The sequence below is a fragment of the Synechococcus sp. ATX 2A4 genome (genome assembly GCF_024346375.1).
GTDB lineage: Bacteria > Cyanobacteriota > Cyanobacteriia > PCC-6307 > Cyanobiaceae > MW101C3.
The window spans coordinates 167300-221420 of the sequence record NZ_JAGQCV010000004.1 but is presented as its reverse complement, the minus strand read 5'-3'; the positions used below and the strand labels follow the sequence as shown (position 1 = coordinate 221420).

Sequence of the window (54121 nt, the reverse complement as noted above, 5' to 3'; positions counted from 1 at the left end):
ATCGGGCATGCGCAGCCGGCCGGTCGACATGCAGTTCTCCTACGACGAATCGTTCGGGGAACCCTCTGATGAGGGCTACGTGCGCCTGCTCGCCGACGCCATGCTGGGAGATCCCACTCTGTTCACCCGCGGCGATGAAGTGGAAGCGGCCTGGCGGCTCTACACCCCCCTGCTGGAGCTGATCGAGGACAGCCCCTGGCAACTTCCTGTTCAGCCCTATGAGGCCCGCACCTGGGGCCCCGCCGCCGCCGACAGCCTGCTCGCCAGCGACGACCTGATGTGGCGCCGACCCTGAACCGCCCGGTCCCCAACGCACACGCCCGTCGTCCACCCGCCCTGCCCCTTTCCCCATGACTCCCCAACTGACCCTTCAGGCCCCGGTGGAGCTGCCACCCCCCGAGCTCACCAGCTACCTGGAGAAGCTCTGGCAGCACGATCTGGAGCACAGCAGCGGGGCCAGCACCTTCACCCTGCTGGTGTGGCAACCGGCCTGGGTCGAGCAGCATCTGGTGCGGCTGGGCCGATTGGAGGGCCCGGTAACCGGCGTGGTGCGCCCGGAAGTGCTGGAGGCGGCGCGGGAAGCGGTCGACTTCTGCGGCCTTCCCCCCAGTACCTCACCGCTGGCGCCGGAGCTGGCCATGGCGCTGGGCGAGCACACCGGTGTCGATCACGTTGGCGAAGACCTGCGCGGCCAACACGTGGAATCGGCCATCAGCGCCTATCAGCCGCGCCGGCTGATCACCCTGGCGCCCACCCTCAGCAAGAGCGCCGGCCTGGAAACGCTGGTGGCGGCCTACTGCCCGCTCAGCGAGGAAGGCAACAACGGCGCCACCTGCGGAGATGTGGTGGTGCTGAGGGGCGACTTCGACGCCCTGCGCGAGGGCCTGAGCCTGCTCCAGCCCCTGGTGCCCGACGACCTGCCCTGCTGGGTGTGGTGGAACGGATCTCTGGAGGAAGCACCCGATCTGCTGGCGGCCCTCAGCAGCCCGGGGCGTCGGCTGGTGATCGACAGTGCGCTCGGCCCGCCGCGCCGCTGCCTTGATCTGCTGGAGGAGCGCGTCAACAGCAGCACCGCCGTCAACGACCTCAACTGGCTGCGGCTGCGCGGCTGGCGGGAATCACTGGCGATGGTGTTCGATCCCCCCGGCCGGCGGGAATCGCTCAGCCACGTGGTGCATCTCGACATCGACGTGGAGGGCAGCCATCCGGTGCAGGGGCTGCTGCTGGCCGCCTGGATCGCCGACCGGCTCGGCTGGCACTTTGTGACCAGCTACAACATGGACGGCGATGCGATCGGCGCCGACTTTGAGCGCAGCGACGGCACAGAAGTGCGCCTCAAGCTGATGCCGGTGCCGGTGGGGATCCCCAGCAGCCACCCGGGCACGATCGTGGGGCTGCGGCTGATCTGCGAGCCCGATGACCGCCAGCCGCTCTGCGTGATCCTCTGCTCGGAAACCGGCGGCTGCATGCGCCTGGAGGCCGGCGGCGTGGCACGCATGGAGCTGGCGGAAGATGTGGTGCCCAAAGTGCCCGGATCCGATGAGATGGAAATGGGGCGGCTGCTGGGCGGCGGCCACGACTCCACCACTCCCCTGCTGGCCGCCGCGGCCCCGCTGGCGGCCAAGCTGCTGCCCCACTGACGCGGCCTTGAATGCAGTGGCGGAGGCCCGGCACCGATGGCCTGTCTGATTGCGGCCCCCTGCAGCGGCAGCGGTAAAACGCTGCTCACTCTGGCGCTCACCGCGATGCTGCGTCAGCGCGGCCGCAGTGTCCAGACCTTCAAGGTGGGTCCCGACTACCTCGATCCCCAATTGCTTTCCCGGGTGAGCGGCCGGCCGTGCCGCAACCTCGACCGTCTGCTCTGCGGTTCCGGTTGGGTGGAGCGCAGCTTCCACTGGTGGGGCCGTCAGGCCGACCACTGCCTGGTGGAAGGGGTGATGGGCCTGTTCGATGGCCGCGGGCCCGGCGACGAGGGAAGCTCCGCCGAGCTGGCCGCGGCGCTGCAGCTGCCGGTGGTGCTGGTGGTGGAAGCCAGCCGTCAGGCCGGTTCGGTGGCGGCGCTGGTCAACGGCTTCCGGCATCACCGCTCCGACCTCACCATGGCCGGGGTGGTGCTCAACGGCGTCAGCACGGCGCGGCACCAGGCCCTGCTCAGCGAAGCCCTCGCGGCCATCGGCATGCCGGTGCTTGGCATGCTGCCGCGCCATCCGAGCCTGAGCCTGCCGTCCCGGCACCTGGGCCTGCTGCCGGCCCATGAACTGCACGACCTCGAAGCCACCTGCGCAGAGTGGGCAGCGCTGGCTGAGCGACACCTCGATCTCGAGCGGCTGCTGCCCCTGCTGGCGCCCCCCTCTTCTGCACCCTCCGGCTCACCAGCCAGCTCCTCCGGCGGCGATCCGATCCGCTGGGCGCTCGGGCTTGAAGGCGAAGCTGCAGTGCCCGAGCCCGTGACCCTGGCCATCGCCGCCGATGCCGCCTTCCACTTCCGCTATCCGGAAGCCACCGAACTGCTCGAGGCGATGGGGGTAGAGCTGCGGCCTTGGCAGCCTTTGGCAGACGCACCGCTGCCGCCGGATTGCCAGGGAGTGATCCTGCCGGGCGGGTACCCGGAGCTGCATGCGCCGGAGCTGGCAGCCGCCCGGCGCAGCCTGGCCGACCTGCGGCGTGCCGCAGCCGCCGGCCTGCCGATCTATGCCGAATGCGGCGGCCTGCTGCTGCTGGGGCAGGCGCTGGAGGATCCGCAGGGCCAGGCCTACCCGATGGCCGGGCTGCTGCCGTTCACGGCCCGGCGCGGAGCCCTCCAGCTGGGCTACCGCCAGGCCACCCCCAGCCACGACGGGCTGGTGGCACGCTGCGGCGAACCTGTCTGCGGCCATGAATTCCACCGCTGGGAGCTGCACCCCACCCCCACTGCGCCTACTGCGCTCAATGCAGCCTCCGCGCTCAATCCAGCCATTGCGCCCGGTGCGGCTTCCTGTATGTCGGCCAGCAACGGCGTGATGGACGGAATCCAGCAGCTATGGCAACTTGAGGGATGGGGTTGCCCACCGCGGAGCGAAGGATGGACGACGCGCACGCTTCACGCCACCTGGCTTCACCTCCACTGGGCTGGGTGTTCGGCGATCTGCCGGCGCCTCCACGCCGCAGCCCGGCAGACAGCTCCATTCGCCGTGGCAGCGGCAGCCGCCGTAGCGCCGGCTCCCTGGCGTCACGGGAGCGCTGGCAGCTGATCGTGCGCGGCCACGTGCAGGGCGTGGGCTACCGCCAGGCCTGCTGCCGTGCCGCCACCGCGCTCGGGGTGGCGGGATGGGTACGCAATCGCAGCGATGGGTCGGTGGAGGTGCAGGCGGAAGGCCAGAACCAGCAACTCCTCGACCTGCGCCTCTGGTGCGAGTCAGGGCCGGCCGGGGCGCTGGTGAGTGAGGTGATCCCCAGCCTGATGCCGATCGCCGGCGACGACTGGTTCGAGATCCGCCGCTGAGCGCGGCGCGTGCGTCATCCTGGCCGGGACGCACACCGCGCCCTGGCGCCTCGATGCACAACCCCACGCTCTGGACCGAACTGATCGCCTACGGCAGCGGCATCAGCCTCAGCCCGATCCATGTGGGCCTGCTGCTGCTGTTGCTGCTCGGTGAGCATCCCTTGCGGCGCGGCGGCCTGTTCGTGCTCAGCTGGGTCGTCACCATCGCCGCGATGGTGGCCGTGCTGCTCACCCTCGGGCACGGTCTGCTGCTCACCATGGAGCAGGGCAGCAGCCACCGCACGGGATTGGATCTGATGGGGGCCGGAGCCCTGCTCACCCTGGGGGTGCGGGAGCTGCTGCCCGCCAGCCGCGGCGATGGTCCGGCGGAAGCTCCGGGCTGGACCCGCCAGCTCGACCGCTTCTGCCGCCTCCCCCTGCCGCTGCTGATCGGCGCCGGGGCCGCGCTGGAGGTGGTCAGCCCGGACGACCTGTTTCTGATGGCCAAGGGGGCGTCGGCGCTGCTGGAGGCCCAGCTGGGCCGCGGCCAGGAGCTGCTGATGGCCGCGGCCTTCACCCTGGCGTCCAGCGTGTTGCTGCTGGTGCCGTTCCTGGCGGTGGCCCTGGCCCGTGATCGCGTGTTGCCACTGCTGGAGAGCGCCAAGCGGTTGCTGTTCGCCCGGGGGGATCTGGTGGTGGGCGGCCTCAGCCTGGCGCTGGCGGCCTACCTGGCCTGGCAGGGCATCGAAGGCCTGCGGATGGTCTGAGCCCGCCAGGCGCAGGGCTCAGGCTTCGCCATCTGCCAGCCAGCGGCTCCAGCAGTCGCGATCCGCACTGGAGCCCGCCCCGGCCACCATCCACACGGCTGTGCGTGCCCGGCTGACCGCCACATACACCAGCTGCCGGCGCAGCTGCCGGTCGGAGGGCCAGAACACATCGTCAGCGATGAACACCTCACCGAAGCTGCTGCCCTGGCTGCGGTGCACCGTGAGCACGGCCGCCGGCGCCAGGGAGGCGAAGGCATCCCGCACCAGAAAGTAGCGGCGCCAGAGGGGGCGGGCGTCCTTCTTGCCCAGCGCCCTGGCCTGCAGCCGCAGCTGCGCCAACACCCCTTCCAGCTGCCGCCGGGCCGGTGTGCCGGCCGGCGGCAGCAACCGCAGCGACAGGTCCCCGTCCGGCTGCTGCACGGTCACCAGTTGGGTGTCAATCACCGGCGCGACCAGCCCATCGAACAGCTCCAGCACATCGCGACCCGCCAGGCCGAATTCCGCCAGATCGCAGCGCTCGGGCTTCACATCCCGCACCACCAGCTCTCGGTTCGAAGCCAGCACCATGTCCGGTTCCTCACCCCCCTCCGCCCCCTCCCGGCAGGCGGGGGCCATCACCGCCATGCGCGTGATCAACACCTCACCGGGCAACACCGGCAGCTGGTCGGCCATCTCGCCGTGGATGGCGCGCCGGGCGAGAGGCACCAGCTGCTCAAGGCTGCGGTTCGTGTAGCAGAGGATGCGGGCCTGGTCGGGGTTGTCCCCCTCGGCGGCGCGGCGCAGGGCCTGCTGGGCCGCCGCCAGCCAGGCGGAGCGCTCCAGCAGGGCCACCATGCCGTCGGCACGCCGGATGGCCGGCAACTGGGGCGGCAACCGGCAGGGCAGCCGCTCCTCCCGCAGGCCGGTGGCCAGGCGCAGCACCGGGCCCTGGTGGCGCACCACCTGCTCGAGCCGGGCCAGCTCCGCCCGCTGCAGATCGAACACCGGGCTGAGCGGCTCCCCCACGGGCGGCAGCTGGGCGGGGTCACCCACGAACACCAGCCGGGTGCCGTAGGGATGGGCGCAGCGCAGGGCGATCTGCAGCAGGGTGCTGTCCACCATTGAGGCCTCGTCGATCAGCACCAGGGCCAGCGGCTCCAGCGCCACCGCCGTCTGCTCGGTTTCCTCGCAGATTTCGCGGCCGCCATCGCGGCGCAGCTTCAGCCGCAGCAGCCGGTGCAGGGTGGAGGGAAACCAGGTGGGCCGCAGGCCGCTGAGCTCCAGGTAGTGGCGCAGCACACCCACCGCCTTGTGGGTGGGGGCCACCACGGTCCAGCAGAGATCCCGCCGCTCCACCTCCGCCAGAAAGGCCATCGAGAGGTACGTCTTGCCGGTGCCGGCATAGCCGCTCAGCACGAAAGGCCGACCGTCGGCCGGGGCCTCCAGCCAGGCCACGAACGCCTTGACCGCCTGGCGCTGACCTGGCGTGAAGGCTTGGGGATCAGCGGAAGGAAGGCTCAAGCCAGCGGCAACCAGCCCCAGCTCTGGGCGATCTGCAGCGGCGAACCCGCAACAGCCAGACCAGTGAGGGCGATGGCCGGACCGAGCAGGCTGCCGGCGAGCACCTCCAGGCGCGTGTGGCCGAGATTTTCCTTCAGCGGCTTGGCTGGCGCAGTGTTCTGCCAGGTGGCGGGCGGCAGGGCATTGATCGCACCGGCCTGGAGCCCGGCGGCCCGGCGCACGCCGCTGGCGTCGTACATCACCACAAAGGCGATCGTGGCGGCAAAAGCGAACAACGGATCATCGAAACCCTGCTGCCAGCCGATGCCTGCCGCCGCACCCGTGACCAGGGCGGCGTGGCTCGAGGGCATGCCACCGGTTTCAAACAGCACCGCCGGGCGCCAGCGCCGGTGCTCCACCAGTTCGATCAGCAACTTCGAGAATTGCGCCAGACCGCAGGCGATCAGCGCCCAGGCGAGCACACCATTGCCGAGCAATTGAAACAGGGGAGGAGTTCCGGAGAGGACAGCGATCATCGATCGCGACTGGTGATGTAGTCGGCCAGGGCCACCAGCGGGCCGGCCTGGGCCAACCAGGGCTGAAGCGCCTCCTTGGACTCTCGCACCAGCGCATCGGCGCGGCGACGCGATTCCTCCAGCCCCAGCAGCTTTGGATAGGTGGTCTTGTCGGCGGCCAGATCCTTGCCGGCCGTCTTGCCCAGCACCGCGCTGCTGGCGGTGAGATCCAGGATGTCGTCAATGATCTGGAAGGCCAGGCCGATGCCGCGGGAGTAGGTGCGCAGGGCGGCCAGCAGGTCGTCTTGCGCGCCGGCGATCAGGGCACCGGTGAGCACACTGGCCTGCAGCAGGGCGCCGGTCTTGTGCAGGTGGATGTATTCGAGCGTGTCGAGATCAACCTGGCGGCCCTCGGATTCCAGATCCACCACCTGGCCGCCCACCAGCCCCGGCGCGCCGGCCGCCAGCGACAGTTCACCCAGTACGCGCAGCAGCCGTTCCGGTGCCACGCCCGGGCTGCGCAGCGCCACCATTTCGAAGGCGCGGGTCAGCAGGGCGTCGCCGGCAAGGATGGCGTTGGCCTCGCCGAACACCTTGTGGTTGGTGGGGCGTCCACGGCGCAGGTCGTCGTTGTCCATGGCGGGCAGGTCGTCATGGATCAGCGACATGGTGTGGATCATCTCCAGCGCCACCGCTGTTGGCAGCGCCAGGGCGCTGGTGCCACCCGCCAGTTCGCAGCTCGCCAGGCAGAGGATCGGCCGCAGCCGCTTGCCCCCCGCCAGCAGGGAATAGCGCATCGCCTCCCGCAACGATTCGGGCCGCTCCGGACCGAGGGCGGCATCAAGGGCCAACTCCACCCGCTGGCGGGACGCCTCGAGGTAGGCCGCGAAATCGAACTCCGTGCTCACCGCCACGGCCATGGATACCAGCGCACTGAGGCGGATTCTCTCAGGCCATGGCGCCGGCGGGCCTCTAAGGCAACAGATCGGCGAGCGGATCTGCCGCCGCAGGCTCACCGCCAGCGCCGGCAACCGGTGGAGCGAAGGCCGCCCGCCAGCTGGCCACCGTGTTCACCAACAGCATCGTCACGGTCATGGGGCCCACGCCGCCGGGCACCGGCGTGATCGCCGCCACCAGCGGCTCCACCTCTTCGAAGCGCACATCGCCGCAGAGCCCGCCGCGGCCGCTGGGCCCGTCGGCTGCTGATGGCGGCAACCGGTGGATGCCCACATCCACCACCACCGCTCCGGGTTTCACGTGCTCGGCGCCGATCAGCCGCGGCCGACCGGCCGCCACCACCAGCACGTCCGCCTCGCGGCACAGCGCCGCCAGATCGCGGCTGCGGGAGTGGGCCACGGTAACGGTGGCATTGGCGGCCTGCAGCATCAGCGCCATCGGCTGTCCCACCAGGATGCTGCGCCCCACCACCACGGCGCGGGCCCCCTCCAGCGGCACGCGCGCGCGCGCCAGCAGGGCCATCACGCCCGCGGGGGTGCAGCTGCGCGGTCCAGGTTCCCCCTTCAGCAGGCGGCCAAGATTGCAGGGGTGCAGGCCATCAGCATCCTTGCCCGGGTCGATCGCATTGAGGAGCGGGCCTTCCGCCAGCCCCGCCGGCAGGGGCAACTGCAGCAGGATCCCGTCCACGGCGGGATCGGCATTGAGGCGTTGGATCTCGGCGAGCACCGTGGCGGCGCTGCTGCCGGCCGGCAGGTGGGCGCCGTGGCTGGCGATGCCCACCCGGGCCGAGGCCTTCTCCTTGTTGGCCACGTAGACACCACTGGCCGGGTCATCACCGACGCGCAGCACGGCCAGTCCTGGCGGGCGTCCGGCCCGCTCCAGGCCTGCAGCCACCACCTGCTGGAGCCGGTCTTCCACGTCTTTTGCCAGTAGACGCCCATCAAGGAGCTCCGCCATGGCCACCATTAACGCTTCAAGGCCCAGCATGCCGCCAGACCGCGATTGACGTTCTCGCTAGCTTGACCATTCCGGTGGTGAAGAGTGTGCTGCTGCGTCGGCGCATCCAGAGGCTCTGGCAGCGATGGCTCCGGCAGGAATCGCCCTGCCAGGCGCTCTGCCCGTGGCGCCGCCGCGACTGGCTGGCCGTGGCTCTGGTGTGCGTGCTTGTGGCGGGGCTATCGAGCTGGCCCTGGCTGGTGGAGCCCAGTCTGAGGCCGGGAATCCCGGCCCCGCAGAGCACCCGGGCGCCGGAGGCCGCCACCGTGGTGGACAGCGACGCCCTGGAGCAGCGGCGCTTCCAACTGGGCAGCCGCACCCACGTGCAGGTGGTGGATGCGCAGGCCGACCAGGAGCTTCAGCAACGCCTGGAGCGGAAACTGCGGGAGCTGGAGCTGGTGGCGGCTTCGCCCCAGAACCGGGTCGGGCCGCTCAATTTGAACCCGGTGGAGCAGGCCTGGCTGGTCAACCTCACACCCCAGCAGCTGGCGCAGTGGCAGCAGGCGCTGCGGGTGGCTCAGCGCCGCATGCTCAGCCAGGGCATCGTCAGCAGCATTGCCAAAAGCCAGCTACAGGCCGCCGCCGCCCTGCAGCTCGCGCCGCTGGCGGAACCTGGCCTGGGCCTGGGCAGCCGGCTGCTGGCGGTGAATCTGCAGGGCCGCTCCAACCTGCGCACCGATGCCGGTCTCACCCAGGGATTGATCGAGGAACTGCTGACCCAGCAGGGCATTCCGCGCATCACCGTGGAGAAGGGAGAACTGATCACCCGCCAGGGGGAACCGATCAGCCCCCAGGCCTACGACGTGCTCGATTACTTCGGCATGGTGAACCGGCGGCCCCTGCTGCGGGCCTGGCTGGGCCATGCCGCCGAGGCCTTCGCCGGCAGCGCGCTCATGGTGCTGCTGCTGCGGCGCTGGCGGGCGAGCCTGGAGCCCCGCCATGCCCTGCTGGCCCTGGGAACCCTGCTGGTGGTGCAGGGCTGCAAGCTGTGGCTCGGCAATACCGCCAGCCCACTGGCGCTGCTGGTGCCCCCGACGCTGCTGCTGGCCCAGGGCCTGGGCACGGGGGCGGGCCTGGCCTGGCTGGCAGTGGCCAGCCTGTTGTGGCCCCAACCCCTCGACGGCTTCAACGAGCAGCGGCTGCTGGTGGCTGCCTTGGTGGCTGTGGTGGCAGCTGTGCTGGCAGGCCGCCAGCGCAGCCGCGCCCAGCTGGTGCAGCTGGCGCTGGTGCTGCCGCTCGGGGCGTTGGTCTTGCAGTGGCTGGTGCTGCAGGTGTCTTACAAGCTGCCCGGCGCCATGCGGGTGACACCGAGCGGCAGTGAGCTGGCCGGAGAGGCGCTGCTGATGGGCGGCCTGTTGATGGGCGGCCTGCTGCTGGGGCCACTGGTGGAAAGCTTCTTCGGCCTGCTCACCCGTGCCCGGCTGCTGGAGCTGGCCGACCTGGAACGGCCCCTGTTGCGGCGGCTGTCGATGGAAGCACCGGGCACCTTCGAGCACACCTTGATGATCTGCGGGCTGGCCGAGGAAGGCGCCCGGGCGATCCAGGCGGACGTCGACCTGATCCGCACCGGCGCCATGTATCACGACGTCGGCAAGTTGCATGCACCGCAGTGGTTCATCGAGAACCAATCGGAGGGCACCAACCCCCACGAAATCCTTAACGACCCCTTTGCCAGCGCCGCGATCCTGCAGGCCCATGTGGACGAGGGGCTCAAGCTGGCCCGCAAATACCGGCTGCCGCGGCCGCTGGCCGATTTCATCCCCGAACATCAGGGGACTTTGAAGATGGGCTACTTCTTCTATCAGGCCCGGGAGCGGGATCCCGACGTGCCCGAGCAGCGCTTCCGCTACCAAGGGCCCACACCCCAGAGCCGCGAAACGGGGATTCTCATGCTGGCCGATGGTTGCGAGGCCGCCCTTCGCTCGCTTCCTCCCGGCACGTCCGAGCAGGAAGCCTCCGCCATGGTGCGCCGGATCATCGAAGCGCGCCACAGCGATGGCCAGCTCAAGGACAGTGGCCTGAGCCGGGGTGAGCTGGAGCTGGTGATCAGGGCGTTCGTGCGGGTGTGGAAGCGGATGCGTCACCGACGAATTCCTTACCCGATCCCCGCCCGGAAGGCTTACAGCGCCTGAGGGACTGGAGCTTGCGTTCCAGCACCACCGAAGCCGGCAACAGGGTGATGGCATTGGCGGCGATCAGCGGTCCGTCGCGGGTGATCAGGCCGTAGAGCAACCAACAGCAGATCCCTGCGGTGAACAGCGTGTACATCCGCAGGGAGATGCCACTGGTGTCGCCACTGCGCAGGGTCTTGATCGCCTGGGGGAAAAAACTCAAGGTGGTGAGCGCCGCCGCGCCGTACCCCAGCAAGGTGGTGGAGGTGGTGGTCATCAGAGCGGGCTGGAGCAACTGCCTCAGCATGGCGGCGGCGCCGCAGGGAGGGAGGAGCGATAGGGTCCCAGCAGATCGGTCTTGTGATGGCTTCTCTTCCAGCGCAACTTCTGGCGGGAGCCTCTGCCAACGGCAAGCTCGGTGTGATGGTGTGCGGCCATGGCAGCCGCAACCGTCTGGCCGTTGAAGAATTCGCCCAACTCGCCATCGGGCTGCAGCAGCGCCTGCCCCACCTGCCAGTGGCCTACGGCTACCTGGAGTTCGCCCGGCCGATCCTGCGCGACGGCCTCGACCGACTGCGCCAGCAGGGGGTTGAGCATGTGCTGGCCGTGCCGGGAATGCTGTTTGCCGCCGGTCACGCCAAGAACGACATTCCCTCCGTTCTCAACACCTATGCGGCCGAATCCGGCCTGCGGATTGATTACGGCCGCGAGCTGGGTGTCGATCGCAAGATGATCGAAGCTGCCGGCGCCCGGATCCGCAGCGCGTTGCAGCAGGCCGATGCGGCCGCTGCAGCCGGCGGCGGGCCAGCGGTGCCCTTGCACGACACCCTGCTGGTGGTGGTGGGGCGCGGTTCCTCCGATCCCGACGCCAATTCCAACGTCAGCAAGGTGACCCGCATGCTGGTGGAAGGCTTCGGGTTCGGCTGGGGCGAAACCCTCTACTCCGGCGTCACCTTTCCGCTGGTGGAACCAGGCCTGCGCCATGTGGTGAAGCTGGGCTTTCGCCGCATCGTGGTTTTCCCCTACTTTCTGTTTTCCGGTGTGCTTGTGAGCCGCATCCGGTTGCACAGCGAGCGTGTGGCGGCTGATCATCCCGCGGTGGAATTCGTGCATGCCCCTTATCTCGGTGACCATCCACTGGTGATCGACACCTTCCATGAGCGTGTGGAAGAAGTGGTGCGTGGGGACACCCAGATGAACTGTTCGCTCTGCAAATACCGGGCCCAGGTGCTGGGCTTCGAGACGGAGGTGGGCGATCCGCAACGGAGCCACCATCACCATGTGGAGGGGTTAATCGAATCCTGCACGTTGTGCGAGCGGGAATGCACCGGCGCCTGCCAGCCCGATGGGGTGCCGATCCCCCTGGTGGGCCGCGGGCCCGACCACAGCCACACGCACGGCCCCGCCCATAGCCACAACCACGCGCACACCCACACCCGCTACCCCCACGCCGACCACCCGCTCGGGCCGCGCAGCCTGGCGGTCACACCCCCCGCCAACGCAGACCCAACCGTCTCGCCGACCCCCGCGACTCAAGAGATCCACGGGGCATAAGCCCTGCTGATGTTTCGGGGATTTCCCCAGGTGCCCATGGTTTTCCCCAGAACGGGCAGGGTTTTTCCACAGGCGAGGCTGGGGGAAGGCCTTTCAAGCCCTTGAATCTGGGGATTACGCGGGTTTCCCGGCAGCCTTCTTGACAAACGATCTCAGTGGCTTCACCCGCCAGACCGCTTGCTGATGACCGTCGATGAAGGGGCATCGCAGCTGACTTTCTCAAGGCGAGCCGGCTTGGGTTTCACCCAGGCGCCCCGCTTTGACGGGCCTGCCGTCGCTGTGGCTATGTGGGCTGAACCGAAGAGTCACGGCATTGAGCGACGCGCTGAACAGGACCACAGGCCAGGGACGCAACGGCATGGGCAGCAGCAGCGAGGCCGCCAGCGGCACCGGGCGGAGCGAGGCCCATCTTGGTGAGACCGGGGTGGCTGCAGAGGGCCGCGTGAGCCTGGAGGCGGAGATCCCTGAATTGCTGTTCGACGGCATGCGCGACTTCATCCGCAGCCATCCCCACTGGGACCAGTACCAGCTGGTCAGTTCGGCCCTGGCCAGCTTTCTGTTCCAGAACGGCTGCACAGACGGATGCGTGACCCAGCATTACCTCAACGGCCTGTTCATGCGCAGCCAGCCGCGCGAAGGCCGTCTGATCTGAGGGGAAGCAGGGAAGCAGGCAGCACCGGAGGGCATCAATCAGGCCGCCCGGTCCGAAGAATGTCTCCCAAGCACGCGCTTTTCGTTCACGCGCTTTTCAGCCACGTGATTGTTCTGGCACGTGATTTCAAAGGCGCATGGTTTCAAACGCGCATGGTTGATCTGTGAGCGCGCATCTTCCGGACTCCATTTCTTTGAACGCCGCCATCAACGGCGCAAGCCCTACGCGCCGACAACGAACAAGGCGTCGTTAACTGCTGCCCAGAAGCAGCCTGCTGGTTCGCAAGCCACCAACAAAAAAGCGGAAGCCCGAAGGCCCCCGCTTTGGAATCTCCCTTGCCCGACCCGGTTAAAGGTCGCTCGCAAATTGTGCAGGAGGCCCCTGATTGCTTTTGTGGTCGTTGACACCGCCCGCGTGGTCCGGTCAGGAGGCGCTCACAGCCCCATCGATCGGGCCGGTGCGCAACCTGTGGGCGGCATGGGCGCAGGCTCGCCAGGTGATCGCCATCTCCGTGAGCGTTGGGCTCTGCCAGCCGGCACTGGGCCAGCAGGCCCCATCGGTGACCAGCAGATTGGGGGCCTGCCAGCAACGGTTCCAAGGGTCCACCACCCCGCTGTCCGGACCGGCCGCCATGCGGGCTCCGCCCAGTTCATGGATGAAGTAGCCGGGCGGCGCCGCCTCCGCTGACAACGCCACCCCGAGTCGCAGCAGCGGCTCGGCGAGCGGAAACAGAAACAGGTCCTCCAACGGCCGGATGCGCCCACCGGCGGCCGCCACCACCGCCGCCATGCGCGCCTGCATGTGGGCCACCAGTTGCGTTTCGTTCTCGCCCCAGTGCACATCGATGTGGGGGGCCGGCAGGCCCCAGGCATCGGTGGCGGTGCCCGATAGGGTGAGTCGGTTGTGGGCCTGGGGCAGCACTTCCCCCTGGCCGATCAGAAAGCCGACCGCCTCAGCGGGGCGCCGCTTGAACGGAGCTGGCGGATCAAAGCGCTGCACGCCAGCCCAGATGCCGTAGCCGCGGCGGAAGGGCACAGGCTGGGCCCCATCGCCGAGATTCACGGTGTTGGGAATGAAGGCACTGCCCGCCCCGGACAGTTCACTGGGGCCGGCCAGGGCCGGCTGATCGGGCAGCGCGAAGAAGCGGCAACTGGAGACGTGATCCATCAGATGGCGGCCCAGACTGCCGGAGGGGTCCGCCAGCCCATTGGGCTGATGCGCCTCTGTGGAGTGGAGCAGGATCCGCACCGATTCCAGCGTGGAGGCGCAGAGCACCACCAGCTGGGCCTGCACCCGCTGCCGGGAACCGCTGGCCCGCTCCACGAACACCACCGCCTCGGCGCGGCGGCACGTGCGGTCGAGCTCCACATGGCTCACCACCGCGCCAGGGCGCAGCGTCACCCGGCCGGTGGCCAGGGCCTGGGCCAGTGCTCCCCCCTGGGAGCAGGAGCGGGGCCAGGGGCCGCTGCCGGGGCGGTGCAGCGCGAATCCACGGGAGTGGATCAACGGCAGATCCAGCTCCCGGCCGATGGCCTGCTGGAGGTGGCGCTCCGCCGGCGTGAATGGCAGCGGCGGCTGAAACTCCCCATCCGGCAGTTGGGGCAGGCCGTCGCGGTGGCCATGCACGCCGTGGAAGCGCTCGAGTCGGCTGTAGTAAGGGGCCAGGTCGGCGTGGCAAATCGGCCAGGACGGGCCATGGCCATCCCGCTCGCCCGCCTTGAACTCGTGGTCGGAGAGGCGCAGGGTAATGCCGCCCCAGGTGAGGCTTTTGCCGCCCACCTGACGCCCCCGGCTCCAGAGGAAAGGGCGATCGGGGGGCGTGCTGTAGGGGTTCTGCCGCTCATCGACGTACAGGTCCGGGTTGGCCTTCCAATAGCCCGGATGCTGCACCTGTTGCCACTGGCGGCCGCTGCTGATGTTGGCCACCCGCTTGAGGCTGTTCAGCGGCTCACTGCCAAAGGCCTGGCGGGCACTGAGCGCGGGCCCGGCATCCAGCACCAGCACCTTCAGGCCGGCACTCGCCAGCACCATGGCAGCCACACCGCCGGTGGCGCCGGATCCCACCACCACCGCATCAACCAGGGGTTCGGGCTCGGCGAGCGTCATCGGCAGGCCAGCAACGGGCGTGGCGTGGCGACCTTAAGCGGCGGCGGCCTGCCGCCGAGACGGCGCCTGAGGGGCCGCCATCTGCCCATAAAAAAACCGGCTGCACATCGGCAACCGGCGAATGAAAAATGGTGGCGGGGAGGAGATTTGAACTCCTGACCTTCGGGTTATGAGCCCGACGAGCTACCAGACTGCTCTACCCCGCGTCGCCTTTGACACACTACAAGCCGGGGGTGCCTTCCGGCAATGGGCGGGGTCTTGGGCGCTGCGAGAAATCGTGCTGGTGCTGGTGGCCGCGAATCCACCAGACAGCTCAACAGCCCGCGAGCTTCAGCGGGCCAGCTTCAGCGGGCCATGGCGTCGAAACGCAGCTCGCCGCTGACCTCCAGCCGCAGGCCCGGGCCGGGGGCGAGGAACTGATCCTCGAGCTCTTCGAGGGTGAGCGCCGTCAGCCAGTCGAGCTGCCGCAGCAGGTGCAGCGTCACCGCGTGTTTGGCGCGGCTGGCGCCGTCCTCCACCTTGATCGCCACCCCCAGCCCCTCGCCCATGCGGGCGAGGCACTGGATGCCCTCGGCGCCTCCCTTGCTCACCACCAGGCCATGGCCCCGGCGCATCAGCTCGGTGTCGAAGCGACCTTCGCCTGCCACCAGCTCCGGATGGGCCAGCATCGCCCGGCTCAGCCGCTCCAGATCGGGCTGTTCCGAACCGCCCAGGTGGGCGAACAGCAACGCCATCTGCGCCAGCTGGATCTGCAGGGTGGGGGCACCGCAGTCGTCGCGGGCCGTGACCAGCTCGGCCCCAGGCAGGCCCAGCAGTTCTCCCACCCCCTTGAACACCTGCTGCTGCAGCGGGTGATCGGGCTGGAGGTAGGTATCCAGCGCCCAGTTCATGCGGCGGCAGGTGGCCAGAAAGGCAGCGTGCTTGCCCGAACAGTTGTGCTCCAACGGGCTGGCGTCAGTCCGCGGCGGCGGGCACTGCAGCTGGTCGGTTTCGAGATCCGCGTTCCAGAGGATCTTGAACGCTTCACGGGCATGGGCCGGCGTGCCGGCATGGGAGGCGCAGGCGATCGCCAGGCTCCGGCTGTCGGCACCGGCCAGGTCGGCGGCACCGCTGCTCACATACGCCTGGGCCTGGAACGGCTTCAGCGCCGAGCGCATGAAACTGAGCTGCTGGGGATCTCCGGCGCGCATCAGCACCCGGCCGCGCTTGTCGCAGACGACGGCGTGGACGCGATGCACCGACTCGGTGATGCCGGCACGCAGCAGCCGCACCTCCAGGGGGGGCACGCCGGGCCGCTGGGAGGAGCCGAAACTGGAGGACAGGGACATCGCAGGGAGTTCGGGGCCCCGCGAACGACCGGGGCCAAGGTTCAAAGAGCCTGGCAGAGCCCGGTTCCTCCCAGCAGCACCGCAGCGGCCAGGAGCAGGCCCTGCCGCAGCCGCTCGAGCACGGGCCGCACTTCATGGCGGGCCACCAGCAGATCCTGCTGGCGCCAGGACAGCGGCTTCTCCCACACCTGGCCGTCGTACCAGCCGGATTCCTCGTACTCGACCCGCTCGGAGGTGAGGCGCCGGTTCACGTAGCTCCAGCCCAGCCACTGGCGGGTGAGCAGCAGCAGCGAGGGCAGCACCGCCGCCACCGCCGCCGCCAGCACCAGCCGTAGGGGCGCGTGGCGGAGCGGCCAGCTGCCATAGGCGATCAGCAGACACAGCGGCAGCGCCAGCAGCCAGCTGATCGCCAACGGCTTCAACAGGGATCGGGAGCTTTGCACCGGCCAGGCGAAAAACCAGGAGGCCAGCAACTGGCGGTATTCCTCCAGAGGCTGCTGTTCAACGGGCACCGGACAGGTCGAAAGGGGGGAGACCTGAGCCATGGAAACCGCCGAACGATCAGAGGGAAACAGACTCCTCGGAGCTTAGGAAGGGCACCTGTTCGCCGTGTCCCCAGAACGCTTCGAGGTCGTAATAGCGACGTTCGCTGGGGGTGAACGCATGCACGATCAGCTCGCCGTAATCGAGCAGCACCCAGCGCCCTTCGTTCTGACCTTCCTTGCGCAACGGCAGGCGACCCGCCTCGGTGAGCAGACGGTCTTCGACCGAGCGGGCGATGGCCCGCACCTGCACATCAGAGAGACCTGAGCAGATCACGAACCAGTCGGCCAGGGAGGACACCTCATCGACCCGGATCAGACGAATGTCCACGGCCTTGCGGTCGTCGCAGGCCTCGGCGGCGAGCCTGGTGAGGCGATCACTATCCATAGACGTTCTCGCTGGTGACGGACTGGCGGCTGCCTTGTTGCTGAGCCATTTCGGCGCGCGCAGTGGCCGCACTCTTGCGCAGGGCCTCCAGGCGATCTTCGTAGAAGGCGCGCTTCTTCTTCTTGCGGGTCTGCTCGACCAGCTCCTTCAGGGCACCACCCAGGCTCTTATAGGCATTGGGCAGGGTGTAGCCGAAACGGGTGGCCAGGGCGATGGCCCGCTCATCGGCGGCGATCGCATCCTGCAGACGCTTTTCGGAGTTGTTCTTGAGGTAGAGCCGGTAGCCGGCGAAACCCGACAACCCCAGCGCCATCATCAGCAACAGACCGTCCTGCACCCACAGCTCGCCGATGGCGCCGCCAAGCCCGATGGCCAGGGCTGCCATCTCCCAGCCGTCGCGTGGCACAGCATCGTTCTGGATGCGGCCCACCTCATGCCAGAACAGCAGGTTGCGGTGGTCGAGGGCCAGCTGGTCCCAGGTTTCGAGATCCACCTGGATCTCCACCTCATCGCGGCCGATCTCCTCGATCGTGACCAGGGGCGGATCGGCGGACGCGGCGGCTTCCACGAACACCCAGCTCTGCATCTCCGGAGGAAGCAGCCCCTTGAGGCGCTGGAGTTCGCTCATCGCACCGAACAATGGATAGGAAACCGCCACGTTAGCGAGGACACACGCCCCGGACGCCTGCGGGGCGGGCAGTGGGCGTGAGAGGCTGAGCGCGTTTGGCTTCGACCACCGCCCATGCCCCGCCGCACGGATCTGCGCCGCATCCTGCTGCTGGGCTCCGGGCCGATCGTGATCGGCCAGGCCTGCGAATTCGATTATTCCGGCACCCAGGCCTGCAAGGCCCTGCGGGCCGAGGGCTTCGAGGTGGTGCTGATCAATTCCAATCCGGCGTCGATTATGACCGATCCGGAGATGGCGGATCGCACCTACATCGAGCCGCTCACCCCTGAAGTGGTGGCGCGGGTGATCGCCATCGAACGCCCCGATGCCCTGCTGCCCACCATGGGCGGCCAGACCGCCCTCAACCTGGCGGTGGCGCTGGCGGAAGACGGCACCCTGGAGCGCTACGGCGTTGAGCTGATCGGCGCCAACCTGGCCGCGATCAAGAAAGCGGAAGACCGCCTCCTGTTCAAACAGGCGATGGAACGCATCGGCGTGGCGGTGTGCCCGTCCGGCATCGCCAGCTCGCTCGCCGAGGCCGAACGGGTGGGCGAGGAGGTGGGCGGTTATCCACGCATCATCCGGCCCGCCTTCACCCTCGGCGGCTCCGGTGGCGGCATCGCCTACAACCCCGAGGAGTTCCGCGCCTTCTGCAAGAGCGGCCTGGAGGCCAGCCCGGTCTCCCAGATCCTGATTGAGCGCTCCTTGATCGGCTGGAAGGAGTTCGAGCTGGAGGTGATGCGCGATCTGGCCGACAACGTGGTGATCGTCTGCAGCATCGAGAACCTCGACCCGATGGGGGTGCACACCGGCGACTCGATCACGGTGGCCCCCGCCCAGACCCTCACCGACCGCGAGTACCAGCGGCTGCGCGACCAGTCGATCGCGATCATCCGCGAAATCGGCGTGGAAACCGGCGGCAGCAACATCCAGTTCGCGATCAACCCGGCCAATGGCGATGTGGTGGTGATCGAGATGAACCCGCGGGTGAGCCGTTCCTCCGCGCTGGCCAGCAAGGCCACCGGTTTCCCAATCGCCAAGATCGCCGCCCGCCTGGCGGTGGGTTACACCCTCGACGAAATCCTCAACGACATCACCGGGGCCACACCGGCCTGTTTCGAGCCCACGATCGATTACGTGGTCACCAAGATCCCCCGCTTCGCCTTCGAGAAATTCCGTGGCTCTCCGGCCGTGCTCACCACCTCGATGAAATCGGTGGGGGAGGCGATGGCAATCGGCCGTTGTTTCGAAGAATCGTTCCAGAAGGCCCTGCGCTCGCTGGAAACCGGTCATGCCGGCTGGGGCTGCGACCGCCCTGACGCCGAGGTGGAACCCAGCGACCTGGAACGCCAGCTGCGCACCCCTGCGCCGGAGCGGATCCTCGCGGTGCGCGCCGCCATGGTGGCCGGCCGCAGCGACGCCGACATCCACGCGCTCAGCGCGATCGACCCCTGGTTCCTGGCCAAGTTGCGCGGCATCCTCAGCGCCGAGCAGGCCCTGCTGCAGGGGCACGCGCTCCACGACCTGACCAGCGACGCGCTGCTGACGCTCAAACAGCTGGGCTTCTCCGATCGCCAGATCGCCTGGGCCACCGGCAGCGATGAGCTGGGTGTGCGGCGCCGGCGCCAGGCCCTGGGGGTCAACGCGGTGTTCAAGACCGTGGACACCTGCGCCGCCGAATTCGCCTCCTCCACCCCTTACCACTACGCCACCTACGAACGGCCGCTGGAGCAGCTGGCCGCCGACGGCAGCCTGGTGACGCTGCCGCCGCAGGACGAGGTGCAGCCCGAAAGCCGCCGCAAGGTGATGATCCTGGGCGGCGGGCCGAACCGCATCGGGCAGGGCATCGAGTTCGACTACTGCTGCTGCCATGCCTCCTTCGCCCTGCAGGAGGAAGGCCTGGCCACAGTCATGATCAACAGCAACCCGGAAACGGTCTCCACCGACTACGACACCTCCGACCGCCTCTACTTCGAGCCGCTCACCCTCGAAGACGTGCTGAACGTGATCGAGGCCGAGAAGCCCGAAGGGGTGATCGTGCAGTTCGGCGGCCAGACACCGCTGAAGCTGGCCCTGCCGCTGCTGCGCTGGCTGGCCACGCCGACGGGTCTGGCCACCGGCACCCGCCTCTGGGGCACGTCACCGGAATCGATCGACAGCGCCGAAGACCGCGAGCAGTTCGAGGCGATCCTGCGGCGCCTCGACATCCGCCAACCGCGCAATGGCCTGGCCCGCAGCGAAGCGGAGGCCCGCGCCGTCGCCGCCCGGGTGGGCTATCCCGTGGTGGTCCGGCCCAGCTACGTGCTCGGCGGCCGGGCGATGGAAGTGGTGTTCGATGAAGAGGAGCTCAACCGCTACATGGTGGAGGCGGTGCAGGTGGAGCCCGACCACCCGGTGCTGATCGACCAGTATCTGGAAGACGCGATCGAGGTGGACGTGGACGCCCTGGCCGACCGCGAGGGGCGGGTGGTGATCGGCGGACTGATGGAGCACATCGAGCCGGCCGGCATTCACTCCGGCGATTCGGCCTGCTGCCTGCCGGCGGTGTCGCTGGGGGCCGAGGCCCTGGCCACGATCCGCCGATGGACCCGGGAGCTGGCCCTGGCCCTGGAAGTCACAGGGCTGATCAACCTGCAGTTCGCCGTGCAGCGGGAGCAGGTGTTCATCATTGAGGCCAACCCGCGCGCCTCCCGCACGGTGCCCTTCGTGGCCAAGGCCACCGGCGTGCCGCTGGCCAAGATCGCCAGCCGCCTGATGGCGGGGCGCACCCTGGCGAAGCTGGGGCTCACTGCCGAGCCCCAGCCGCCGCTGCAGAACGTGAAGGAGGCGGTGCTGCCCTTCAAGCGCTTCCCCGGTGCCGACACCCTGCTCGGACCGGAGATGCGCTCCACCGGAGAGGTGATGGGCAGCGGCGCCGATTTCGGCATGGCCTATGCCAAGGCGGAACTGGCTGCCGGCGAAGCGTTGCCCACCACGGGCATGGTGTTCCTCTCCACCCACGACCGCGACAAGGCGGCGCTGGTGCCGGTGGCCCGCAACCTGGCCGCGCTGGGCTTTCGCCTGATCGCCACCACCGGCACAGCCTTGGTGCTGCGCTCCCACGGCCTGGAGGTGGAAGCCATCCTCAAGGTGCATGAAGGGCGCCCGAACGTGGAGGACGCCATCCGCTCGGACCGCATCCAGCTGATCATCAACACCCCGATCGGCCGGCAGGCCGCCCACGACGACAGGTACCTGCGCCGCGCTGCCCTCGACTACGCGGTGCCCACGGTCACCACCCTGGCGGGCGCACGCGCGGCGGTGGAGGCGATCGCCACCCTGCAGAGTCAGGAGCTCACCGTGGCCGCCCTGCAGGACATCCACACCCCGTCCGGCCGCTGATCGCTACGGTGAAGGACCCAGCCCGAAACCGTTGACCACCACCGCTCCCCCCAGCTCTGTCGTGGCTCCCGGCACCGACATCACCCCCCTGTTCCGCGCCGCCTACGAGAACCGCTACACCTGGGAACCCGGTTTCGGCGGTTACAAAGGGCGCTGCGTCTGGGAGCAGGGCAACCGGCGGGAGGAAGGCCGCTTCGTGGTGGGCGCCGACCTCAAGGCCAGCGTCGAGGGGATCGACGACGCCGAGATCACCAAGGCCATGGCCTCCCAGCTCTGGGAGGTGTGCATCCACCGGGTTCGCCGCACCTTTGAGCAGACCCACAGCGCCAACACCTTCTCCGCCGGCGACACCGATGCGGTGGGCCTCGAGGTGATCGTGGGCGGCAAGGGCAGCGGCGACCGCTACCGCATCAAGGACGACGTGGTGACGATGGTGCACCGCCACATCCACGGCACGGTGGTGACGATCTTCACGCTGGAAACCACCGACACCGGCACTGGCTACCTGAGCCGCCGCTACAGCAGTGCCTACAGCGACCCGGCCACCGGCGACGCCCGCGGCGGCACCAGCCACTTCACCGACACCTTCGTGCCGCTGGCCGGCACCGGACCCTGGGTGCTGAGCGAGCGCGTGATTGCCACCGATGCCGGCAATGGCGAGGCTGGCAGCGGTGAAGAAGAGAGTGGCGAGGCCGCCGGTGCGGGCGAGCAACGCTTCCGCTTCGAAGACCTGCAACCGCTCTGATCGCATCGGCGGGTCATCGCGCCCACTGGCCTCGCATCGACCGGGCCTCGACGAAACGGGGCCGAGCCCGCCACTGTCCGGGCTCTAGGCCCAGCGGCCTGGAGTGCGGCAGGCTCAGAACGGTTCCGGCAGGGGCGGGATGGTCTTGAGGCGCTCGTTGAGCTGATGGGCCATCGACTGGCGCCCCACGGCCAGCACCTTCAGGGTGTCTTCGTGCAGGCGGAGCTGGTTGTCTGCCACCTGCATGCCGCGCACCAGTTCCTTGAGGTCATCGGGCAGCGTGTTGAGGTCGTAGCGCTTGCCTTCGAAGGTGAGCACGGGCGGGTTGGAAGCGGCGTCTGTCAAAGCCAGCACGGAGTGGATCGCCCAATTTAGGCCGGCTGGCGCCGCCGCTTGAAAAAAAACATGAGCAGGGGCCCCACCTGCGAGGCTTCCACCATCTCCCACCCTTCCGCGCCCAGCAGGTTGAGGAAGAACTGCAGCTGTCCGGCTGGATGGCGTGGCGGTGGGGGGGCGCCGTAGAACTCCGGAAACTCGCTGGCGATGAATTCTGGGCTCAAGGCACCCCGCAGCCGCTCGCTGGCGGCTTCCGCGCTGGGGGGATCTGGAGGGTTGCCACTCTCCAGGTTGATGTGGATCACCCGGTATTCCCAGAGAGGCAGATCGGTCATGGCCGGTGGTGCGAGGGGGGGCGAGCAGCGGTGGGGCGGGAAGCCAGGCGGGAGCTAGGCCAACGGGAAACGGGAAGGAAGGCCAGCGAAGCGGCTGGCAGGGCCTGAGCCCAACGAGCCGGTAGGCCTGCTCAGGCCGCCACGCGGATGAGCTGTCGCTGGCACAGCTCGCGGTAGCGCCCGCCCCGGGCCATCAGCTGATCATGGCTGCCCGACTCGACGATGCTGCCGGACTCGAGCACCAGGATGTGATCGGCCTCCTGAACCGTGGCCAGGCGGTGGGCGATCACCAGCACGGTGCGGCCGGCCATCGCCTGGCGCAGGCCCTGCTGCACCGCCTCCTCTGCCTCCGCATCCAGGGCACTGGTGGCTTCGTCGAGCAGCAGCACCGCCGGATCTCCCAGCACCGCCCGGGCGATGGCCAGCCGCTGCAGCTGACCGCCGGAGAAATTGCTGCCCCGCTCCTCGATGCGGGCGTCGTAGCCGTTGGGCAGGGCCTCAATGAAGCCGGCCGCATTGGCCAGGGCGGCGGCCTGGCACACCTGGGCCTCAGAGGCGTCGCGGCCGAAACGGATCGCCTCGGCCACTGTCCCTGAGAACACACTGCTCTGCTGGGGCACCAGGGCCACCGCACGGCGCAGGTCACCGGAGCGCAGCCGGGCCAGATCCTGGCCATCGAGCAGCACCCGCCCGCGCTGGGCTGTGTTGAAACGCAGCAACAGGGAAAACAATGTGCTCTTGCCGGCGCCGGAAGGCCCCACCAGCGCCACCAGCTGCCCGGGCGCCGCGCAAAGCTCAAGGCCCTGCAGCACGGGCCGCTTCGGGTCGTAGCCGAACCAGACACCCTCCAGACGCACCTCGCCGCGCACCGGGCCCAGGGGCAGGGCGCCGGCATCGTCGGGGGGTTCGATCGGCTCCTGCTCGATCGCCCGCAACCGCTTGAGCGAGGCCTGGCCCTGCTGCAATTCGTTGTAGTTGGTGGTGAGGTGGGAGATCGGATCGATCAGCATCAGCAGGGCCGCCACATAGCTGCTGAAGCCCTGGCTGGTGAGGCCGCCCGCCTGAATCCGCGAGGCGCCGATCAGCAGCACCGAGAGGATGCCAGCCGCTTCGATGAAGCCCACCACCGGATGCTGCAGCGCCAGCAGGCGCATGGTGCGGTAGCGGGCACGGCGGTGCAGATCGATCTCCTGCTCAAAGCGCTGCTGCAACCAGGCCTCGGCAGCAAAGGCGCGCACCAGGGGCAAGCCGCCGATCGCTTCTCCCAGCAGGCCGGCCAGTTCGCTCACCTGCTTCTGACTGCGTTCGGCCGCCCCCATCACCCGCGCCCCGAAGGCGCTCACCAGCACAGCCACCAGGGGCGCCAGCAGCATGGTGGCCAGCGACAGCTTCCAATCGAGGAAGACCATGTAGCCGAACACCACGATCAGCTGGAGCAGGCTGGGGGTGGTGTCCTGAATCGTTTTGTAGATCACCTCGGCCACCCGGTCGGCGTCTTCGGTGAGGCGGTAGGTGAGATCACCGGCGGAGAGTTTCTCCAGGGAGGCGAACTCCAGACGCTGCAGGCGGGCGAACAGCTGGCTGCGCAGCGCCTGGCCCACCTGCAGGGCCGGGGAGGCCAGCAGGGTGTCCTGGCCGAACTGGGCCAGCTTCTGCACCAGAAACACCAACAGGGCCAGGCCGATCGCCCGGAGCACCGCTGGAAAATCACCGGCGCCGATGGCGGGGATCAGCTGGCCGGCCAACCAGGCGAGCAGGGGCCAGCAGGCCACAAAGATCACCATGCAGACCCCGCCGGCGATCAGATTGCGGCGATGGGGCCCGAGCAGCGGCAGCAGCCCGCGAAAACCGGCTGGTGGGGGTGCGAGCATCGGCGAACCTTATCAGCGCCCTTTCGGCGCCTCCCTGGGTGCGGCTTGACCAATTCCTCAAATGGCAGGGCGTGATGGCCACCGGCGGTGAAGCGAAGTTGAGGGTGCAGAACGGCGAGGTGCGGGTGAACGGCACCGTCGAGCTGCGCCGCGGCCGGCAGCTGCAGGCGGGCGACCGGGTCGAATGGCAGGGCATCGAGATGGAGGTACCGCCTTCGGCCTAGGTTGTTGGGCACCTCAGCGAGAGAAGGCGGTGCGCAAGGCGGTGATTGCAGGCAACTGGAAAATGCACATGACCTGCGCAGAGGCGCGGGCCTACGCCGAGAGTTTCGTGCCACAGATGGCCGATCTTCCCGACGATCGCGTGGTGGTGCTGGCGCCGCCCTTCACTGCCATCGCCGCGCTGAGCGAAGCCCTGGCAGGGAGCGACATCAAGCTCTCCAGCCAGAACGTCCATTGGGACAACGGCGGCGCCTACACAGGCTCTATCTCTGCGGACATGCTCAAGGAGCATGGTGTGTCCTACGCGATCGTGGGCCACAGCGAGCCCCGCAAATACCACTCCGAGAGCGATGAGCAGATCAATCGTCGGGCCCTCAGTGCCCAGGCGGCCGACCTGATCCCGATCGTGTGTGTGGGCGAAACCGACATCCAGCGCAGTTCACGCGAAACCGAGCGGGTGATCCGCCGCCAGGTGGAGCAGAGCCTGGAGGACCTCGATCCGAGCCGCATGGTGGTGGCCTACGAACCGATCTGGGCGATCGGCACCGGCAAGACCTGCGACGCCGCTGAGGCCAACCGCATCTGCGGCCTGATCCGCAGCTGGGTGGGCTACCAGGATGTGGTGATCCAGTACGGCGGCTCGGTGAAGGCCGACAACATCGACCAGCTGATGGCCCAGAGCGACATCGACGGCGTGCTGGTGGGGGGCGCCTCGCTCGACCCGATCAGCTTCGCCCGCATTGCCCAGTACCGCGTACCGGTGACGATCTGAGGGCCGGTCTCACCCACTGAACAGGTGTGGTCCAGCCCCCCTAGGCCAATCGGGGGGATCCGATCATTTGGCACTTGGTTCTGCAGACCATTCTGAAAACCTCAGAGCTCCAGCAGTTCAACAGACAAAAGCAGCGGTGCTGCTGGCGCCCTCTTCAAGTACTTGGAGCGGCTGAGCCGGTGGTGCTCAGCGGACCTGCATTCGGGAGATCGCCATACTCCCGCTTCAGCAGCACGTAGAGATAATCGGGCGATTTATAACGGGAGGGATAGCAATGAAAGATGGTTTCGAGCCGATCCCAGCAGACGGTTCTTTGAATCTTGACGAGAGATTTACCCTCTCTCACTAGAATGCGGAGCGCCTTGCAGTAGAGATGATAATTCGCCTCGAGTTCGCCAACGGTGAGATTGGCCGCGCGTGCTTCGGTCATGTTGTGAACTCCTGGGGATTCACGCCAGCTGGCGTGGATGAGAAAAAAGACCTACCGCCTGCCATCCAGCGTGTTGTAGCTGGATAGCCTCTCTCTAACCGCTCGCCACCACGTGGCCATGCCCCTTGAAAATCTCCGGTGGGAAAGATTCCTTCCGGAGGCCATGCCGCAAGGACAAGCTCCCAAGCGCCATTTCCCTCCACGGGCCACTGCAGCCATTCAACCCTGCCATGGGAGCAGAGCATGTTTGTGACGGACATGGTGAGAGAGGAACGCCAACATCTGGGAAATGGCTAAGACGAACAGTTCTGCTCCCAGCACGACCCTACGGCGATGCAGGGACTGTTGCGACCGCCAAGGGGAGCCGACATCAAGCTTCATGATGCACGTCACGACATGTGAAGCACGCAGGCAGAAATACTCACGTCACACAGCAAGCCACGGCGATGGGGCTCACAACCTCAGCTGCATCCACGCAAGTTCGCTACACAGAATTCCTCAGCAGACCGCTGCCCCTCCCCCAACCAGAAGCATGATGTTCGAAACCATGCACACCCTCCCTTTTCCCCTCCGTGCTGATGAATGGCAACGGATCCGTGATGCTCTCCGCTACCAGGGCCGCGACCTGCACCATCGCTCCTACGCGGTGGATGCCGTGCGCCGGGAGTTGTTGTGGGAAGAGATGGATCGCTGCCTGCAGCTCGCCAATCGGATCGATTCCCTACTGGAGCAATCCGAGCCATGAACACACCTGAGCCGCTGCAGGGCGCCAGCGCCTGGGACCATCGCTACCGCGAGGGAACCGATGCGTGGGAGCTGGGCGAGCCGGCACCCCCCCTGCGGTCGTTTCTGCAACACCACCCACTGGCTCCTGAGCCCCCAGGGCGGGTGCTGGTGCCTGGCTGCGGGCGCGGCCATGAAGCGGCCCTGCTCGCCGCCGGCGGCTTTGCCGCGCTCGGCCTTGACTTCAGCGCAGAGGCGCTGGCGGAGGCCCAGCGGTTGCACGGCAGCGGCCCAGAGCTTCAATGGCTGCACGCCGACCTGTTCGATCCTGTGGCACTCGGCGCCACAGGGCTCACGGCAGGCAGCGTTCAAGGGGTGCTGGAGCACACCTGCTTCTGCGCCATTGATCCTGCCCAGCGGAGCGCTTACCTCACCACGGTGCGGGAGCTGCTGGCGCCCGGGGGCTGGTTGCTGGGTCTGTTTTGGTGCCATCCACGCCCGGGCGGGCCGCCCTACGGCGCTGAGGCCAGCACCCTGGCCCGGCAGTTCGAGCAGGCGGGCTTCACCATGGCCTGCTGGGAAGCGGCAGTGGGTTCCGCCAGCGGTCGCAACGGTGAGCCGCGAAACGATGAATGGCTGGGCTTCTGGCGGCGATGAGCACAGCCATGACAACCTCCTCGGCGCCATCCCTGGCCTGGGGAGCGCGCACGTACGTGATGGGGGTGCTCAACCTCACCCCCGATTCCTTCAGCGACGGCGGGCGTTATCCAACGCCCGAAGCGGCGCTGCGCCGGGCCAGGCGCATGGCGGCGGCGGGCGCCGATCTGCTCGACCTCGGCGGCCAGAGCACGCGCCCCGGAGCTGTCGAGATCAGCGCCATCGAAGAGATCGCGCGGGTGCTGCCGGTGCTGGCGCTGATCCATGCCGCCTTCCCTGCTGGCCATGGGCCGCTGCTGTCGATCGACACCTTTAGGGCGGCGGTGGCTGAGGCGGCCCTGGCCGCCGGTGCCCACTGGGTCAACGATGTGAGCGGGGGGCGTCGAGAGCCGGAGCTGCTGAAGGTGGTGGCGGCGGCCGGCTGCCCCTACGTGTTGATGCACAGCCGCGGCAACAGCCGCACCATGGACCGGCTCGCCTCTTACGGCGCTGTGACGGCCGAGGTACGCGAGGAGCTGCTGCAGGCCACGGATCGTGCGTTGGCCGCCGGGGTGAACACATCACAGGTGATCTGGGATCCGGGCCTGGGCTTCGCGAAGACCACCGAGCACAACCTCACCTTGCTGCGCGAACTGGCCCAGTTGCGCAGCGAAGGCTTCCCCCTGCTGGTGGGGCCTTCACGCAAACGCTTCATCGGCGCCGTGCTGGATGAACCGCGGCCGCAGGGGCGGCTCTGGGGAACCGCCGCGGTGAGTGCACTGGCGATCAGCCAGGGAGCTGATCTGCTGCGCGTGCATGATGTGGGCCCGATCGCCCAGACCGCGCGCATGGCAGACGCGGTGTTGAGACCGCACCCGCTCAGTCAGGCGGGGTGAGAAACCGGCCGGATAAGCGCACGGCCAACACCACTGCCGCAATGCCATACGAGCCGAACGTGATGGCCTGAGCCACCGTGCCGGCGTCGTAGGCACCGCGCTCGAGCAGCACGAAATCGGCCAGAGAAGATGCCGTGCCCCAGAGCAGCACCCACACGCTCACGTAAGCCACGCCTTTGAGGGTTGGAGTCATCGGAGGGCCCACGATGGGGTGACCCTAGGCGGTGGTGACCCCTTCAATGCGGTCTTCGATCTCCTGGTAGATCTCCTGCAGCTGGGCGATGTTTTCATCGCTGGTTTCCCAGTAGCCGCGGCCGTTCACTTCGAGCAATGTGCCCACGATGCGGCGGAAGCTGTGGGGGTTGAGCTCCATCAGCCGCTTGCGCATCTCCTCATCGTTGATGAAGGTGTCGTTGGCTTCCTCGTACACGAAGTTGTCAACCGCGCCGCTGGTGGCACTCCAGCCCAGGGTGAAGTTGAGCCGCTTGGCCACCTCACGCACACCCTCGTAGCCGGAGTTGAGCATGCCCTCATACCACTTGGGATTGAGCAGCTTGGTACGTGAGTCGAGGCGGATCGTTTCGCTCAAGGAGCGCACTTGGGCGTTGGCGGTGGTGGTGTCGGCGATGTAGCTGGTGGGGGCCTTGCCGTCGTCGCGCAGGCCTGCGATCAGTTTGGTGGGATCCGAATCAAAATAGTGGCTCACATCGGTGAGTGAGATCTCAGCGGAATCCAGATTCTGGAAGGTCACGTCGGCGGTTTTCATCGCCGATTCGAACACTTCCCGGTTCTGGTTCATCTCGCCGGGATTATCGGCATTGAAGGCGAAGGTTTTGCGGGAGAGGTACATTTCCTGCAGCTCGCCCTCCTCCTCCCAGGTGCTGTTCTCCACCGCCAGGTTCACGTTGGAGGAGTAGCTGCCGCTGGCATTGGAGAACACCCTGGTGGCCGCCTCGCGCAGGCTGATGCCCTGGGCTGCGGCCTGTTCCTGGCTGTGCTTGCGCACAAAGTTCAGCTCCAGGGGCTCTTCGGCCTCAGCGGCCATCTTCACGCCTTGATCGATCAACCCCATCTGATTGATGAACAGATCGCGGAACACGCCAGAGCAGTTCACCACCACATCAATGCGGGGCCGCCCCAGCTCTTCGAGCGAGATCAGCTCCAGCTTGTTCACGCGGCCGAGCGAATCGGCCACGGGGCGGACACCGATGAACCAGAGGATCTGCGCCAGCGACTCGCCGTAGGTCTTGATGTTGTCGGTGCCCCAGAGCACGCAGGCAATCGTTTCAGGCCAGGTGCCCTGTTCGGCCTTCTGACGTTCGATCAGCCGGTCGACCACCACCTTGGCTGCCGCAATCGCGGCACGGGTGGGAATCGCCTGGGGATCAAGGGCGTGGATGTTCTTGCCGCTGGGCAGCACGCCGGGGTTGCGGATCGGATCGCCTCCAGGGCCGGGGATCACGTATTCGCCATCGAGAGCCCGCAGCAGGCTTTCCATTTCCATGTCGGCGCAGATCTGCTCCAGGCAGAAACGCAGGTAGCCGAACAGGTTGTCGAGCGCGGCGGCATCCACGGCGGGGAAGCCCGCCGCCCGGCAGGCGCTCAACCAGGGGCTGGGCAGCCGCACCCCAAAGCGCTCCAGCAGGTCGAAGAACCAGCCGAAGTTGCCACGCAGGTTGACGCGGCCGTCGCTGCCGGTGACGGAGCGCACCATCGAGGCCACCGCCTTGCGGCACGCCTCGGTGATCGTCTGGTTGAGCTCCACATCCGCCAGCACACCGGCGTCATTGCTCTTGTAGATCTCGGTGATCGTGCGGCCGAGGCTTTCGGCGAGCAGGGCCGGCAGGCTGCGATAGCCCTCTTCCTCCCGCTCAAGGGCGGCAATGCTCACCAGGGTGGCGATCGCCTCTTCGGCGGTGGGGGGCTTGCCGATCGTGTGCAGGCCGCAAGGCAGCAACCGGCTCTCGATTTCCATCAGCTGGCGGTACACCGCCCCCACCACGGCGTCGCGGCCATTGAGGTCGAGGGCGCTGGCTTCGCCCTCCGGCAGGGTCACGTCCTTGTCGAGGTTGCACTGGCGCGCCGTTTCCACGATCGCGTTGACGATCTGCACACCCCTGGAACTCTCTCGCAGCTGCTGGTAGGACCCCACCAGTTCGCCCAGTTCCTTGAGGCCCCTGTAGAGGCCGGCATTCTCGGCTGGAGGTGTGAGGTAGCTGATCGTGGCGGCGTAACCGCGCCGCTTGGCGATCGTGGCCTCCGAAGGGTTGTTGGCGGCGTAGTAGTAGAGGTTCGGCAGGGCGCCGATCAGTGAATCGGGGTAGCAGGTTTCGCTCATGCCCATCTGCTTGCCGGGCATGAACTCCAGCGAGCCGTGGGTGCCGAAGTGCAGCACCGCGTCAGCGCCCCACACCTTCTCGAGGTAGGTGTAGTAGGCGGCGAAACCGTGGTGGGGGCTGGCGCTGCGGGAATAGAGCAACCGCATCGGATCGCCCTCGTAGCCGAAGGTGGGCTGCACCCCCACGAACACGTTGCCGAAGTGGCGGCCGTAGATGAGGAGGTTGGTGCCATCGGAGTTGAGGTTGCCCGGCGGCTTGCCCCAGTTCTCCTCGAGCCGCTCGGAATAGGGCGTGAGGCGCTCATACTCCTCCACGCTCATGCGGTGGGCAATCGCCAGCTCAGGGGCTCCCTGCAGGGCCTCGGGGTCGTTGATCACCGCTTCCATCAGCGCCTTGGCGTCGCGCGGCAGGTTCTGCACGTCGTAGCCCTTGCGTTTCATCTCCTCCAGCACCCGGTGGATCGAACCGAACACATCGAGGTAGGCAGCTGTGCCCACGTTGCCCTTGTCGGGCGGGAAGCTGAACACAGTGATGGCCAGCTTCTTGGCGATGCGCGGCTTGGTGCGCAGCGAAGCCCAGCGGATCACCCGTTCGGCGATCGCTTCCACCCGGTCCTGCAGGGTGTGGGCCTTGCCTGTGGCGTCGTCACGGCCGCTCAGCACGATCGGCTCGATGGCACCATCGAGTTCGGGGATGGCGATCTGCAGGGCCACCTGCACCGGGTGCAGACCCAGGTCGCTTTCTTCCCACTCCTGGGTGGTCTGGAACACCAGGGGCAGGGCCACCATGTAAGGCCGGTTGAGCTTGGAGAGCGCCTCGATGGCGCGGGGATGGTCCTGACGGGCGGGGCCGCCGATCAAAGCGAAGCCGGTGAGGCTCACCACCCCATCCACGATCGGCTGCTCGGGGTTGAGCGGGTCGTAGAAGAAGGCCTTCACCGGCTTGGAGAAGTCGAGGCCGCCGCAGAACACGGGGATCACGGTGGCACCGCGGTATTCGAGCTCCTGAATCACCGCCACGTAGTGAGCGTCATCCCCGGTGACGATGTGGCTGCGCTGCAGCACCAGACCGATCACCGGCCCGCTGCGGGCCTTCTCGCTGAGATCCGGCCGGCTGGCCTGCCAGTTCAGATATTCCTTGAGATCTTCGAACATCGCCGGCGCCATCGGGTGCCAGATGCCGAGATCGGGGAACACCACCGGTTCAGCCACCTCCAGCAGGGGGCGGTCAGTGTCACCGCGGGGGAACGCATATTTGTCGGCCAGCATCAACAGGAAGTTGCGCAGGTTGTCTGGAGTGCCGCCCAGCCAGTATTGAAAACTCAGCATGAAAGAACGGGCATCCTGCGCCTTCTCCACCGGCAGGTACTTGAGCACCGTCGGCAGGGTGTTGAGCAGCTTCAACATCGCGTCCTGGAAGCCAGCCCCATTGGCCTCCTTCCGCTTCTTCATGAAGCTGGCGATGGCGCTCTTGCTCTGGCCCAGCTGGGCCATCGAGAAGGTGCCCAGCTTGTTGAGCCGCATCACCTCGGGCATCGAGGGGAACACCACCACCGCCTTGAGCCGGTCGCGGTGGGGGGCCACCGCCTCCACCACCTTCTGGGCCAGATCTTCAATGAAGATGAGCGAGGCGATGAACACATCGGCGGCCGCCACATCGGCGCAGAAGGCGGCGTAGTTCTCCGGATCCCGCAGCTCCTCAATCAGATAGCCAGACAGCTCCACCGCAAGGGCCGGGTTGTGTTCGTTGAGGCTGGTGGCGGCCGTGGTGAGGGCGTTCTGGTACTGGGGCTCCAGCACCACATACACCGCCTTCATCACCGGGCGGCCCTCCGAGCCGGCAGGGGCGGCGCACCCGGCCGGGCTGACCCGACGGCTGGCGGAGCGGACCTGCGTGAACATGGGCGTCCAGATTGAGCAATGTGAAGCAGCCTACGGAAACTGCCGACGGCAGGTGGAGATTCCGGCCAAGGCGTAACAGGCCCACGCCCAGCCGCCGCGCCCCGCGACGGCCATAGGCTCGCCCCAGCGAAGAGCCTGCCTGCGCCCATGACTGCCACGCCCCCACCGGCGCCTTCTGTGCCGGCCGCCATCCCGGCGGAGCCGATTCCCGTGGTGGTGGCCGGTGCCCTCGGCCGCATGGGCGCGGAAGTGATCAGGGCTGTGCTGGCTGCCTCCGATTGCGCGCTGGTGGGGGCCATCGACACCACCCCCGGCACAGAGGGCGACGACGTGGGCGAGCGGCTGGGCCTCGGGCCGCTGGAGGTGGCGGTCACGGCCGACCTGGAAGGCTGCCTCTGTCAGGCCAGCCAGGCGGCCCGCACCCAGAGCGCCGGCGCGGTGCTGGTGGATTTCACCCATCCCAAAGTGGTGTACGAGCACACCCGCGCCGCCATCGCCTATGGGGTGCATCCGGTGATCGGCACCACCGGCCTCTCCCCCACGCAACTGGAGGATCTCGCCAGTTTTGCGGCGAAAGCGGGCATCGGCGGCGCCGTGATCCCCAATTTCTCCGTCGGCATGGTGCTGCTACAGCAGGCCGCCGCGGCCGCCGCCCGTTTCTACGACTTCGCCGAACTCACCGAACTGCACCACAACCGCAAGGCCGATGCCCCCAGCGGCACTTGCATCAAGACGGCCGAGCTGATCGAGGAACTGGGAAAAACCTTCAACGCCGCCCAGGTGGAGGAGAGCGAAACCCTCTCGGGCTGCCGCGGCGGCCTGCGGGAGAGCGGCCTGCGGCTCCACTCGGTGCGCCTGCCGGGGCTGGTGGCCCACCAGGAGGTGATGTTCGGCGCGGCGGGCGAAACCTATACCCTCCGCCACGACACGATCGAACGCTCCGCTTACATGCCAGGCGTGCTGCTCACGGTGCGCCGGGTGCGGCAGCTGCAGGGCCTCGTCTACGGCCTCGAACGCCTGCTCTGACCCCATGCTGGTTCCCGTCAAGCCCGCCGAGCTGCAGAAACTGATCCCGGCAGTGGCCAGCGGCCCCCAGTTCAACGCCTGCAGCGGCAATCCCCGCAAGATCCTGCAGCGGGTGCTGATCGCCGTGATCGGTGGGGTGCTTTCCCTGCTGATCGCCCAGAGCCAGTTCTCCTACCGCTTCGGGCCGGTGTGGCTGGTGGCGGGCTTTGTGTTTCTGCTTTATGTGCTTTGGGGCCCGATCCTGGAGGCGGGGCGCAAGAACAGCGTGTTGCGCCGCTACCCGGCAGGGGCAATTTTCGAAGGGGTGGTGGCTGATCTGTTCACCCGTGAGCTGGTGGAGGAGCGCAACGAGCAGGCCGATGCCCGCGGGAGGCTGGAGCTGGTGGAGAACCGTCGCACCTGGTTGTGCCTGGAACTGGAAGACGACGACGGCTACCTGGGCCAGATCCGCTTTCCGATGAACAAGAAACACAAGCTGATCCGCCGGGGCATGGTGATCCGCTGCCTGGCCCTGAGCGAGCGGCCCGATTTCGTGCGCATCGGCGCCCTCACCGACGCCTGGTTGCCGCAGCTGAAGCTCTGGGTCGGTGAGTACCCCTATCTGCTGCGCCCAGCCTTCGAGGAGCTCTGCCTTCGGCGGCTGCGCTGAAGCGGGCCAGAACCCGTGCACACCGGCCGCCGGCCCAATGCCATCAGCCGCCCGAACCGTCCCACACGCCTGAGCTTTCGCGACATCCGTTTACGTTGCGAAATAATCTGTTACATTGGCTGCATCACCACCAAGGAGCCCCATGGTCCAAGCCACTACCGCTGCCCCCGTCTCCGCCACTGAGCGCGCCACCATCCGCGGGGCCACCGTCACCACCGAAGACGGCGGCCGCCTCAACGCCTTCGCCACCGAGCCCCGCATGGAAGTGGTGAGCGCCGAGAGCGGCTGGGGCTTCCATGAGCGCGCCGAAAAGCTCAACGGCCGCATGGCCATGCTCGGCTTCATCGCCCTGCTCGCCACTGAATTCGCCCTCGGCGGTGAAGCCTTCACCCGCGGACTGCTCGGCATCGGCTGATCGCCGGCCCGCCCTGGTCGGTGAGGATCACCGGCCACACCCCCCCAACGAGCCGCAGCAGACTTCTGCTGCGGCTTTTTCATGGGCGACTCCCTGGACCAGCATTCCGAGCATCTGAGCTGCGAGCTACACGCCCGGGTCCGCGGCGCTGGGCCCACCGGCGCCCTGGCGGCCCTGGCCCTGGCGGAGGCCGGCTGGCAGGTGGAGCTGGAGGATCCGCTCACCGCCAGCCAGCTGATGGCCCGCAGCCGCGCCTACGCGCTCACCCACTCCAGCCGTCGCCTGCTGCAGCGCCTGCAGCTGTGGGAAGCGCTGATTCCCGCACTGGCGCCCTTCCGCGCGCTTGACCTCCACGACCTTGAACTGGGCCTGCAGGTGCCTTTCACCGTCCGCGATCTTGGCCGTCGGGCGGCTTCACCGTCCAGCGCTTCGGAGTCCACCCGTTCGCAGTCCACCGACAGCGCCGTGGGCTGGGTGGTACGCCACACGCCTCTGATGGAGCTGCTGCTGACGCGGCTGGAGCGCACGCCGCAGGTGCAACTGGCCCTCGGCAGTCCCGGCAGCCAGGCACCGGTGGATCTGCTGGTCGCGGCTGAGGGCGCCGCCTCCTCCACCCGTCAGGCCCTGGGGCTGGCCCACTGGCGCCTTCCCTACAGCCAGTCGTGCCTGAGCGTGCAGGTGCGCCTGCGCGGCTCCGCCAGTGATCAGGCCTGGGAGCTGTTCCGCGCCGAGGGTCCCTTCGCCGTCCTGCCCCTGGGCGGCGATCGCTTCCAGCTGGTGTGGAGCGGCCCGGCCCAGCGCATGCGGCGCCTGGAGAGCCTCGACCCCGTGGCCTTTCTCGACCGGCTGGCCGGCGCTCTGCCCGATGGTCTGCAGGCCGACGCCCTTTTGGACGCGCCCCGGGCGTTCCCCGCCGCCCTGGAGTTGAGCGGAGGCTTTCACCGGGGCAAGACCGTGCTGGTGGGCGAAACCATGCACCGCTGCCACCCAGTGGGGGGGCAGGGCCTCAACCTCTGCTGGCGCGATGTGGCCGTGCTGCACAAGCTGGCTGCCCGTACGGCCCGGGGCCGGCTGCGGCTCAGCCGGCTGCCGGCGGCCTACGGCCGTCGCCGCTGGCCCGATGTACTGCTCACGCTGCTGGCCACCGACGCGCTGGTGCGGCTGTTCTCGACCCGGCAATGGCCGCAGCGCACCATGCGCCAGCTTGCCCTGCACCTCCTGGGCCGGCTACCGCTGCTGCGGCGCCTCAGCCTCCGGACCATGACCCTCGGTCCTTGCCAGCTGCTGGCGCGCTGGTCAGAGTGATGGCGAACTCCAGCGGCTGCTTCCCTTCCGGGCCATGGTGAACAGCACCTCCCCCCAGCCGGTGCCGCCATCGGCCTTGGTGCGTTACCTGCGCCGAGAGCTGGGTCTGAGCGAAAACGCCCTGGCCCTGGGCGTCAAGCAGGCCCAGCTGGAGCAGGCTCCACTGCCGGTGATCCTCTGGCGCTTCGGGCTGATCAGCCTGGAGCAACTCGATCAGGTGCTCGGCTGGCAGGACAGCCAGGACTGACGGCGGTTCAAACCCCACTGGCGTGAAGTGTTGCGTGGATGCTGACTCCGGCTTGCCGCCGCGGGTCTGCCGGCGCTCCGCAGACCCGCCGCCGTTCTTCAGCTGTAGATGATCAGGGACTCCACCGGTTGCCCGTCGGGCAGCCGCCGCCGTCCCTCCAGGCCAGCAAGCTCCGCCACGAACCCGAAGCCACAGAGCGCTCCGCCAGCCTCCTCCACCAGCTGGGCGCAGGCGGCGGCGGTGCCACCGGTGGCGAGCAGGTCGTCGACGATCAACACCCGGGCGCCATCGGCGAGGGCATCGTGCTGGATCTCCAGGCGATCGGAGCCGTACTCCAGCGCGTAATCCACGCCACGCACCTGCCCGGGCAGCTTGCCGGGTTTGCGCACCGGCACAAAGCCCAGCTCCACCACGGTGGCAAGGGCGGTGCCCACGATGAAGCCGCGGGATTCGATCCCCACGATCAGATCGGGCTGCAACCGCTCGCACACCTGGGCCAGCCGGCGCATCACCTCCTGCCAGCCGAGCGGATCGCGCATCAACGGGGTCAGATCACGAAACAGGATTCCGGGCTTGGGGAAGTCAGGAATGTCACGCACCAGCTGGCGCAGATCGGGCGGCTGCGCCCTTTCGAGCGAAGGAAATTGGGCGGCCATGGCGGGGGCGGATGACGGATCGGCTCAGGCGCTGGCATCATCGCAGCCATGGCCGATGCACCCCTGACCGAATCCCGATCCCCCAGCCGGCTCAACCGCCGCGGCCTGGAACGGCTGGATCTGATGCTGCTGAGCGTGGAAGCCCTCGATCTCAACGGGGGCGAAGCGATGGTGTTCATGGCCCAGCAACTCGGCTTCGGCGACCTCTTCCCCAACCGCGTGGAGCTGTGGAAGCGCCGTTGTTACAACCCGCTGCGCCTGGCCTGCCGCCGGGGCGAACTGAGCGAGACCGAAACCGACGCGCTGATCTCGGTGCTGTGCGCCCTCGCCGAGCGCATCTATCCGATGCTGCGCCAGCTGCTGTCGTCGTCGGAGCCGGATGGAGTGAGCATCCAGCGTTGGGAGTTGTTCCGCCAGCGCCTCGATGAGCTGGTGCGGGAACGGCTGAACCCCCGCCGTGGCGGGGTGCAGAAGCTGCTCGACCCGGAGGAAGGCTCCCGCCACCGCCTTCAGCTCGTGCAGGGCCTCGCGCTCGGGGCTGGCGCGGGAGGATTCGACCGTCTCAAGGCCAGCCTCATGGATGCCGCTGCGTGAAACAGAGTTATCGCTACGAGCAGACCAGCTGCCGGTTGCGCATCGACGGCCTTCCTGATCTCTCTGCCTCCCAGGCCAACGACGCGATCGGCATCTTGATGGGCTGGGAGCTCGACCTGATCGGACGCCCGTCGCTGGAGGGGAAACGCAACCACCTTGAGGCTCTGCTGACCGTGGTGCTGCCCTATGCCCGCCACCTGGTGAGTGGGGTGCCGCGCCCCTTCGGTGCCGATGGCTCCCCGGTCCAGATCGAGCCCCTCGGCAGCGGGGAACAGAGCCGGCACCGGCTGCGGCTGTTCAGCAGCCAGCCGGACACGCCTCCTCTGGAACTCGACTTCGACGATGCCGAACTGGCGGATCTGGTGCGCTGCCTCGACCATCTGCGGCTCGATCCGCGGGTGCAGCTCGGCTTCGTGATTCCCGCCGAAGTGCCGCTGCAGCGCCGCGAAATCCTCGAGCGGGTGCCGCTGCGGCGACGGCTGTTCTCGCCGGCGGCCGGCTTTGCGGCGTTGGTGATCACCTCATCGCTCAGCTTGATGCTGCCGCTGCCCAAGCCGGCCGCTCCCCAGGGAGAGGCACAACCGGCCGCCACCAGCGCACCAACGACACCGCAGGCCCCAGCGGCCCCCTGAGCCGCGGCTAGCGTCGCGATCCCAACACCTGGGCCACGAAACACCCACTACTGTTTGCAAGGTTTCTGGGCAGGGCATGGGGAGAATCGAAGCACCCATGACAGAAAATGGCGTCGTCAGCCGATGGGCCCCCAACTGTTGAAGCCGGAGAACGAAGCATTGAGCACGGCCCGATGACGAAGAGCTGGTCAGAATTGCGGCGGCGGGTGATTCGCCTGGGTGCCTCTCTTGACGTGGTGGTGCGCAGTGATCCGGAAGTGTGCGGGCTCAGCGGCAAGGATTTTCACCTGTCCTTGCATCACGGCGGCCAGGGCGACTGCACTGTTGAAGGGCTCAGCCTCGTGGATTGTCCCAACGAACTGGTGTTGATTGAGTTTGAGCGCTGGATGCGAGGCGCCGGCTACACCTTCGACACCTGAGCCCGTGGCGATGAACCGCAAACCCGAATCCGGGTTCACCCCCACGTCGGTTCGCAAGGTGTTTCGCAAGCGACGCACCCGTTCACCCTGGCGCGAATGCTTGCTCGCCCTGCTGAATGCGGCGATCGGGCTGGGGTTGCTGGTGGCACTGCTGCAGTTGCCGTCCCGGCTCGACTCCCTGCTGCTGGTCAGCAAGGTGATCAGTGCCGTGCTCGCCGGCCTTGGCCAGATCGGGCTGGGGCTGTTGCAGTTGCTCGCCGGCCTCGCCCAGTTGCTGGGCTTGCTGGTGGTCGTGGCCGTGGCGGTGGGGGCGCTGCTGCTGGTGGGCAACGGGTTGTTCCGCCTGGTGCGCCTGCTGGTTCCGGGGGTGGGCAACAGCCTGCGGCTGCCGTCTGCCATGGGCCGGGCCATGGCCAAGCTCACCACGATCCGCCCGCCCACGCGACCGCCCCATTGAATCCAAGCACCACCAGCTCCATTGCTGGCCATTCAGTTCCCAGGAGCGAGCGAGCGACGCAACAACCACAACTCCTCCAGGGTCACGCTGCCGTCTCGGTTGCGATCCGCCTCGGTGAAATGCCGCCACAGCCAGGGGAACGCTGCCGCTTCAGCCGGGCTGATCCGTCCATCGCGGTTGGTGTCGGCACGGTGGAACATCTCCTGCACGCGGCTGCCGAGAAAGTGACGCTGCTTCGGCGCCAGATCGGAGGGCACCAGATACCCCCGTCGGCCTGAATCAAGCCGATCGAAATTGATTTCCAGGAACGGATGCCCCCTCACTTCGGCCGGGGTCAGGCGGCCATCGCCATCCCGATCCAGCCGTTGAAACCAGGCTTCCAGTTTCTGCTGATACCTCAGCAGTTGCATCGTCTCCTTGCACTGCACCGCAGCGGGGCTGACCACCAGGCACCCCACGGCGAGCAGAAAAAGCAGGTGCAACGTCGGCCACTGCGCCGCAGGGTCGCATCGCGCCCGAAGCACGGCGCGACGGGGTCGGGATCTAGGGCCTAGCCGTTGCATGCGAGCACCTTATGGAGAAGGTGCTCGCATGGGGCGACCGCGCGCCAGCCGATATTCAGCGAGCCATGACCGGATCCGACCAGTACCGGCTTGGGTCACCTTTGAACATGTCCCTCGCCCGCCCCCTCAGCCTTGCCCAGGTCATTCCTCCATACAGTCGGTGCAGAACGGGACCTTTCCCAGCCATGAGCCGAGCCCACACCATCTGGGTGGTGGATGACGACCCTGAACTTCGCCAGCTGCTCAGCAGCTACCTCACCGATCAGGGCTACGAGGTGCGCTGCCTCAACGACGGCCTCCAGTTGATCGCGCGGCTCGAATTCCAGCGCCCCGATCTGGTGGTGCTCGATCTGATGCTGCCCGGTGAGGATGGCCTCACGCTGCTGCGCCGTCTGCGCGACAACCAGGACGACCTGCCGGTGGTGATGCTCACGGCCAAGGGCGAGGCCGTGGACCGGATCATCGGCCTTGAGCAGGGCGCCGACGACTACCTGGCCAAGCCGTTTCTGCCGCGGGAGCTCACCGCCCGGATCGAAGCGGTGCTGCGGCGCCGCGGCAACCTGCCGGCCGGCACCCCTGTGGCTGGCGGTGAGCTGGTGGAATTCGGCGACAACGTGCTCGATCTCTCAGCGCGAACGCTCGAACGGGAGGGCAAGAGCGTCACGATCACCAGCGGGGAATTCAGCCTGCTGGCCGCCTTCGTGCAACATCCCCACCGCCCCCTGTCCCGCGAGCGCCTGATTGAACTGGCCCGCGGTCCTGACAGTGACACCGACAGCCGCAGCATGGACGTGCAGGTTTCGCGGGTGCGCCGGCTGATTGAACCCGATGCCAGCCGCCCCCGCTACCTGCAGACGGTGTGGGGTTACGGCTATGTGTTCGTGCCGGATGGAGCCCCGCGGGGCCGCTGAGTCATGGCGGCCTCCCTGCGTTCAGCGGCGCTGCTCTGGCGCCTGGGGGGCTTCTTCCTGGGCGGCTGGGGTCTGAGCCTGCTGCTGCTGCAGATGCTGCTCGGCTCCACCCTGGGCCGCTCTCAGATCGATCAGATGGGTCCGCAGGTGGCCTTGAATCTGCGGCTTTCGGAGCTGGCGCTGGAGCGCTTTCCGCCCTCCACGGTGTCCCAGCTCAGCGGACTGCAGCTCGGCGTAGGCCAGCCGCCCCGGCCCCGACGCCGGCCCTGGTGGCAGGGGCAGGCGAGTGATGCCCTGCTCGACCGGCAGGCCAGCCAGCTTCAGCTCGAACTTTGCCGCCGCCTGCCGCGCTGCCCGGTGGTGGTGCCCACCGAGGGCGAGAACCGCGGGGTGTGGATCGAGCTGGCCTCACCGCTTGAGCCGGTGTGGCTCTATGCCGCGATCCGCCCCCAGCTCGGCTGGCCGCCTGATCCGCAGCTGGTCACCCTCTCACTGGTGAGCGGCAGCATCATGGCGGGCGCCCTGTTTCTGCTGCTGGAGGTGCAGAGACCACTGCGGCAGCTGGAGCGGGCGCTGGGCCGCGTCGGTCTGGAGACCCAGCCCGATCGCCTCTCCCAGCGGGGAGCGCCTGAAGTGCGCCGCCTGGCAGGGCACTTCAACGCCATGCTCGAACGGCTGGACAACAGCGAACGGGACCGGGCCACGATGTTGGCAGGCATCGCCCACGATCTCAAGAGCCCACTCACCCGCTTGAGGTTGCGCCTTTCGCTCGGCAAGGGTCCAGTTCTGGACGGCAGCGAGCGGGCCAAAGCGGAAGCCGATCTCGACGACCTCGAACGGATCACGGGCCAGTTCCTGCTGTTCGCCGGCGGCGGCGGCAGCGAGCAGGCCGTGGAGGTACCGCTCGAAGAGCTGCTGGCGGAACTGGCGGCGCGCTACGACGGCCGGCCGCTCGAACTCGATCTGAGCCCCGTGCAGGCCTGGGTGCAACCGATTGCCCTGGGCCGGGCCGTTGCCAACCTGATCGACAACGCCCTCAGCTACGGGGAGCCACCGGTGCGGCTCCGTCTGCGCGCCCTGTCTCGCCAGGGTTTCAAACTGGAGGTCTGGGACCAGGGCCAGGGAATCGCCGAAGAGCAACGCTCCCAGGCCCTGCTGCCCTTCCAGCGCCTCGATCAGGCCCGCGGCGGCCACGGGCATTGCGGTCTGGGCCTATCCATCGCCCAGCGGGTCGCCCGCGCCCATGGCGGTGATGTGTCGCTGGTCGCGGGCGAACCCAGCGGCTTCTGCGTGCGCTTCACGGGGCATTCGCTGAGCCCACGCCAGGCGAGTTGATCCCAACCCTTGGCGGGACGGTGATGATGGACAAGCCTTCGCCTGCCTGCCACCGCCTCGCTGTCCACCTGTCGCGACCCCCATGCCCCCACCACCCGGTCCGTCCGATCTCCCCGCTGGCGATGCGCCGGAAGGCGAGCGGGACGATCGCACTCCGCCCATTCCAGCCACCGCACCGCTGCTGGGGCCCGATGGAACGTTGCTCTACACCGGCAGCGATGGCATGCAGTACATCGTCTGTGGCGAGCCGGATGCGGAGGAGCGCGCACGCCTGCTGGGGGCCTTCGAAGCCCTGCGCTCCGGGGCTGGGCCGCTGGAGGAACTGATCAAAACCAGCCGCGCCTGGCGAGATGCCGCCTGTACCCGTGGGCTCAGCCCCAAGCAGGCCACAGAGGTGCTGCTGGGCCGGTTGCGGCAGGCGCTGAGCGATTCACCTGATCCATCCGACGGGTTCGGCTGAGCGCCCGGCTTGGCCGGTTCCGGAGCGGCGTCAGTTGAGCCGGGCCAGCCAGAGCCCGGCCAGCTGCCACGACGACCAGAGGAACGCCAGCAGGAAGAGCCAGTTCAGCCAGGCCGGCCGGCGCCTGTCTTCCGGAACCATCTCCGCCGCCGCCACTGGATCGATCATTGCAGGCACCGGGAAGGCCAGGGACCACGCAGCGGCGGACGGGCTCATTGATCGGGGCAGGGCACCAGCCGGTTAGGCGCGCTGCTGCTGGCGCACAGGCCCCAGGACCGCTCGGAATCCGCCTGGAGCCAACGCACCACCCGAGCGCCATTCGTGGTGGCTGGCTGCTGCGGCTCGATCAGCTCGAGCATCGCCTGCTCCGGAAGCGTGATCACACTGAGGTTCACGGCACCGCGGCGGTAGTCGTAACGGCAGAAGCCCAGGCCCGTGCCAGAGCAGTCGCTCAGGCTGGACAAGCGGGTACCGGCGCGCAGGCGATCGAGCGCATCCGGCTGGCGCACGGGAGCGGGACTCCAACCGGTCCGGCGCAAGTGGCTGTCGGCGGCTTCGATCGACCAACCCACCTCCAGCAGGCCCTTCAGAGGCGGCTGCGAAGGACCTGCTGGAGCTGAGCCGGTGAGCAGCAGTGTTGTACCCAGCAGGCCCGCCAGCGCCCCAAGCAGGAGATAGGCAGAGCGCCTGAGGCGCCCTCCATCCAGGATCTGCTGAGACGGAGAGGGCACTGACGAGGTGAATCTTCTGTGCCTTGCCGTCATGGCCACCCGAGCCGTGTTCTCCTTTCTCGGCTTCCCCGGCTGGGGAGCCCTCCACCTGCACCTGCCCCATGCCGGCTATCCGGCCGGCGCCGCGCTGAGGCTGGAGACAGCGAGCCTCGATGGCGGCGCTTTGCTTGCTGGAGGGGGCGGGCTACTGACAGGGTTTTTGCGCCGGTATGGAGAAGGGGAGCCGGTGCCATCCCCCGATCACTGTCTTGACTGCCTGTACCGGTATCGCATTGTGTTCAGGGCTTCTGGCCGTTGGCCTCTGCGGATCTCCATGTGGTCACGCTCCCAGGAGGCTCCGGCCTGGAGGCCCCGCTGCGGACCGATGCCCCTGGAAGATTTCGTCAATCGGTTTCATCCAGGCCGGCCGCAACGGGGATCGGACCCGGACGCTGGGCCCGCCTGAGGTCGTGGAGACCTTCGAGCTGGTTGTAGATCGCCAGCAGCTGCTGGCGGATGTGGTCGGTGTTCTCCAGCCTGGCCAGGTTGGCCAGGGCCAGTTCGATCTGGGCCTTGCTGTCGATCAGCAACCGGCACTCGCTCGTACCCGGTTCGTAGCTCATGGTGTCGTTCTCTGATCGGGGCTCATGGGGATGACCATCGGCAGGGTCCCTGCGGTGGCGCCATGAGAGTTCCCTCTATTCAAGTGTCTGGGCACTCCCTTGCTGTCGGAACGGTTGCCATTTCAACAGCTGTTCACGCGCTGGTCACCGGCTGTCACGGGTCAAGATCCGCAGATCTGCTGACACCTTGATCGGCAGCGCCGCTGGAAGCCTGGTCTTGCTCATCCCGGTCGGCAGTGGCCTGCAACCGGAGATCCGCAGCCGTAGCCCCGGGCACCAACACAAGGAACAGCCACCACCACGCCAGAACGGCGGCTACAACCGGAGTGGTGATCCACCAACGCTGCAGCAGCACCCAGCTGGCAACGCTTACGGCGGAGCCCGTGGCAACGATCGACCAAGGCTGACACCACCAGGGCTTCTGGCTCCAGAACGGGGCGGATGGGGTCATCGGAAAGGCCAACAGGCGGGTCTGTCCATCCTGACGGAGGCCACCGAAGCTGATCTCACCACAGAGGCTGATCTCAAAGGAGGGTCGCGCCCTCGGTCACCGTTCATGGGTTGGACACTGGGGGCGGATGCGGAGGGCGGACGACGCATGAACCTGGATGGGGAGGCTTGACGCTCCTACCAATTCAGCTGGCAGCAGAGACCCAGTAACAGTCCATACGAAATTCAGAAGCCTTCTCAATCCGCAACCATGTATATTCAAGTTGGAGCCATTTCCTGCCGGAAAACACTTTTTGTCGGCCCGACAACCACACCCCACGGTACCGGTCTTCGCCCTGCTCCTCTGGGGGGCCATCTTTGGCACCCTAATTAACCTCCCGGTCACGATTGGCGTCAATATAGTTTTCGGTTCAATTTTTGCAATTCTTGCACTCCTGCTCTGGCAGCAATGGTGGGGATTGATCATCGGCGTGATCGCAGCGCTTGTCACTTGGGTGGCTTGGGGGCATCCGTGGGGAACAATCATCTACGTTCTGGAAATCACCTGGCTATCGGTTGCGACAAACAGAGAATCCAAGGCTCAAGAGCGAGTGATTAACGACCGCATCATCCTTCACGACCTCACGTTCTGGCTGCTCATTGGCATTCCTCTTACATTCGTTTTTTATCACGTCTTCCTCGATGTAGACCTTACCCCTACAACCCTGATTGCTCTGAAGCAAGCTGTTAATGGAGTCCTTAATACATTGATGGCCGTATTAATGGTGCTGGTTTACCGGCTTTGGATCCGGCCACGGCCGGATCAGAGCGTCTCCATCCGGACGGCAATTTTCGCGTTTGGCCTGCTCGCCCTGCTGACACCATCATTGATCACGTGGGCGCTCTCTGCCAATCAGCTCGTCAAAGTTTCGCAGCGTGACGAACTCAACAATCTCATCACCATCGCCCATGCCTCCCGCTCCCTACCTGATTCATTTTTGAATGACAAAGGCTCAAATTTCTGGATCGGAAGGGAACGTATTGCGATTGAAAGAGAACGCAAGGGCAGTGCTGAGTCAAGTCAAGCGAAAATCCTCAAAGCCAACTCCAACCCAGCCCTCTTTCGCCTTCTCGACCGACAGTACGTGGATGATAGCGCTAAATACGTGACCCAGAAAGGGCTAACCCTGCTGATTCCGCAAGAAGGAAATATACCACTTATGAAGCTATTGAATAGCTACTGGGAGACGGAGGTTCAAACGCTCAATCAAGACACTCAACGGCAAACTGGCCAAGGCACAACCCTTGCCAATGCCGATGATGTGATCACACGCGTTGTTTCCCCTGCGGCGCCACTCATCAAGAAACTCCAGACCGAATCGCTGCACACATTTGGTTTGCTTGGCTTGTTGCTGCTGGTGGGAGTTCTGATTACGGAGCAGCTTGCAAGACTACTCGAAAACGAAATCCAGAAGTTGTTGAAGCCATTGTTAGCAGAACCCCGGACAGAACTATCAGAAGAATCCAGCATGTTGATGCCCACATTGGCGGTAACAGCCATCAGTGAATTCGCCACGATGATCAGCCTCATCAACATGCGGATTCGACGCATCAATCAACTCACCCTTGAGCTCGCCCGATCAAGGGATCAAATGGCCGAGCTGAGCATGACGGATGCACTCACAGGCTGTAGAAATCGGCGTGATTTTCACTTGCGCTTGGGTGAGGAAGTGGCCCGATCTAGGCGAAGCCATCACCCCTTGATGGGAATCCTCATTGATATCGACCACTTCAAGGAGGTCAATGATCGCTATGGTCATCCCTTTGGCGATAAGGCGCTCCAAGCCGTTGCCCATGCGATCAGCACTGGCATTCGCGCCATTGATTATTGTTTTCGCTATGGCGGCGAGGAGTTTGTCATCCTGTTGATCGACTGCCCACAGGACCGAGCGCTGTTGATTGCAGAATCCCTGAGGCTGAAAGTTAAGGAGCTGAGGATTTCCAGTGGTGACCTTGCCACCTCAGTGAGCGTTAGCCTAGGTGTGGCTTCACTTAACGTTGACAACGACGACGCTGATACGTTCTTGGCCCGCATGGACAAGGCGCTTTACATGGCAAAGCGCAGGGGGCGCAACAGTGTGGTGGTGGTCTCCGCCGATGAGGATGACCAGTGAACTTGCCTGCACCCGCTGGGTTGTTTTCCTGACTTGAGCCAGGCCAGCCCTCAGGAGTGGAACAGCAGCACCAGCCCCTTGCGGAGTTGATGAAACTCCCGTTCTTCCCTGCTGAGATCCAGGCCCACCAGCAGCCCTTCCCGCAGCGCCAGCTCATAGGGAGGTACCGATGGCGGCTGGCCGGCGCGCCAGAGCGCGGCGATGCCCACAGCCGTGGCATGCCACTGGAAACAGTCGGTCTCGCCGATCGAGGGCTCCTCGAGGGCGTCTTCAAGCAGATCGCGGATCGGCATGGCGACCATGGACTGGGTTCAGCATCCAGACCAATGGCAGGGATGGCAATCCACTGAGAGCTTTCGTGATCTCGGCGGTCTTTGGAGCGCCTACGGTGCCACCATGCCCAGGGTGCCCGACCAGATCGCCCTCGTTCACGAGTGGTTCACCCCCAGGTCCGTGGGCGGCTCCGAGTTGGTGGTCCAGGAAATGGACACCCTCCTGCGTCCCCACCTCTTCGCCCTCGTGGACGGGGAAAGCCGTCGGCCCCAGAGCTGGCTGAGCGGACGGACGATCCGCACCTCCTTCATCCAGCAGCTGCCCTGGGGTGTCAGCCATGTGCAGCACTATCTGCCCCTGCTGCCCCTTGCAATCGAACAGCTCGACCTGCGGGGCTATCCGCTGGTGCTGAGCAGCTCCCACCTGGTGGCCAAGGGCGTGCTCACCGACCCGGAACAGCTGCATGTGAGTTATGTGCACACGCCGGTGCGTTACGCCTGGGACCAGATGCACGCCTATCTGTCGCGCTCGGCCATCGCCCGCGGTCCGCTCGGGCCGCTGTTGCGCTGGCAACTGCACCAGCTGCGCCAGTGGGACGTGATCAGTGCCGGCCGCGTCGATCGGATCCTGGCCAACTCTCGCTTCACCGCCCGCCGGATCCGGCGTTGCTGGGGGCGCAGCAGTGTGGTGCTGCATCCACCGGTGGCGGTCGATCGCTTCAATTGCAACTTGCCCCGCGACGACTTCTATCTCTCCGTCTGTCGTTTGGTGCCCTACAAACGGGTGGACCTGATGGTGGAAGCCTTCAACCGCACCGGCCTGCCCCTGTTGCTGGTCGGCGACGGGCCGGAACGGCAGCGGTTGGAGCAGTTGGCGGGCCCCAGCGTGCGCTTCCTCGGGCACTGTTCGGAGGAACAGGTGAACGGGCTGATGGGCCGCTGCCGCGCCTTCCTGCATGCCGGCCTGGAGGATTTCGGTATCGCGCCAGTGGAGGCGATGGCGGCGGGAGCGCCGGTGATCGGTCTGGGGCAGGGGGGGCTGCTCGACACGGTCCGCTGCCTGAACACCGGTACCGAGCACCCCACGGGCCTGTTGTTCGACGCCCCCACCAGCTCCAGTCTCGTGGCGGCCCTGGAGCACTTCGAGCAGCAACGGCTCTGGTCCAGGTTCCCCCCCCAGCGGCAGCGGGCCTGGGCCGAAACCTTCGCCCCGGAGCGCTTCCGGGAGCGGCTGATGGCCCTGCTGGAGCGCTACTGGCAGCAGCACGCTGTTCGACTGCAGCAGGGGCGCCAGCCCCTGAAGTGGCCCCAGGGTTGAGCAGCTTGCTTGCCGCCTGAACGTCCCGGAACAGGGCGGCTGCCCAGAGCGCGGGATCTTGAGCAGTACGCGGCGTGTTGCAGCATTGGGCGCCTGCCCGGTGGACTTCGAGCCTGCAGTGAAGCCCTTGCTGTGCCTCTGGTTTGAGTGACCTTGGCGGCTTGTGGGAGTGCGAAAGGATTTTTAGAGTTTCAACACCAAAGGGATGGGATGGTGAGCGCCTGCAGCAATCCCTACGAGCCCGCCACACTGCCACCGTTTCTGGCCACAACACCGAACCCCTCCACCCTTCCCCACTCCGTCGCCCTGTCTGTCACTTCCCCCACCATCGCTTCGTTGCCAGGCAGCGGACCGAGGCTATCTGCCGTGCCGAGCCCCAGCGATCGCCCCACCGCAGCCCAATTGATCGAAGCGCAGAGCACCTCCTCCAGGGTGATCAAGCGCACCGGTGACATCCTCTTCTCGCTTGCGGTGCTGGGGCTTGGCAGCCCGCTCTTTCTGCTGCTGGCGGCCCTGGTGAAGGTGAGTTCGCCCGGCCCGGTGTTCTATGTGCAACGGCGCATCGGCCGGGGCTATCGCGATTTCGGCTGCATCAAATTCCGCACCATGAGCAAGGATGCCGACCGCATGCTCCAGGTGTTGCTTGAGCAATCCCCGGAACTCAAGCGGGAATTCGGCAAGGATTTCAAACTCAAGGCCGATCCGCGGATCACACCGATCGGCCGCTTTCTGCGCCGTTCCAGTCTCGATGAGCTGCCCCAGTTCCTCAACGTGCTGCGTGGAGAAATGAGCGTGGTGGGCCCCCGGCCAATCGTCAGGGAGGAGCTCAAGCGCTACGGGCGCCGCATGGATGAGGTTCTGGCGGTCAGGCCCGGGCTCACCGGGCTCTGGCAGGTGTCCGGGCGCAACAACCTGCGCTATGCCGAACGGGTGCGGATGGATGTGACCTATGCCCGCCACCGCGGCTTCCGCGCCGATCTAGCGATCATCCTTCGCACCGTGGGGGTGATCCTCTTCCCGATCGACCGGGGCGCCTACTGAGCCGCGCCTTTATCGGCAAAGCTTTTAGGGGAATGGCCCTTCAGAGCGAGGTGCTGGCTGCTCATCCAGTCGTGTCGGCCAGGATTGGACGTCAACCGTGGCGGTCAGCCGGCAGGCCAGGCAGCCAGGGTTGAGTTGCACGGGTTGAGCTGCAGGTGGCAAGCAGCGGAAGGCAGCCAGGCGTTAACGCGTTCTCAGGCCAGCGATGAGCAGCAGCAGCGGCAAGGCCACGAGCAGCCAGAGCAGCTCCAGCTGCCGGGACAGTCGCAACAGGCGCTCCACACCTGCCTGGTCTGCTGCCGGCCAGCCCGCGCCAAGCACCGGCTTGTCGATCCGCACACCGCCGTAGTGGTTGGCGCCGCCGAGGCACAGATGGGCTGCGGCAGCGAAGGCCGCCTGCGACACACCCGCATTCGGTGAAGGGTCAGGCCGGCCCTCCCGCAAGGCGAGCCGCAGCTGGGCCACAGCCTGCCAACGGCCGGCCTGCAGCAGCGGCAGGGTGAGTGCCACCAGGCGGCAGGGCAACCAGGTGAGCAGGTCGTCGAGCCCGGCGCCGGCGGTGCCCAGCCAACGCAGCCGCCCGCGGCGATACCCCAGCATCGAATCCAACGTGCTGCTGGCCTTGAAGGCCCAGCCGAGCGCCAGCGGCCCGGGCACGGGGGACAAACCGTGTGCCAGAGCCTGCACGGGCCCGGTCAGGCCGTCTGCGGAGAACGGCAGGCCTGCTGCGGGGGGCATCAACCCCGCCGCCACCCAGAGGCCAGCGCCCACCAGGAGCCAGAAGAGCGGGGCAAACAGCCCGTCCACGCTGTTCTCGGCGGCGGTTTCTGCGGCGGCCCGCAGGATGCCGGCCTCATCCAGCTGGTCGACGTCCCGGCCCACGATCCACGCCAGACGGGCCCTGGCCTCCGCCAGTGCCTCGGCAGTAGGAAGGGCCCCGGCAGAGGGAAGGGCCTCGGCTGGATCCCGCCGCAGCGGCGCCACCGCCGCCCGCACCGCCTGCTCCAGGCTCGCTCCTGCCAGGCAGCTGGTCAGGCCCAGCCAGAGCAGCGGCAGTCCCAGCGCCGGCTGACGCCAGGCCAGAGCCTCGAGCAGCCAACCGGCTCCAGCACTGCCACCCACCAGCAACGCGGTGAGGCCTGCACCGGCCAGCCGCAGCCGCCAGGGCCGATCGCCGGCCCAGGCTTCGGCGCAGCGGCGTAATCCGGTGATCCACCACCCCATCACCTGCACCGGATGCAGCCAGCCGGCCGGATCGCCGATCCAGCGGTCAAGGCCGCAGGCCGCCGCCACGGTCAGCCAGGCCAGCAGAGCAGCAGCTGCATCGCTGCTGCTCAAGCCAGGCCTCGGCGGCGGCCCGCCAGTGACAGGGGCACGGCGGCGGCGGCAAACGCAAGCACCTGCAGCGGCAGCGCCAGAGGCAGACCGAGCAACGGGGCGGTGCCGCCCATCAACAGGCCGCGGCGCATGGCTGGCTGCTCAGGATCAGGCCACTTTGAGCCAACTGAACATGGCGCGCAGCCCCTTGCCGACCTTTTCGATCGGATGGTGGGAATCGCGTTCGCGGGCGGCGGTCATGGCGGGCTTGCCGGCCTCGCATTCGGCCACGAAATTGCGGGCGAAGGTGCCGTCCTGGATATCGGCGAGGATGCGCTTCATCTCCGCTTTGGTGTCGTCGGTGATCAGGCGCGGACCACTCACGTAATCGCCGTATTCGGCGGTGTTGGAGATCGAATCGCGCATGGCGGTGAGGCCGCCCTTCACCATCAGATCCACGATCAGCTTCACTTCGTGCAGGCACTCGAAGTAGGCCAGCTCGGGCTGGTAGCCGGCCTCCACAAGGGTTTCGAAGCCCGCCTTCACCAGTTCGCTGAGGCCACCGCAGAGCACGACCTGTTCGCCGAACAGGTCGGTTTCGGTTTCTTCCTTGAAGTTGGTTTCAAGGATGCCGGCGCGGGTGCCGCCGATCGCTTTGGCGTAGGCCATGGCCAGGGGCCGGGCCTGTCCGCTGGCGTCCTGCTCGATGGCAAACAGGGCGGGCACGCCCTGGCCGTTCTGGTATTCCCAGCGCACGGTGTGGCCAGGACCCTTGGGGGCGATCATCACCACATCGACGTCCTTAGGAGGCACCACCAGGCCGAAGCGGATGTTGAAGCCGTGGGCGAAGCTGAGGATCTTGCCGGCGCTCAGATGGGGCGCGATCTCGGCGTCGTAGACCTTTTTCTGGGTTTCGTCGGGCAGGAGCACCATGATCCAGTCGGCCCGCTCGGCCGCCTCGGCCACGCTCAGCACTTCGAGGCCATCGGCCCTGGCCTTCTCGGCCGAACGGCTGCCTTCGTAAAGGCCAACAACCACATTGACCCCACTGTCCTTGAGGTTCAGGGCATGGGCGTGGCCTTGGGAGCCGTAGCCGATGATGGCCACCGTCTTGCCATCAAGCAGGCTCAGATCGGCGTCGGAGTCGTAAAAAAGCTGGGCCATCCGGCGAATCGGTCAGGGCAGACAGGGACTTTACGTTCGCGCCCCACCCGCCCTCAGGCTCAGACCTCGCTGGGGTGGTCGATCACCCGATCGATCAGCCCGTAGGCCTTGGCCTCGGCGGCGCTGAGGAAGTAGTCGCGGTCGGTGTCCTTGGCGATCTTCTCGAGGCTCTGGCCGGACATGTCCGCCAGGCTCTGGTTGAGCATGTCCTTGATGCGCAGGATCTCGCGGGCCTCGATCTCGATGTCGCTGGCCTGGCGCTGGCTGGTGCCGCCCAGGGGTTGGTGGATCATGATCCGCGCATGGGGCAGGGCGAGCCGCTTGCCCTTGGTGCCGGCCGCCAGCAGGAAGGCGCCCATGCTGGCCGCCAGGCCCACGCAGATGGTGATCACCTCCGACTTCACATATTGGATGGTGTCGAAGATGGCCAGACCCGCCGTAACAGAACCACCCGGCGAGTTGATGTAGAGGTAGATCGGTTTGCTGTTGTCGTCGGAATCGAGATAAAGCATCTGAGCCACCAGGCTGTTGGCAATGCTGTCGTTCACCTCCGAACCCAGAAAGAGAATCCGCTCCACGCCGAGCCGCGTGTAGATGTCCACCCAGCGCTCGTACTGGCTGCCGGGGAGACGGTAAGGAACGCTGGGGGTGCCGATGGGCATGGCGATTGGGTGGTGGGGGTGCGGGAAACGATGCGGAGCAGAAAGGGAGGCAAGGGCGGGCGCAGGCCAGCCCGCGGCATCAGACGGCGCCAGCCAGCGGCGCCGGCACCTTCTGGCTGGTGAGGATGCGGTCGATCAGGCCGTATTCCAGGGCCTCACTGGGGGTGAGGTAGGTCATGCGATCGGAGTCTTTGCTGAGTTGCTCCGCGCTGCGACCCGTGGTTTCGGAAAGCATCTCCAACATTGTGCGCTTGTTGGTGAGCACTTCCTGGGCCCGGATCTGGATGTCGCTGGCCTGGCCGCGGGCACCGGAGCGGGGCTGGTGCAGCACGATCGACGCATGGGGCAGGGCCGCCCTGTGCCCTTTGGCCCCGGCCGAAAGGATCATCGCGGCAGTGCCCATCGCCTGGCCGATGCAGATCGTGTGCACCGGCGGCTTCACATAGCGGATCGTGTCACAGATGGCGAAGGCTTCGGTTTCGAAGCCGATCGCATCGCCGGAATACCAGCTGGTGCCGGTGGAATTGATGTAAAAGAAAATCGGCTTCTCGGGGTTATCAAACTCCAGATAAAGCATCTGGGCGATGATCAACTCGGTCACATCCACGCCCATCTGGCGCTTGGCGTCGTCATCGGAGAAGAGCGGCAGGCCCAGGTAGACGATGCGCTCCTTGAGCAGCAACGACGGCAGGTCGGGCGGCGGTGTGCGCATCACGGCAGAATCGCCGTAGTAGGGAGCCGACACCGACATCAGGGAACGCCCGGAAAACCTCTTGGGAGCCTAGCGGGGGCCTGTGGGCTGACGGACCTCGGCGGCAGGTCGGGGATCCTCATGGTCGCAGCGGGCGAACACCATGCGGCCGGTGGGTGTCTGCAGGGCGCCGGTGACGGTGACCGGCAGACGCTGGCCGATGCGCTTGCGGGCAGCTTCCACCACCACCATGGTGCCGTCTTCCAGGTAGCCCACGCCCTGGTCGGCCTCCTTGCCCTCGCGCACGATCTTGAGCTGCAGGGCATCGCCCGGCTGCACTTCCGGCCGCAGGGACACCACCAGGGCGCTGAGGTTCATCACCTTGAGAGCCTGCACCTGGGCCACCTTGGCCAGGTTGTAGTCAGCGGTGAGGAGGGTGCCGCCGGTGTCGGCGGTGAGCTTGAGCAGTTTGTCGTCAGCGCCGCTGCCTTCGTAGCGGGTGCTGTTCACGACCAGGCGGCGGCCATAGGTTTCACGCAGCGCCGCCAGCAGATTCAGCCCGCGCCGGCCCTTGCCCCGCTTTTCCGCGTTACCGGAATCGGCCAGTTGCTGGAGCTCATCAATCACCGCCTGGGCCACAATCACCTGGCCCTCCAGCAACCCCGACTCCAGCAGCCCCTTGATGCGGCCGTCGATGATCACGCTGGTGTCGAGGATCTTGGCGGAGGCCGGCTGCAGCACTCCTTCGGCCACCAGCAACGCTTCGGCGCTGGAGGGGTTGAACAGGCGCAGCAGGGTGCGGCCGTGCACCTCGGCCAGGTTGTAGCCCAGCACGCCGAAGAACACGTTGCTCAGGATCGCCGCCAGCGGCTTGACGAACACCACCTCCCAGGGAAGGGGCAGCAGCAGGATCGGCGCCAGCAGCAGGTTGGCCACCAACAGCCCCAGGATCAAGCCCACCGCCCGGCTCACCAGCAGGTCGGTGGGCATGGTGCGCACCTGCCGCATCAACCGGCGGCGCAGCAGCTGGAAGAAGAAGCCCGCCAACAGACCGAAGAAGGCACCGAAACCGCCCAGCACCCAGCGCAGCCCCTCCACATTGGTGACCTGGATCAGCAGGTTTTCCGGCAGCAGATCCACCCCCAGCCAGCCGGTGGCGGCGCCAGAGATGAGAAACAGGAGCAGGATGAGCGGATCCACCATGGGTTCGGTTGTGGGGTCCCCTCGGCTCAGGACCTGCAGCATGCCCGATTCCGGTCGCTTTGACCGGGCGTCGTAACCGACCATTTGGCGATGGACATCCCCACCATTGGTGAATCCCGGGGGCCGCGCAGCGCCTATGTGCACATCCCCTTTTGCCACCGGCGCTGCTTCTACTGCGACTTCGCCGTGGTGCCGCTCGGCGATCGGGCCGATGGCGCCAGCTCCGGTTCAATCCAGGCCTACCTGAAGCTGCTGTTGGGCGAAATCGCCGCCAGCCCAGCCGGCCCGCCGCTCTCCACGGTGTATCTGGGCGGTGGCACGCCTTCGCTGCTCACCCCTGACCAGATCCGCGCCGTGCTGGGGGCGCTGAAGCAGCGCTACGGCATCGCCGCCGGAGCCGAGATCACCCTGGAGATGGATCCGGCCAGCTTCGATCGCCCCCGCCTCGATGGCGTGCTGGCGGTGGGGGTGAACCGCGTCAGCCTGGGGGGCCAGAGCTTCGATGACGGGGTGCTGGAGCGGCTCGGGCGCCGCCACCGGCGCCGGGATCTGCTGGAGGCGGCCAGCTGGCTGCAGCAGGCGCGTCAGCACGATGGCCTGCGCAGCTGGAGCCTGGACCTGATTCAAGGACTGCCGCAGCAGAACCTGACCCACTGGCGGGGGCAACTGGAGCAAGCCCTCGCCCTGAGCCCGCCCCACCTCTCGATCTACGACCTGATCGTGGAACCCGGCACCGTGT

Annotated in this window: 60 protein-coding genes and 1 tRNA gene (2 of these 61 cut by a window edge); 31 read left to right on the top strand and 30 right to left on the bottom strand. The window is 67.1% G+C overall.

What is annotated here, in order from left to right; genetic code table 11:
• The 5 genes in view from zwf to KBY97_RS05650 are tightly spaced (at most 55 nt apart) and all read left to right on the top strand, a layout consistent with a single transcriptional unit that may run on beyond the window.
• On the top strand, positions 1-295 hold the 3' end of the coding sequence (gene zwf, locus KBY97_RS05670; protein WP_255145695.1) for a glucose-6-phosphate dehydrogenase. The gene continues 1229 nt to the left of window position 1, outside the view; 295 of the gene's 1524 nt are visible here — the last part of the coding sequence; its start codon lies off the left edge, out of view; it ends in the stop codon at positions 293-295.
• Between the two features lie 55 nt (positions 296-350).
• Positions 351-1640, top strand: a complete 1290-nt coding sequence (locus KBY97_RS05665; protein ID WP_255145694.1) for a glucose-6-phosphate dehydrogenase assembly protein OpcA — start codon at positions 351-353, stop codon at positions 1638-1640.
• A gap of 36 nt (positions 1641-1676) precedes the next feature.
• The gene (locus KBY97_RS05660) at positions 1677-3230 is read left to right on the top strand and encodes a cobyrinate a,c-diamide synthase (RefSeq protein ID WP_255145693.1); all 1554 of its coding nucleotides are present in this window, start codon (positions 1677-1679) and stop codon (positions 3228-3230) included.
• Positions 3231-3232: 2 nt separating this feature from the next.
• On the top strand, positions 3233-3481 hold the full coding sequence (locus KBY97_RS05655; protein ID WP_255145692.1) for an acylphosphatase: 249 nt from the start codon (positions 3233-3235) through the stop codon (positions 3479-3481).
• Between the two features lie 53 nt (positions 3482-3534).
• Positions 3535-4227 carry a GAP family protein gene (locus KBY97_RS05650; protein WP_255145691.1) on the top strand — a complete coding sequence of 231 codons (693 nt, stop codon included), beginning with the start codon at positions 3535-3537 and terminating at the stop codon, positions 4225-4227.
• An 18-nt stretch (positions 4228-4245) separates the two neighbouring features.
• Here the strand turns inward: KBY97_RS05650 and KBY97_RS05645 are convergent, their stop codons facing one another.
• Genes KBY97_RS05645 through folD form a run of 4 tightly spaced genes read right to left on the bottom strand, consistent with a single transcriptional unit; the run spans position 4246 to position 8135 of the window.
• The gene (locus KBY97_RS05645) at positions 4246-5727 is read right to left on the bottom strand and encodes an AAA family ATPase (protein WP_255145690.1); all 1482 of its coding nucleotides are present in this window, start codon (positions 5725-5727) and stop codon (positions 4246-4248) included.
• Complete coding sequence (locus KBY97_RS05640) at positions 5724-6242, bottom strand: divergent PAP2 family protein (RefSeq protein WP_255145689.1); 519 nt, start codon at positions 6240-6242, stop codon at positions 5724-5726. The genes KBY97_RS05645 and KBY97_RS05640 overlap by 4 nt, the downstream gene beginning before the upstream one ends.
• The gene (gene crtE, locus KBY97_RS05635) at positions 6239-7141 is read right to left on the bottom strand and encodes a geranylgeranyl diphosphate synthase CrtE (RefSeq protein ID WP_255145688.1); all 903 of its coding nucleotides are present in this window, start codon (positions 7139-7141) and stop codon (positions 6239-6241) included. The genes KBY97_RS05640 and crtE overlap by 4 nt, the downstream gene beginning before the upstream one ends.
• Before the next feature lie 52 nt (positions 7142-7193).
• Positions 7194-8135 (bottom strand): bifunctional methylenetetrahydrofolate dehydrogenase/methenyltetrahydrofolate cyclohydrolase FolD, encoded by a 942-nt coding sequence (gene folD, locus KBY97_RS05630; RefSeq protein WP_255145687.1) that lies wholly within the window; start codon positions 8133-8135, stop codon positions 7194-7196.
• Between the two features lie 62 nt (positions 8136-8197).
• Between folD and KBY97_RS05625 the strand changes: the two genes are divergently transcribed.
• The gene (locus KBY97_RS05625; RefSeq protein WP_255145686.1) at positions 8198-10306 is read left to right on the top strand and encodes an HDIG domain-containing metalloprotein; all 2109 of its coding nucleotides are present in this window, start codon (positions 8198-8200) and stop codon (positions 10304-10306) included.
• Here the strand turns inward: KBY97_RS05625 and KBY97_RS05620 are convergent.
• Positions 10221-10562: a SemiSWEET family sugar transporter gene (locus tag KBY97_RS05620; RefSeq protein WP_255145685.1), complete on the bottom strand. Its 342-nt coding sequence runs from the start codon at positions 10560-10562 to the stop codon at positions 10221-10223. The two genes, KBY97_RS05625 and KBY97_RS05620, sit on opposite strands and share 86 nt — an antisense overlap.
• A gap of 86 nt (positions 10563-10648) precedes the next feature.
• On the opposite strand from KBY97_RS05620, the gene KBY97_RS05615 reads away from it, so the two are divergent.
• Both KBY97_RS05615 and KBY97_RS05610 read left to right on the top strand, forming a co-directional pair.
• Positions 10649-11839, top strand: coding sequence for a sirohydrochlorin chelatase (locus tag KBY97_RS05615; protein ID WP_255145684.1), 1191 nt, complete (start codon positions 10649-10651; stop codon positions 11837-11839).
• A 358-nt stretch (positions 11840-12197) separates the two neighbouring features.
• Positions 12198-12491 carry a DUF2811 domain-containing protein gene (locus KBY97_RS05610; RefSeq protein WP_255145737.1) on the top strand — a complete coding sequence of 98 codons (294 nt, stop codon included), beginning with the start codon at positions 12198-12200 and terminating at the stop codon, positions 12489-12491.
• Positions 12492-12914: 423 nt separating this feature from the next.
• On the opposite strand, the gene KBY97_RS05605 is transcribed toward KBY97_RS05610, so the two are convergent.
• The 6 genes from KBY97_RS05605 to KBY97_RS05580 all read right to left on the bottom strand — a co-directional run bounded on the left by KBY97_RS05605 (position 12915) and on the right by KBY97_RS05580 (position 17483).
• Entirely contained in the window at positions 12915-14597 is a 1683-nt protein-coding gene (locus KBY97_RS05605) for a GMC oxidoreductase (RefSeq protein WP_255145683.1), read from the bottom strand.
• Between the two features lie 129 nt (positions 14598-14726).
• Positions 14727-14803, bottom strand: a tRNA-Met gene (locus KBY97_RS05600).
• 138 nt (positions 14804-14941) lie between these two features.
• The gene (locus KBY97_RS05595; protein WP_255145682.1) at positions 14942-15925 is read right to left on the bottom strand and encodes an asparaginase; all 984 of its coding nucleotides are present in this window, start codon (positions 15923-15925) and stop codon (positions 14942-14944) included.
• Positions 15926-15966: 41 nt separating this feature from the next.
• Entirely contained in the window at positions 15967-16470 is a 504-nt protein-coding gene (locus tag KBY97_RS05590; protein WP_255145681.1) for a CGLD27 family protein, read from the bottom strand.
• Positions 16471-16486: 16 nt separating this feature from the next.
• Entirely contained in the window at positions 16487-16855 is a 369-nt protein-coding gene (rsfS, locus tag KBY97_RS05585) for a ribosome silencing factor (RefSeq protein ID WP_255145680.1), read from the bottom strand.
• Complete coding sequence (locus KBY97_RS05580; protein WP_255145679.1) at positions 16848-17483, bottom strand: DUF3318 domain-containing protein; 636 nt, start codon at positions 17481-17483, stop codon at positions 16848-16850. The genes rsfS and KBY97_RS05580 overlap by 8 nt, the downstream gene beginning before the upstream one ends.
• A gap of 114 nt (positions 17484-17597) precedes the next feature.
• Between KBY97_RS05580 and carB the strand changes: the two genes are divergently transcribed.
• Together carB and KBY97_RS05570 are read left to right on the top strand one after the other, a co-directional pair.
• Positions 17598-20903: a carbamoyl-phosphate synthase large subunit gene (carB, locus tag KBY97_RS05575; protein WP_255145678.1), complete on the top strand. Its 3306-nt coding sequence runs from the start codon at positions 17598-17600 to the stop codon at positions 20901-20903.
• A 31-nt stretch (positions 20904-20934) separates the two neighbouring features.
• A complete protein-coding gene (locus KBY97_RS05570; protein ID WP_255145677.1) occupies positions 20935-21648 on the top strand; it encodes a DUF3386 domain-containing protein in 714 nt (237 codons plus the stop codon).
• A gap of 114 nt (positions 21649-21762) precedes the next feature.
• On the opposite strand, the gene KBY97_RS05565 is transcribed toward KBY97_RS05570, so the two are convergent.
• From KBY97_RS05565 to KBY97_RS05555, 3 genes are all read right to left on the bottom strand, one after another.
• The gene (locus KBY97_RS05565) at positions 21763-21993 is read right to left on the bottom strand and encodes a DUF6447 family protein (RefSeq protein WP_255145676.1); all 231 of its coding nucleotides are present in this window, start codon (positions 21991-21993) and stop codon (positions 21763-21765) included.
• Positions 21994-22019: 26 nt separating this feature from the next.
• Positions 22020-22319 (bottom strand): hypothetical protein, encoded by a 300-nt coding sequence (locus KBY97_RS05560; protein WP_255145675.1) that lies wholly within the window; start codon positions 22317-22319, stop codon positions 22020-22022.
• Positions 22320-22450: 131 nt separating this feature from the next.
• The gene (locus KBY97_RS05555) at positions 22451-24190 is read right to left on the bottom strand and encodes an ABC transporter ATP-binding protein (protein ID WP_255145674.1); all 1740 of its coding nucleotides are present in this window, start codon (positions 24188-24190) and stop codon (positions 22451-22453) included.
• Positions 24191-24228: 38 nt separating this feature from the next.
• On the opposite strand from KBY97_RS05555, the gene KBY97_RS05550 reads away from it, so the two are divergent.
• Together KBY97_RS05550 and tpiA are read left to right on the top strand one after the other, a co-directional pair.
• Entirely contained in the window at positions 24229-24414 is a 186-nt protein-coding gene (locus KBY97_RS05550; RefSeq protein ID WP_255145673.1) for an RNA-binding S4 domain-containing protein, read from the top strand.
• Positions 24415-24443: 29 nt separating this feature from the next.
• A complete protein-coding gene (gene tpiA, locus KBY97_RS05545; RefSeq protein ID WP_255145672.1) occupies positions 24444-25184 on the top strand; it encodes a triose-phosphate isomerase in 741 nt (246 codons plus the stop codon).
• A 154-nt stretch (positions 25185-25338) separates the two neighbouring features.
• Here the strand turns inward: tpiA and KBY97_RS05540 are convergent, their stop codons facing one another.
• Positions 25339-25614: a DUF3136 domain-containing protein gene (locus KBY97_RS05540; RefSeq protein WP_255145671.1), complete on the bottom strand. Its 276-nt coding sequence runs from the start codon at positions 25612-25614 to the stop codon at positions 25339-25341.
• A 547-nt stretch (positions 25615-26161) separates the two neighbouring features.
• On the opposite strand from KBY97_RS05540, the gene KBY97_RS05535 reads away from it, so the two are divergent.
• The 3 genes from KBY97_RS05535 to folP are packed head-to-tail and all read left to right on the top strand — an operon-like array spanning position 26162 to position 27869.
• A complete protein-coding gene (locus KBY97_RS05535) occupies positions 26162-26359 on the top strand; it encodes a hypothetical protein (protein WP_255145670.1) in 198 nt (65 codons plus the stop codon).
• On the top strand, positions 26356-26994 hold the full coding sequence (locus KBY97_RS05530) for a methyltransferase domain-containing protein (RefSeq protein WP_255145669.1): 639 nt from the start codon (positions 26356-26358) through the stop codon (positions 26992-26994). Before KBY97_RS05535 ends, KBY97_RS05530 begins: the two co-directional genes overlap by 4 nt.
• An 8-nt stretch (positions 26995-27002) precedes the next feature.
• Positions 27003-27869 (top strand): dihydropteroate synthase, encoded by an 867-nt coding sequence (gene folP, locus KBY97_RS05525; RefSeq protein WP_255145668.1) that lies wholly within the window; start codon positions 27003-27005, stop codon positions 27867-27869.
• Here folP and KBY97_RS05520 read toward each other — a convergent pair.
• Together KBY97_RS05520 and KBY97_RS05515 are read right to left on the bottom strand one after the other, a co-directional pair.
• Positions 27853-28062 carry a hypothetical protein gene (locus KBY97_RS05520; RefSeq protein ID WP_255145667.1) on the bottom strand — a complete coding sequence of 70 codons (210 nt, stop codon included), beginning with the start codon at positions 28060-28062 and terminating at the stop codon, positions 27853-27855. The two genes, folP and KBY97_RS05520, sit on opposite strands and share 17 nt — an antisense overlap.
• Positions 28063-28086: 24 nt before the next feature.
• Positions 28087-32109, bottom strand: coding sequence for a magnesium chelatase subunit H (locus KBY97_RS05515; RefSeq protein WP_255145666.1), 4023 nt, complete (start codon positions 32107-32109; stop codon positions 28087-28089).
• A gap of 147 nt (positions 32110-32256) precedes the next feature.
• On the opposite strand from KBY97_RS05515, the gene dapB reads away from it, so the two are divergent.
• The 5 genes from dapB to KBY97_RS05490 all read left to right on the top strand — a co-directional run bounded on the left by dapB (position 32257) and on the right by KBY97_RS05490 (position 35751).
• Positions 32257-33135, top strand: a complete 879-nt coding sequence (gene dapB, locus KBY97_RS05510; protein WP_255145665.1) for a 4-hydroxy-tetrahydrodipicolinate reductase — start codon at positions 32257-32259, stop codon at positions 33133-33135.
• A gap of 4 nt (positions 33136-33139) precedes the next feature.
• The gene (locus KBY97_RS05505) at positions 33140-33784 is read left to right on the top strand and encodes a hypothetical protein (RefSeq protein WP_255145664.1); all 645 of its coding nucleotides are present in this window, start codon (positions 33140-33142) and stop codon (positions 33782-33784) included.
• Between the two features lie 142 nt (positions 33785-33926).
• On the top strand, positions 33927-34199 hold the full coding sequence (locus KBY97_RS05500) for a high light inducible protein (protein ID WP_255145663.1): 273 nt from the start codon (positions 33927-33929) through the stop codon (positions 34197-34199).
• An 81-nt stretch (positions 34200-34280) separates the two neighbouring features.
• Positions 34281-35504, top strand: coding sequence for an FAD-dependent monooxygenase (locus KBY97_RS05495; protein WP_255145662.1), 1224 nt, complete (start codon positions 34281-34283; stop codon positions 35502-35504).
• A gap of 34 nt (positions 35505-35538) precedes the next feature.
• On the top strand, positions 35539-35751 hold the full coding sequence (locus KBY97_RS05490) for a DUF2949 domain-containing protein (protein ID WP_255145661.1): 213 nt from the start codon (positions 35539-35541) through the stop codon (positions 35749-35751).
• A gap of 98 nt (positions 35752-35849) precedes the next feature.
• Here the strand turns inward: KBY97_RS05490 and KBY97_RS05485 are convergent, their stop codons facing one another.
• Positions 35850-36407: an adenine phosphoribosyltransferase gene (locus KBY97_RS05485; protein ID WP_255145660.1), complete on the bottom strand. Its 558-nt coding sequence runs from the start codon at positions 36405-36407 to the stop codon at positions 35850-35852.
• 48 nt (positions 36408-36455) lie between these two features.
• Between KBY97_RS05485 and KBY97_RS05480 the strand changes: the two genes are divergently transcribed.
• The 4 genes from KBY97_RS05480 to KBY97_RS05465 all read left to right on the top strand — a co-directional run bounded on the left by KBY97_RS05480 (position 36456) and on the right by KBY97_RS05465 (position 38509).
• Positions 36456-37001 (top strand): DUF3038 domain-containing protein, encoded by a 546-nt coding sequence (locus KBY97_RS05480; RefSeq protein ID WP_255145659.1) that lies wholly within the window; start codon positions 36456-36458, stop codon positions 36999-37001.
• Positions 36998-37633 carry a DUF4335 domain-containing protein gene (locus tag KBY97_RS05475; protein ID WP_255145658.1) on the top strand — a complete coding sequence of 212 codons (636 nt, stop codon included), beginning with the start codon at positions 36998-37000 and terminating at the stop codon, positions 37631-37633. Before KBY97_RS05480 ends, KBY97_RS05475 begins: the two co-directional genes overlap by 4 nt.
• A 173-nt stretch (positions 37634-37806) precedes the next feature.
• A complete protein-coding gene (locus KBY97_RS05470) occupies positions 37807-38052 on the top strand; it encodes a hypothetical protein (RefSeq protein WP_255145657.1) in 246 nt (81 codons plus the stop codon).
• 10 nt (positions 38053-38062) lie between these two features.
• Positions 38063-38509 carry a hypothetical protein gene (locus tag KBY97_RS05465; RefSeq protein WP_255145656.1) on the top strand — a complete coding sequence of 149 codons (447 nt, stop codon included), beginning with the start codon at positions 38063-38065 and terminating at the stop codon, positions 38507-38509.
• Positions 38510-38541: 32 nt separating this feature from the next.
• Here KBY97_RS05465 and KBY97_RS05460 read toward each other — a convergent pair whose 3' ends face one another.
• Positions 38542-39033, bottom strand: a complete 492-nt coding sequence (locus KBY97_RS05460; protein WP_255145655.1) for an EF-hand domain-containing protein — start codon at positions 39031-39033, stop codon at positions 38542-38544.
• 224 nt (positions 39034-39257) lie between these two features.
• On the opposite strand from KBY97_RS05460, the gene KBY97_RS05455 reads away from it, so the two are divergent.
• The 3 genes from KBY97_RS05455 (at position 39258) to KBY97_RS05445 (ending at position 41778) form a co-directional block, all read left to right on the top strand.
• A complete protein-coding gene (locus KBY97_RS05455) occupies positions 39258-39983 on the top strand; it encodes a response regulator (protein WP_255145654.1) in 726 nt (241 codons plus the stop codon).
• Positions 39984-39986: 3 nt separating this feature from the next.
• Positions 39987-41318, top strand: a complete 1332-nt coding sequence (locus KBY97_RS05450) for an ATP-binding protein (protein ID WP_255145653.1) — start codon at positions 39987-39989, stop codon at positions 41316-41318.
• Positions 41319-41400: 82 nt separating this feature from the next.
• Positions 41401-41778 carry a hypothetical protein gene (locus tag KBY97_RS05445; RefSeq protein ID WP_255145652.1) on the top strand — a complete coding sequence of 126 codons (378 nt, stop codon included), beginning with the start codon at positions 41401-41403 and terminating at the stop codon, positions 41776-41778.
• A 30-nt stretch (positions 41779-41808) separates the two neighbouring features.
• On the opposite strand, the gene KBY97_RS05440 is transcribed toward KBY97_RS05445, so the two are convergent.
• From KBY97_RS05440 to KBY97_RS05425, 4 genes are all read right to left on the bottom strand, one after another.
• Positions 41809-41994, bottom strand: a complete 186-nt coding sequence (locus KBY97_RS05440; RefSeq protein WP_255145741.1) for a hypothetical protein — start codon at positions 41992-41994, stop codon at positions 41809-41811.
• Positions 41991-42509: a hypothetical protein gene (locus tag KBY97_RS05435; RefSeq protein ID WP_255145651.1), complete on the bottom strand. Its 519-nt coding sequence runs from the start codon at positions 42507-42509 to the stop codon at positions 41991-41993. The genes KBY97_RS05440 and KBY97_RS05435 overlap by 4 nt, the downstream gene beginning before the upstream one ends.
• 383 nt (positions 42510-42892) lie before the next feature.
• On the bottom strand, positions 42893-43111 hold the full coding sequence (locus tag KBY97_RS05430) for a hypothetical protein (protein WP_255145650.1): 219 nt from the start codon (positions 43109-43111) through the stop codon (positions 42893-42895).
• A 154-nt stretch (positions 43112-43265) separates the two neighbouring features.
• Entirely contained in the window at positions 43266-43562 is a 297-nt protein-coding gene (locus KBY97_RS05425; protein ID WP_255145649.1) for a DUF6737 family protein, read from the bottom strand.
• Positions 43563-43824: 262 nt separating this feature from the next.
• Between KBY97_RS05425 and KBY97_RS05420 the strand changes: the two genes are divergently transcribed.
• Positions 43825-45714, top strand: coding sequence for a diguanylate cyclase (locus KBY97_RS05420; protein ID WP_255145648.1), 1890 nt, complete (start codon positions 43825-43827; stop codon positions 45712-45714).
• A 50-nt stretch (positions 45715-45764) separates the two neighbouring features.
• On the opposite strand, the gene KBY97_RS05415 is transcribed toward KBY97_RS05420, so the two are convergent.
• Positions 45765-46007, bottom strand: a complete 243-nt coding sequence (locus KBY97_RS05415) for a hypothetical protein (protein ID WP_255145647.1) — start codon at positions 46005-46007, stop codon at positions 45765-45767.
• A 103-nt stretch (positions 46008-46110) separates the two neighbouring features.
• Here KBY97_RS05415 and KBY97_RS05410 point away from each other — a divergent pair, with 103 nt between their 5' ends.
• On the top strand, positions 46111-47304 hold the full coding sequence (locus KBY97_RS05410; RefSeq protein WP_255145646.1) for a glycosyltransferase: 1194 nt from the start codon (positions 46111-46113) through the stop codon (positions 47302-47304).
• Positions 47305-47565: 261 nt separating this feature from the next.
• Entirely contained in the window at positions 47566-48345 is a 780-nt protein-coding gene (locus KBY97_RS05405; protein ID WP_399217356.1) for a sugar transferase, read from the top strand.
• Positions 48346-48528: 183 nt separating this feature from the next.
• Here the strand turns inward: KBY97_RS05405 and KBY97_RS05400 are convergent, their stop codons facing one another.
• From KBY97_RS05400 to KBY97_RS05375, 6 genes are all read right to left on the bottom strand, one after another.
• Positions 48529-49683 carry a CobD/CbiB family cobalamin biosynthesis protein gene (locus tag KBY97_RS05400; RefSeq protein ID WP_255145645.1) on the bottom strand — a complete coding sequence of 385 codons (1155 nt, stop codon included), beginning with the start codon at positions 49681-49683 and terminating at the stop codon, positions 48529-48531.
• A complete protein-coding gene (locus KBY97_RS05395; protein WP_255145644.1) occupies positions 49680-49814 on the bottom strand; it encodes a hypothetical protein in 135 nt (44 codons plus the stop codon). Before KBY97_RS05395 ends, KBY97_RS05400 begins: the two co-directional genes overlap by 4 nt.
• 16 nt (positions 49815-49830) lie before the next feature.
• Positions 49831-50826 carry a ketol-acid reductoisomerase gene (gene ilvC, locus KBY97_RS05390; RefSeq protein WP_255145643.1) on the bottom strand — a complete coding sequence of 332 codons (996 nt, stop codon included), beginning with the start codon at positions 50824-50826 and terminating at the stop codon, positions 49831-49833.
• Positions 50827-50885: 59 nt separating this feature from the next.
• Positions 50886-51488 carry an ATP-dependent Clp protease proteolytic subunit gene (locus KBY97_RS05385; RefSeq protein WP_255145642.1) on the bottom strand — a complete coding sequence of 201 codons (603 nt, stop codon included), beginning with the start codon at positions 51486-51488 and terminating at the stop codon, positions 50886-50888.
• A gap of 79 nt (positions 51489-51567) precedes the next feature.
• Complete coding sequence (locus KBY97_RS05380) at positions 51568-52239, bottom strand: ATP-dependent Clp protease proteolytic subunit (RefSeq protein ID WP_255145641.1); 672 nt, start codon at positions 52237-52239, stop codon at positions 51568-51570.
• Positions 52240-52269: 30 nt separating this feature from the next.
• Positions 52270-53382: a PIN/TRAM domain-containing protein gene (locus KBY97_RS05375; protein ID WP_255145640.1), complete on the bottom strand. Its 1113-nt coding sequence runs from the start codon at positions 53380-53382 to the stop codon at positions 52270-52272.
• A 90-nt stretch (positions 53383-53472) separates the two neighbouring features.
• Here KBY97_RS05375 and hemW point away from each other — a divergent pair, with 90 nt between their 5' ends.
• Positions 53473-54121: the start of a radical SAM family heme chaperone HemW gene (gene hemW / locus KBY97_RS05370; RefSeq protein ID WP_255145639.1), read on the top strand. 653 nt of this gene lie beyond the right edge of the window; only the first 649 of its 1302 coding nucleotides appear in the window; it begins with the start codon at positions 53473-53475; the stop codon falls past the right edge of the window.

Coding starts and splice junctions, on each gene's coding strand:
- KBY97_RS05665 (WP_255145694.1), top strand. CDS start 351: ATGACTCCCCAACTGACCCTTCAGGCCCCGGTGGAGCTGCCACCCCCC.
- KBY97_RS05660 (WP_255145693.1), top strand. CDS start 1,677: ATGGCCTGTCTGATTGCGGCCCCCTGCAGCGGCAGCGGTAAAACGCTG.
- KBY97_RS05650 (WP_255145691.1), top strand. CDS start 3,535: ATGCACAACCCCACGCTCTGGACCGAACTGATCGCCTACGGCAGCGGC.
- KBY97_RS05640 (WP_255145689.1), bottom strand. CDS start 6,242: ATGATCGCTGTCCTCTCCGGAACTCCTCCCCTGTTTCAATTGCTCGGC.
- crtE (WP_255145688.1), bottom strand. CDS start 7,141: ATGGCCGTGGCGGTGAGCACGGAGTTCGATTTCGCGGCCTACCTCGAG.
- folD (WP_255145687.1), bottom strand. CDS start 8,135: ATGGCGGAGCTCCTTGATGGGCGTCTACTGGCAAAAGACGTGGAAGAC.
- KBY97_RS05620 (WP_255145685.1), bottom strand. CDS start 10,562: ATGACCACCACCTCCACCACCTTGCTGGGGTACGGCGCGGCGGCGCTC.
- KBY97_RS05615 (WP_255145684.1), top strand. CDS start 10,649: ATGGCTTCTCTTCCAGCGCAACTTCTGGCGGGAGCCTCTGCCAACGGC.
- KBY97_RS05610 (WP_255145737.1), top strand. CDS start 12,198: ATGGGCAGCAGCAGCGAGGCCGCCAGCGGCACCGGGCGGAGCGAGGCC.
- KBY97_RS05605 (WP_255145683.1), bottom strand. CDS start 14,597: ATGACGCTCGCCGAGCCCGAACCCCTGGTTGATGCGGTGGTGGTGGGA.
- KBY97_RS05595 (WP_255145682.1), bottom strand. CDS start 15,925: ATGTCCCTGTCCTCCAGTTTCGGCTCCTCCCAGCGGCCCGGCGTGCCC.
- KBY97_RS05590 (WP_255145681.1), bottom strand. CDS start 16,470: ATGGCTCAGGTCTCCCCCCTTTCGACCTGTCCGGTGCCCGTTGAACAG.
- rsfS (WP_255145680.1), bottom strand. CDS start 16,855: ATGGATAGTGATCGCCTCACCAGGCTCGCCGCCGAGGCCTGCGACGAC.
- KBY97_RS05580 (WP_255145679.1), bottom strand. CDS start 17,483: ATGAGCGAACTCCAGCGCCTCAAGGGGCTGCTTCCTCCGGAGATGCAG.
- carB (WP_255145678.1), top strand. CDS start 17,598: ATGCCCCGCCGCACGGATCTGCGCCGCATCCTGCTGCTGGGCTCCGGG.
- KBY97_RS05560 (WP_255145675.1), bottom strand. CDS start 22,319: ATGACCGATCTGCCTCTCTGGGAATACCGGGTGATCCACATCAACCTG.
- KBY97_RS05555 (WP_255145674.1), bottom strand. CDS start 24,190: ATGCTCGCACCCCCACCAGCCGGTTTTCGCGGGCTGCTGCCGCTGCTC.
- KBY97_RS05540 (WP_255145671.1), bottom strand. CDS start 25,614: ATGACCGAAGCACGCGCGGCCAATCTCACCGTTGGCGAACTCGAGGCG.
- KBY97_RS05535 (WP_255145670.1), top strand. CDS start 26,162: ATGCACACCCTCCCTTTTCCCCTCCGTGCTGATGAATGGCAACGGATC.
- KBY97_RS05530 (WP_255145669.1), top strand. CDS start 26,356: ATGAACACACCTGAGCCGCTGCAGGGCGCCAGCGCCTGGGACCATCGC.
- folP (WP_255145668.1), top strand. CDS start 27,003: ATGACAACCTCCTCGGCGCCATCCCTGGCCTGGGGAGCGCGCACGTAC.
- KBY97_RS05520 (WP_255145667.1), bottom strand. CDS start 28,062: ATGACTCCAACCCTCAAAGGCGTGGCTTACGTGAGCGTGTGGGTGCTG.
- KBY97_RS05515 (WP_255145666.1), bottom strand. CDS start 32,109: ATGTTCACGCAGGTCCGCTCCGCCAGCCGTCGGGTCAGCCCGGCCGGG.
- dapB (WP_255145665.1), top strand. CDS start 32,257: ATGACTGCCACGCCCCCACCGGCGCCTTCTGTGCCGGCCGCCATCCCG.
- KBY97_RS05505 (WP_255145664.1), top strand. CDS start 33,140: ATGCTGGTTCCCGTCAAGCCCGCCGAGCTGCAGAAACTGATCCCGGCA.
- KBY97_RS05500 (WP_255145663.1), top strand. CDS start 33,927: ATGGTCCAAGCCACTACCGCTGCCCCCGTCTCCGCCACTGAGCGCGCC.
- KBY97_RS05495 (WP_255145662.1), top strand. CDS start 34,281: ATGGGCGACTCCCTGGACCAGCATTCCGAGCATCTGAGCTGCGAGCTA.
- KBY97_RS05490 (WP_255145661.1), top strand. CDS start 35,539: ATGGTGAACAGCACCTCCCCCCAGCCGGTGCCGCCATCGGCCTTGGTG.
- KBY97_RS05485 (WP_255145660.1), bottom strand. CDS start 36,407: ATGGCCGCCCAATTTCCTTCGCTCGAAAGGGCGCAGCCGCCCGATCTG.
- KBY97_RS05480 (WP_255145659.1), top strand. CDS start 36,456: ATGGCCGATGCACCCCTGACCGAATCCCGATCCCCCAGCCGGCTCAAC.
- KBY97_RS05470 (WP_255145657.1), top strand. CDS start 37,807: ATGACGAAGAGCTGGTCAGAATTGCGGCGGCGGGTGATTCGCCTGGGT.
- KBY97_RS05465 (WP_255145656.1), top strand. CDS start 38,063: ATGAACCGCAAACCCGAATCCGGGTTCACCCCCACGTCGGTTCGCAAG.
- KBY97_RS05455 (WP_255145654.1), top strand. CDS start 39,258: ATGAGCCGAGCCCACACCATCTGGGTGGTGGATGACGACCCTGAACTT.
- KBY97_RS05450 (WP_255145653.1), top strand. CDS start 39,987: ATGGCGGCCTCCCTGCGTTCAGCGGCGCTGCTCTGGCGCCTGGGGGGC.
- KBY97_RS05445 (WP_255145652.1), top strand. CDS start 41,401: ATGCCCCCACCACCCGGTCCGTCCGATCTCCCCGCTGGCGATGCGCCG.
- KBY97_RS05440 (WP_255145741.1), bottom strand. CDS start 41,994: ATGAGCCCGTCCGCCGCTGCGTGGTCCCTGGCCTTCCCGGTGCCTGCA.
- KBY97_RS05430 (WP_255145650.1), bottom strand. CDS start 43,111: ATGAGCTACGAACCGGGTACGAGCGAGTGCCGGTTGCTGATCGACAGC.
- KBY97_RS05425 (WP_255145649.1), bottom strand. CDS start 43,562: ATGACCCCATCCGCCCCGTTCTGGAGCCAGAAGCCCTGGTGGTGTCAG.
- KBY97_RS05415 (WP_255145647.1), bottom strand. CDS start 46,007: ATGCCGATCCGCGATCTGCTTGAAGACGCCCTCGAGGAGCCCTCGATC.
- KBY97_RS05410 (WP_255145646.1), top strand. CDS start 46,111: ATGCCCAGGGTGCCCGACCAGATCGCCCTCGTTCACGAGTGGTTCACC.
- KBY97_RS05395 (WP_255145644.1), bottom strand. CDS start 49,814: ATGCGCCGCGGCCTGTTGATGGGCGGCACCGCCCCGTTGCTCGGTCTG.
- ilvC (WP_255145643.1), bottom strand. CDS start 50,826: ATGGCCCAGCTTTTTTACGACTCCGACGCCGATCTGAGCCTGCTTGAT.
- KBY97_RS05385 (WP_255145642.1), bottom strand. CDS start 51,488: ATGCCCATCGGCACCCCCAGCGTTCCTTACCGTCTCCCCGGCAGCCAG.
- KBY97_RS05380 (WP_255145641.1), bottom strand. CDS start 52,239: ATGTCGGTGTCGGCTCCCTACTACGGCGATTCTGCCGTGATGCGCACA.
- KBY97_RS05375 (WP_255145640.1), bottom strand. CDS start 53,382: ATGGTGGATCCGCTCATCCTGCTCCTGTTTCTCATCTCTGGCGCCGCC.